We start from the raw sequence: 57671 nt of genomic DNA, 5'->3' as shown, positions 1-57671 counted from the left end.
AGTTTTCTGCCGACAGATGCAGTACTGGTAGACAGGGAGGATATTCATGAAGAAGCGTAGAAACCGTTCTGACAGTTCTGCATGGATGGAACTTCCACTGTATATTTTTACCATTGTGTTTGTGGTATGCCCCCTTATCTATATGGTGGCGCTTAGTTTTGCTACGCCCTCCAGAGGATTTGGGGTGACCTGGAAATTTACGCTGGACAATTACAGAAATATTCTGGAACCTGTATACCTGAATACATTTGTGGAATCACTGAAGCTGGCATTTACCAGTACGATCGTGATCGCTTTGATCGGCTATCCGTTCGGGTATTTCATGGCGAGGCTGCCGGAGCACAGAAAGAAAAAGGCACAGCTACTGTTGTCTACGCCGTTCTGGGTAAATTCCCTGATCCGTCTGTATGGCTGGATCATTATTCTGCAGAAAAAAGGACTTTTGAACTTTGTATTGATGAAACTTGGGATCATTGAGAAACCTCTGTCTATCCTGTACAGCTACCCGGCAATTGTAATCGGTATGATTTATGTACTTCTCCCGTTTATGATCATGTCTGTATACTCCAGCGCAGAGAAGCTGGACTGGTCTTATGTGGAGGCTGCCAGAGATCTTGGGGCATCCAGACTGCAGGCATTTTTTACCATAACACTGAAACTTACACTGCCCGGGCTGCTTTCGGGTGTGATTCTGACTTTCGTGCCATCCATGGGACTGTTTTTTATTGCAGATATCCTGGGCGGAAATAAAGTGGTACTTGTGGGAAGTCTGATCCAGGATCAGATGACAAGAGGAAGTAACTGGCCCTTTGCAGCAGCACTTGCTGTGGTGATGATGGTACTTACAACTATACTGATCATGATCTACAGGAAAGTGACAAATGCCAGAGAACTGGAGGGAATCGGATGAAAAAGAATTCAAGATTTGCCGGATTTTATATGGGGCTGATTTTCTTTCTGATGTATCTCCCTATCGCGGTAGTGATCGTTTTCTCCTTTAATGAATCCAAACTGCCGGTGAAATTTACGGGCTTTTCCCTGAAATGGTATCAGGAACTGATCCATGACAGGGCAATGCTGGAAGCGTTGGTGAACAGTCTGATCCTTGGGGTATTAAGCTGTCTGGTTAGTGCAGTGATCGGTACTCTGGGTGCAGTTGGGTTATCAAGGATTCACTGGAAGTCAAAAGGGGCGCTGGAATACATTTCCATATTGCCGTTAATGATACCGGAGATCATCCTTGGTATGGTGCTGATGGCGTTCTTTTATATGCTGAACCTGCCCTTTGGCATGCTGACACTGTTAATAGGTCATACGGTATTCTGTGTGCCTTATATTCTGATGGAAGTGAAGGCAAGACTGGCAGGCATGGATCCGGCACTGGAAGAGGCAGCCAGAGATCTGGGTGCAGGACCTTTTCGGGCTTTCCGGGATATTACGCTGCCCTTAATTATGCCGGCGGTAATTTCAGGTTCGCTGCTTGCGTTTGCCATGTCTATGGATGATGTGGTAATAAGTATCTTTGTAAACGGACCCCGTCTGTCTACGCTGCCGATCAAGGTGTACACACAGCTGAAAACAGGGGTGACGCCGGAGATCAATGCGTTATGTACCATTCTGCTGGCAGCTACACTGGTTATTTTTATTGTTTATTCACTGATAACAAAGAAGAAAAAATAAATGATATAGCTTTTAGGAACATTCTGAACAGCCGGTCAATGCTTTTGGAACAGCCGGATTATAAAAAACAGAGAAAAATACATTCAGAGGAAGGAAAAGATGATGAACAAACTGATTGAGTTAAAAAATCTGACCAAGAATTTTGATGATCAGCAGGTTTTGCGCGGCATCAATCTGGATATTTACGAAAAGGAATTCCTGACGCTTTTGGGACCCAGCGGATGTGGAAAGACAACCACCCTTCGAATCATTGCAGGCTTTGAAGAACCAAGTGACGGAGAAGTACTGTTTAACGGGATTGAGATTTCCAAGCTTCCCCCGTACAAGAGAGAGGTTAACACTGTGTTTCAGAAGTATGCTCTTTTTCCTCATTTAAATGTGGCGGAGAACATCGGTTTCGGGCTGAACCTAAAGAAGGTCGATAAAACTGTCATCGCCCAGAAGGTGGAGCGTATGCTGAAGATGGTTGGTCTGGAAGGCTTTGGGAAAAGAGATGTAACTCTGCTCTCCGGTGGACAGCAGCAGCGAGTGGCCATTGCCAGAGCTCTGGTAAATGAGCCGAAGGTTCTGCTTTTAGATGAGCCCCTGGGTGCACTGGATGCAAAGATCCGTAAACAGATGCAGGTAGAATTAAAGAAGATCCAGCAGGAAGTTGGCATCACTTTTATTTATGTTACCCATGACCAGGAAGAAGCCCTGTCCATGTCAGATACGGTTGTTGTTATGAATAACGGTGAGATTCAGCAGATTGGCTCTCCTACAGATATCTACAATGAGCCGGAAAACCGTTTTGTTGCAGGCTTTATCGGTGAATCTAATATTATCGAGGGAACCATGATCCGTGATTATCTGGTTGCTTTTGACGGATTTGAGTTTGAATGTGTGGATAAGGGATTTGAGGATAATGAAGAGATTGAAGTTGTATTAAGACCTGAGGATCTGGATATCGTAGATCCCGGTCAGGCAAAGATCAGGGGAATCGTGCGCAATATTACCTTCAAGGGCGTGCATTATGAGATCCTGATCGAGACAGAGCTTCGTACTTATATGGTTCATACCACAGATTATGCGGAAGTCGGAAGGGAAGTGGGACTGAAATTCGGGCCTGAAGACATCCATGTTATGTGTAAGATGGGAAGCTACTGATGAAACAGTACAGAAATCTTATCAAACCATATCTTGTGTGGGCATTTGTGGTCATTGTCATCCCGCTGATACTGATCGCATTATATGCATTTACAGAAGATGGAAACGAGGTGCTGACGTTCTCCTTTACCCTGGAGAATTTCCGCAAATTCCTGGAAGCTACGTATATGAGCGTTATTTTCAAGTCCTTTAAGCTTGGAATCCTGACGACGGTCATCTGTCTGGGACTTGGCTATCCGCTGGCATATATTATTTCCAAATGTCCGGAAAAATCCCAGAGTCTTCTGATCCTGCTGGTAACTATTCCGGAATGGATCAATATGCTTCTGCGTACTTATGCATGGATGAACCTGCTGTCGGACAATGGTATCATCAACCATTTGCTTGGATTACTGGGGATTTCCCCGGTGACAATGATGTATACGGACTTTTCCGTAGTGGTTGGTCTGGTCTGTAACTTTATGCCGTTTATGATCATCCCGATCCATACATCCCTGAGCAAAATGGATAAATCCTTTATCGAGGCTGCCTATGACCTGGGGGCAAATAAATTCCAGACCTTTACAAAGGTTATCTGGAAATTGTCCATCCCCGGTGTGCTTAATGGAATCATGATGGTATTCCTGCTGTCTATTTCCACATTCGTTATTCCGAAACTTCTCGGAGGCGGACAGTACATGCTGATCGGTAACCTGATCGAGTCTCAGTTTATCTCTGTTGGCGACTGGAACTTCGGAAGTGCGATTTCTCTGATTCTGGCTGTGCTCATTCTGATCTTTATGAGCCTGATGAAGAAGATGGATAAAGATGAATAAGGGAGGACGGCATGAAACGTAATAATAAATTTTTCTCAATGTTATATGTAGTACTCTGCCTTGCTTTCTTTTACCTGCCGATTCTGGTGACGATGATCTTTTCCTTTAACTCATCCAAGTCACTGACCAGATTTACAGGCTTTTCTCTGCGCTGGTATCAGGAACTTCTCGGTAACGGGGAAGTAATTAAGGCAGTTTATGTATCTGTTACCATTGCGATCATTGCGACCATTGTTTCTACAATACTTGGAACCATTACAGCGATCGGTTTATCCAAATCAAAGAAGGTAATCAAGGAACTGCTTTTGAATATTAATAATATCCCGATCCTGAATCCTGAGATCGTAACTGCCATCAGTCTGATGCTCTTGTTCTCTTCTCTGGGATTTCGAAAAGGATATCTGACTATGCTGCTGGCACATATTGCATTCTGTACCCCGTATGTAATTACCAGCGTTTATCCGAAGGTAAGGGCTCTGGATCCGAATATGGCAAATGCTGCCATGGACCTTGGGGCAACTCCTTTTCAGGCTCTGACAAAGGTTATCGTGCCCATGATCAAAGAGGGTATTTTTGCAGGTGCGTTGCTTGCATTTACCATGTCATTTGATGATTTTGTTATTTCCTATTTCGTATCAGGAAATGGTGTAAAGAATATCTCTATTGTTGTATATAATATGACAAAGCGTATCAATCCGACGATCAATGCTTTGTCAACTATTGTGATCGTAGTCATTATCGTGGTACTGCTTTTGGCCAATCTGCTTCCGAAGTTTAAGAATAAAGCCAGGAAGCTGAACAGGAAAGCAGTAAAAATTGTCTCTGCAGTTCTGATTGTTGCTGTTACGGCAGGGCTGATAAAATGGGGATTCGTGGCACAGTCCACTCATGTGCTGAAAGTTTACAATGCAGGAGAGTACATGGATCTTTCCCTGCTGGAGGATTTCGAAAAAGAATATGATTGTACCATCGTATACGAGACTTTTGAGTCAAATGAGATGATGTATACCAAGCTTTCCAGCGGTGAGACCTATGATGTGCTTATTCCTTCAGATTATATGATTCAGAGACTGATCAAAGAAGAGTATCTTCAGGCTCTTGACTGGAAAAAACTGCCCAACCGGAAAAATCTGCTGAAGGATGTGACCAATAAGAGCTATGATCCGGGCAACCGGTATTCCTGCCCTTATTTCTGGGGAACTGTGGGAATCCTTTATGATAAAACAGTGGTGGATCCACAGGATCTGAAGGATGGCTGGAACCTTCTCTGTAATCCGAAATACAAGGGAAATATTTACATGTATGATTCAGAGAGAGATTCCTTTATGATTGCTCTGAAGGCTCTGGGATATTCCATGAATACTACAAATATGGATGAAATCCAGGAAGCCTATCAGTGGCTGATCAATCAGAGAGATGCTATGGATCCTATTTATGCAGGGGATGATGTAATCGACAATATGATTTCAGGAAATAAAGCCCTGGCTGTAGTTTATTCGGGAGATGCTTCTTATATCATCAGTGAAAATCCAAATCTGGATTATTTCACACCGGATCAGGGAACAAATATCTGGTATGATGCAATGGTAATTACCAAAGACTGCAGTGAGGTAGATCTGGCTCATGAATTTATTAATTTTATGATCAACGATGAATCTGCTCTTTCCAATACTGAGGAAGTAGGGTATACTTCTACTGTAAAGAGTGCTTATGAAGAGATGAAGGATGGAACTTATGCAGGGGTTAGTTCTTATATTCCTGACATCAGTAATCCGAAAAATGAGATTTTTGCATACCAGAAGCCAAAGATTAAGCAAAAATTTGCAGAACTGTGGACCAAGGTAAAAGCAAAGTGATCATAAATCTGAAAGGAGATTGACATGAAGAAAAGAATACTGGCGGTTCTTTTGTGCGCATTAGTGACAGGAAGTACATTGACAGGATTTAAAAGTGCGGGAGATGACAAGGAGCTTGTTCTTTTTACCTGGGAGGGAATGTTTCCCCAGGAAGTGCTGGATGATTTTGAGAAAGAGACAGGCGTGAAGGTAATCTATTCCAATTTTGATACAGATGAAACCATGCTTGAGAAGCTTGCTATGGCAAAAGGGGGCGATTATGATATTGTGATCGCCGATGACTATATACTGGAAACAGCTATTAAAGAGGGACTTGCAGAAAAGCTTGATAAAAAATCACTGGAAAATATCGGAAATATTAATTCCTTATATCAGGGACAGTTTTATGATCCGGATGATGAATATACAGTTCCCTATGGTGCGGGAATTCCGTTGATTGTCTATGATCCAGATCAGGTGGATATAGAGATTAAAGGTTATAGTGATCTGTGGGATCCTTCTTTGGAGGACAGTATTGCGCTGATAGCCAATTATCGTGTGATCAATGGTATCACTCAGCTTTCCATGGGAGAGAGCATGAATGAGGAGGATGTTGACACCATCAAAAAGACTGGGGAAAAGCTTCTCGAGCTGGCTCCCAATGTGCGCCTGATCCAGGATGACAACACGCAGAATGCTTTGCTCAACGGTGAGGCAAGTGTGGCATTTCTCTATACTTCCCAGGTAACGGCTGCTCTGGCTGAGAATCCGGATCTGAAGGTGGTTTATCCTGAGGAAGGGCTTGGATTTGGAATTATGGGAATGTTTATCCCCAGTCAGGCACCGGATAAGGAGGCAGCTTATTCCTTTATGGATTATATTATGGAGCCTGAGGTTGCAGCCAAGTGTATGGATTACATAGGCTTTTATAATACCAATAAGGCTGCAGATGAACTGGTGAATCCGGATCTGGTAGTACCGGACAGTGTGGAGAAGGGTGAGATTATCCAGAATGTAAGTCAGGAAGCAGATGAACAGTATCAGAAAAACTGGACAGAATTTAAGGCTGCCTGCGACTAAGGAGAGAAAAAATGGATATTTACAAGGGCACTGTGGCTTTTTCCGGAATTGCCATAGGTAAGATACTTTATTATCATAAAAGTGAATATCAGATACGGCAGTATGAAATTACAGATATAAAAGCTGAGATGGAGTTTTTCCGTCAGTCCCGTACAAAAGTCATTGACCAGCTGAAGGAATTGTATGAGAAAAACTGCTCTGTGCAGGGATCCCGGGCTGAGGTTTTTCTGAAACAAAAGAACCTGCTGGAGGGAAAAAGCTTCCAGCGGGCGATTGAAAGTATTATTCAGAATGAAAAGGTAAATGCTGCCTATGCAGTGATGACTACCAGAGATGAGATCATATCTACCTTCCGTAATCTGGAAGAGCCGGCAATCAAAGAGAGGCTGGATAATATCAGGGAGATATCAGAACGGCTTATCGGGATTCTGGGAGGGATTTCTCCCAGGATCGATCTGGGGGAGGAACCGGTGATCGTTGTAACAGAAAGTATTACTCCTACAGAGCTGATGGAGATGGACAAGGAGAAAATACTGGCCATTGTAACTCATCATGGCTCTGATATTTCCCATGCTGCCATTCTTGCAAAAACCATGAATATTCCGGCTCTGGTGGAAATTGATACAGATACGGAGTGGGACGGACAGCTGGCCATCGTGGACGGTTATACAGGCTCCCTGTATATTCATCCTGACGAAGAGATCAAGAAGGAATATGAAATCCGCAGACAGGCAGATCTGGAGGAAAGAGAGGAGCTTCTGAAGTTCAGGGAAAAACCGGATCTTACCAGGGATGGTATGAGAGTTGAAATATATGCCAATATCGGAAATATGGATGACCTGAACAGTGTATTGTATTACGGAGCAGCGGGAATTGGACTTCTGCGAAGTGAATTTCAGTATCTGGGCAGGGAGAATTATCCCAGAGAGAACGAGCTGTTTCATGCATATAAAAAGATTGCAGAGACTATGGGTGACCGGCTGGCAGTGATCCGTACTGCAGATCTGGGAGCAGATAAGCAGGCCGCATATCTGAATATTCCGGATGAGACCAATCCCATCATGGGCAACAGAGGAATACGGCTTAGTCTGGACCGCAAAAAAATGTTCAAGGCTCAGCTGCGGGCTATTTTCAGGGCAAGTGAATATGGAAATCTGGCTATTATGTTTCCCATGATCAGCTCTGAGGAAGAGATGGATGAGATCGAGGCTATGATCGAAGAGGTTACCAATGGGCTGGATGAGAGAGGAATTCCCTATAAAAATATCCGAACAGGAATTATGATCGAGACTCCGGCAGCAGTAATGATCAGCAGAGAACTGGCCAGAAGAGTTGATTTTCTCAGTCTGGGAACCAATGACCTCAGCCAGTATACCCTGGCTATGGACAGACAGAATCCCCTGCTTCGCAAGAAATATAATGATCATCATCCGGCAGTTCTGCGGATGATAAAAATGGTGATCGATGCAGGACATGCGGAGAACAAACGAGTATGTATCTGCGGAGAGCTGGCGGCAGACACTGCCCTTACAGAGGAATTCCTGAAAATGGGAGTGGACTGTCTCTCTGTAGTGCCTGCATGTATTCTGCCGGTTCGCAGGGCCCTGCGTCAGGTGGACTTATCGGATATGAGGAGATAGCGGCGAAATGATTAAAAAAAGTAAGGTAGTGCTTCTTCCCTGTGCAGAATATGACGAAGAGAAAATATATGCGCTTTTGAAGGAAGGGCTTTCTCTTCTGGGTGGGATAGAGTCCTTGATTTCTATGGATAAAAAAATCCTGCTGAAGCCTAATCTGCTGAAAAAGGCGGAAGTGGAGAAGGCAGTGATCACACATCCGGTGGTAGTAGGGGCATTTGCCAGAATCCTCAGGGAAAAGGGATACGAAAATATTGTACTTGCGGATTCCTGTGGACATGGAAGCACAAAATCGGTGATCCGTGGGACCGGAATGGATACTTATCTGGAAAAATATCAGATTCCGGCCATTGATTATACAGAGGGAATCAAGGTGGATTATCCTCAGGGAATCCAGGCAAAGGAATTTATTCTGCCAAAGGAACTGCTGGATCAGGATTGTGTGATTTCCCTGAGCAAAATGAAAACTCACGCACTTGAGAGAATTACCGGGGCTGTGAAAAACAGCTATGGCTTTGTCTATGGCCTTCATAAAGCCAAAGGACATACCCAGTACCCAAGCGCCGACAGCTTTGCAAGAATGCTGATCGATCTGAACCGGTGTGTAGCACCGAAGCTGTATGTGATGGATGGGATTGTGGCCATGGAAGGAAATGGACCGGGATCCGGTGATCCTGTTTCCATGAATGTAATATTAATGTCTACAGATCCAGTGGCTCTGGACAGCGTTTTTGCCAGGCTGGTTCATCTGAAACCGGAATTGGTACCTACCAATTATCATGGCGAAAAGATGGGGCTGGGAACCTGGAAGGAAGAGGAGATCACACTGGTAACTCCGGAGGGAGAGATTTCCATGGCAGAGGCTGTAGAGAGATATGGAAATCGTGAATTTCATGTTGATCGCACAGAGGTGCGCAAGAATATCTGGACAAGAATGGCAGGAGCTTTAAATATTTTTCAGAAGAAGCCTTATATAGAACCGGATAAGTGTGTCCGCTGTGGAATCTGCGTCCAGAGCTGTCCGGTTCCGGGAAAGGCAGTAGATTTCCGGAATGGAAAAAATAAAGCGCCTGTGTACGATTACAAAAAATGTATCCGGTGTTTCTGCTGCCAGGAGATGTGCCCGAAGAAGGCAATAAAAGTGAAATAGATTTGATAAATAAAAAGCACATGACAGAAGATTTTTTTCTTCTCATGTGCTTTTTTGCAGTAAAAATTATTTGTCCAGGTGTAGATATGTTACTGTTTACCTGCCTGGCCGCAAATAATCATCTTCTGAGAATTTTACTTATTTCACGGATAAAGTCCGGAGTGGTGCCGCAGCATCCTCCGATCACAGATGCACCATTTTCAATCAGAACTTTCATATGTTCTGCGAAATTCTGTGCATTCATGTTGTAAACAGCGTTGCCCTGGTCGTCAATTACAGGCATACCTGCGTTGGGTTTGGCGATGACAGGAATAGATACGTTCTCTTTGATATTGCGGACAACGGATACCAGCTGGTCAGGACCTACAGAACAGTTGATACCAACTGCAGCAGCGCCTGCGCCCTCAAGGGCAATCGCAGCCTCCACAGCATTTCCTCCGCTGAAAATGCTTCCGTCAGCTTCTACGGTCATTGTACACATTACAGGAAGAGAACTTACAGATGCGGCAGCATCCAGTGCAGCCAGTGTTTCTTCAATATTGATCATAGTTTCCGCAGCGATCAGATCAACACCTGCATCTTCGAGAACCTGGATCTGTTCACAGTATGCTTCGTAGGCCATCTCATAGGTAAGGTCACCGGCAGGCTCCATCATCTTGCCTGTAGTGGTAATATCACCTGCAACATAAACCTGATGTCCCACTGCTTCTCTGGAAATATTTACAAGTGCATGATTCATTTCCGCAAGCTTATCCTGAAGTCCGTGAAGCCCAAGACTGTAACGGTTTCCGCCGAAAGTAGGCGCGTATACGATCTGACTTCCTGCTTCCACATAAGCCTTCTGTAGATTCTGCAGAATTTCTTTGTGATCCATGATCCATGCCTCTGTGCAGATTCCCCTCGGCATTCCGGCAGACATAAGGTTAGAACCGGTAGCTCCGTCCAGCAGTACAACATTCTGCGTCAGTTTCTGAAATTCTTCTTTTGTCATGGGAATTTCCTCCTGTGTTGTCGGTTTGATATCTACCAATTATTCTGCTGCGCTACAGCTTTACAATTGTAAATATCATTTTGCCATTATAGCACAGGTCTGGGCATAAATGAAGGAGAATTAATAAATTTTTATTTCGTAAGATGCATTGAAAATTTCATCTTTATTCAGGACGTTGATATATTTTTTCTCAGACAGGTCACCGGTAAATCCAGAGTCATCACAGCGTCCGATCCATGGCTCCAGACACACAAAGGAAGAACCGGGTACAGACCAGATGCCGAAGCTTGGAAATCCGTGACAGGTCAGCTCCAGATAAGGAGATCCGTCCGGGAAAGCAAAGCCGGCTTTTTCTACCTGCTCATCAAAGATAAGAGCATCCTTGTCAAACATATGCGCATCAATGAGACAGGTGCCGTGATCCAATTCCAGTGTGTAAAGCTTGTCTGCAGCAGCAGTTCCTGATGCATCGTCAGTTATCAGGAGATAAGAAAGGGAATCCTGACCGTCAAAGGTAAGATGATACTCTTCCTTGGAACCGATACCTTCTGCCGGTACATTGAAAGCAGGATGTCCGCCGATGGTAAAGTACATGGGCTCCTCGCTGTGGCTGGTTACTTCCCAGCAGACGCAGACCTGATTTTTGTCCAGTACATGTTTAACCTTTAATTCGAAATCAAACGGATAAATTTCCATGGTGGCATCGGAAGCCTTCAGTACATGGGTGATGGAATCTGCTGTCATATCCAGGCAGGTGAATTCGCTGTCTCTGGCAAATCCATGCTGCTTTGCAGGATATTCCCTGTCGTTAATGCGGTAGTGGTCTTTATAAAAACGTCCCACATTTGGGAAAAGAATCGGTGCGTGGCGATTCCAGTAAGCCGGGTCTGCCTGCCAGAGCACTTCTCTGCTATGTATCTTGTCATAGATACTGCAGAGCTCAGCACCATGGTCGTCTACAGAAATTTTCAGATAATCATTTTCTATGGAATGAATCATTTGTAAATCCTCCTTAATTTGATATCCACGAATTGCTCCGCGATTTGCTGACCTCACAATTCTACAAAAAAGTATAGCACAGGAAAACAGGAAGCACAAACAGAATCTGCCGGAATTATAAAATTTACAAAAATAATGCTGAAAAATGCAGAAGCTTACAGTGCTTATTGCTGATAAATAATGTGGAACGAATTGCGAAATATGTATAAAATGATAGAATATATTGACGAAAACGAATATATTTGTTACAATCTACCAAAATGCACTAGCCCATACCGTCAAAAATACCATCGGAAATGGGGCGAAAGAACAGGAGGTCATTATTATGGCGAAAAAAAGAAATATCATTGTCGGACAATCCGGAGGTCCTACAGCAGTTATCAATTCAAGTCTTGCAGGAGTATATAAAAATGCTATTGAGCGTGGATTTGATAAAGTATATGGCATGCTTCACGGAATCCAGGGACTTCTGGATGAACAGTATATTGATCTTTCCACACAGATACATTCAGAACTGGATATTGAGCTTCTGAAGCGTACACCATCTGCATTCTTAGGCTCCTGCCGCTACAAACTTCCTGAGATTCATGAAGATAAAGCAATCTATGAGAAAATCTTCGAAATTTTGAATAAACTGGATATTTACGCATTCATCTATATCGGCGGAAATGATTCCATGGATACCATCAAAAAGCTGTCCGACTATGCAATCCTTACAGGGCAGACCCAGAAATTCCTGGGTGTTCCGAAAACAATCGACAATGATCTGGCGCTGACAGACCATACACCCGGATTCGGAAGTGCTGCCAAATATATCGGCGCATCCACAAAAGAAGTGATCCGCGATGCACTGGGACTTACCTATAAGAAAAATATGATCACGATCATGGAAATTATGGGACGTAATGCCGGATGGCTTACAGGTGCCACGGCACTGGCAAAATCTGAGGACTGCGACGGACCGGATCTGATCTATCTGCCGGAAGTCCCTTTTGATGTTGACAAATTCCTTGCAAAAGTAAAAGATCTTCTGAATAAAAAAGCATCTATTGTAATCGCAGTTTCCGAGGGAATCAAGCTGGCAGACGGAAGATATGTATGTGAGCTTGGAAGCGTGGGAGACTATGTGGATGCATTCGGACATAAACAGCTTCAGGGAACAGCCACTTATCTGGCAAACTTTCTGGCAGCAGAGTGCGGATGCAAGACAAGAGCTGTTGAACTTTCCACATTACAGAGAAGTGCTTCCCATATGGCATCCAGAGTAGATATTGATGAAGCATTTATGGTAGGCGGTGCTGCAGTAAAGGCTGCTGACGAAGGAGATACAGGCAAGATGGTTGTTATCGATCGTGTTTCCGATGATCCGTACATGGCGGCTACAGGTATCTACGATGTACACAGAATCGCAAATGAGGAGAAACTTGTTCCGAGAGAATGGATGAATAAAGATGCTACAAATGTAACCAAAGATTTTGTGGATTACATCAAACCACTGATCCAGGGAGATTATCAGCCTATTATGGTAAATGGTATGCCGAGACATCTGGTACTGAACGTGAAAAAGGGAAGAAAAAAATAACAGACAGACCATAATAAAGGACAGTAAAAACCTTGACAATAAGAGGAATGATAAAATAAATCATATTATGCAGAATGTATAAAAAAATTAGCTAATTTTAGCAGAATAACCTTGACGAAACGATACAAACTCTATAAAATAATTATGTGCGTATAAGAAACATATATTTATTTACTTATGTGCGAAAGGTGTGGCTGTTCAGTTACTTCACAATCGAATACTGAATAGTTATAAAAGAACAATAATTAGGAGGAAAATGTAAAATGGCAAAATGGGTTTACATGTTTACAGAAGGTAACGCTAATATGAGAAACCTTCTGGGTGGTAAAGGTGCTAACCTTGCTGAAATGACAAACCTTGGTCTTCCTGTACCGCAGGGCTTCACAATCACAACTGAAGCTTGTACTCAGTACTATGAAGACGGAAGACAGATCAATGATGAGATCATGGCTCAGATCATGGAAGCAATCACCAAAATGGAAGGAGTTACCGGAAAGAAATTCGGTGACAAAGAAAATCCTCTGCTTGTTTCCGTTCGTTCTGGTGCGAGAGCTTCTATGCCAGGTATGATGGATACTATCCTGAACCTTGGTTTAAACGAAGACGTTGTTAACGTACTTGCTGAAAAATCCGGCAATGCTCGTTGGGCATGGGACTGCTACAGAAGATTCATCCAGATGTACTCTGACGTAGTTATGGAAGTCGGAAAGAAATATTTCGAAGAACTTATCGATAAGATGAAAGCTGACAGAGGTGTTAAGCTGGACGTTGAACTTACAGCAGAAGACCTTCACGAGTTAGCAGAACAGTTCAAAGCTGAATATAAAGCAAAAATCGGTGCTGATTTCCCAACTGATCCTAAGGAACAGTTAATGGGTGCTATCAAAGCCGTATTCCGTTCATGGGACAACCCACGTGCAAATGTATATCGTCGTGACAACGATATCCCATATTCCTGGGGTACTGCAGTTAACGTACAGATGATGGCATTTGGTAACATGGGTGATGACTGTGGTACAGGTGTTGCCTTCACACGTGACCCTGCTACAGGAGCTAACGGTCTGTTTGGTGAATTCCTTACAAATGCTCAGGGTGAAGACGTTGTTGCCGGTGTTCGTACACCTATGCATATCTCCGAAATGGAACAGAAATTCCCGGAAGCATTCGTACAGTTCAAACAGGTTTGCGAAACACTTGAAAAACACTACAGAGATATGCAGGATATGGAGTTTACTGTAGAGCATGGTAAACTGTATATGCTTCAGACACGTAATGGTAAGAGAACAGCTCAGGCTGCTTTAAAGATCGCTTGTGACCTTGTTGATGAGGGAATGAGAACAGAAGAAGAAGCTGTAGCTATGATCGACCCACGTAACCTTGATACTCTTCTTCACCCACAGTTTGATGCTGCTGCTCTGAAAGCTGCTACACCAATGGGTAAAGGCCTTGGCGCTTCTCCTGGAGCTGCTTGCGGTAAGATCGTATTCACAGCTGATGACGCTGTTGAATGGGCTGAAAGAGGAGAGAAAGTCGTACTTGTACGTCTTGAGACATCTCCAGAAGACATCACAGGTATGAAATCTGCTCAGGGTATCCTGACAGTTCGTGGTGGTATGACATCTCACGCAGCAGTTGTTGCCCGTGGTATGGGTGAGTGCTGTGTATCCGGATGCGGTGATATCGCTATGGACGAAGAAAACAAGAAATTCACACTTGCTGGTAAAGAATTCCACGAAGGAGACTTCATCTCCATCGATGGTACAACCGGTAACATCTACGACGGAATCATCCCGACTGTAGACGCTACAATCGCTGGTGAGTTCGGACGCATCATGGCATGGGCTGACAAGTACAGAACAATGAAAGTTCGTACAAACGCAGATACTCCTGCAGATGCTAAGAAAGCTGTAGAGCTTGGTGCAGAAGGTATCGGTCTTTGCCGTACAGAGCATATGTTCTTCGGTGAGGGACGTATCGATGCATTCCGTGAAATGATCTGCTCCGAAACAGCAGAAGAGAGAGAGAAAGCACTTGAAAAAGTTCTTCCATATCAGCAGGATGACTTCAAAGGTCTCTTTGAAGCTCTGGAAGGTAACCCTGTTACTATCCGTTTCCTGGATCCGCCTCTTCATGAGTTCGTTCCTACAGATGAAGCTGACATCAAGAAACTTGCAGATGCTCAGGGCAAAACTGTAGAGCAGATCAAGACTATCATCGCTTCTCTTCATGAGTTCAACCCGATGATGGGACATCGTGGATGCCGTCTTGCTGTAACATATCCTGAAATCGCTAAGATGCAGACAACAGCAGTTATCCGCGCAGCAATCGAAGTTAAGAAAGCTCATCCGGACTGGACAATCAAACCGGAAATCATGATTCCACTTGTTGGCGATGTAAAAGAGCTTAAATATGTTAAGAAATTCGTAGTTGAGACAGCTGATGCTGAGATCAAAGCCGCTGGTTCTGACCTTCAGTATGAAGTTGGTACAATGATCGAGATCCCGAGAGCAGCTCTTACAGCTGATGAGATCGCTAAAGAAGCAGACTTCTTCTGCTTCGGTACAAACGACCTTACTCAGATGACATACGGCTTCTCCCGTGATGATGCAGGTAAATTCCTCAACGCATACTATGACGCTAAGATCTTCGAGAACGATCCATTTGCAAAACTGGATCAGGTTGGCGTTGGCAAGCTGATGAAGATGGCTATCGAACTCGGTAAACCGGTTAACCCGAACCTTCACGTAGGTATCTGCGGCGAGCATGGTGGAGATCCGTCTTCTGTAGAATTCTGCCACAAGATTGGTCTTAACTATGTATCCTGCTCACCATTCCGTGTGCCGATCGCTCGTCTTGCAGCAGCACAGGCAGCTATCGCTGAGAAGAATGCATAATTAGCATAAAAATATAGATTCATGCACAGGCATGAAAGTGTCCAAACGTAAAATCAGACCTTGGAGAATTGTAGAAATACAATTCTTCAAGGTCTTTTTTGTGACATTATTGATATGAGGAATTCAGGACAGTATTCTTTTGCTCAGGGCTTATGTATCTTTACCCATTCTGCGTGAAGCAGATACACGCAGGCGGGAATCAGGGAAAGCAGATGTGTGTAGGTGTAGCTGCCTGTTTTTGCATATACCGGCAGAATAAACATATGGAGTGCAAGATAAAAATATGCTCCGGCAGTGATCAGATTACACAGAGAGAAACGCCAGCCGAAGATTCCCAAGGCAGAGGCAGTAAGGACAACCATCAGTGTTATGGTATCCAGGGTAACCGGAAGGTGAATAAAATTGAATTCAGGCTTCGAAGCAAGGAGGGTCAGCATTGCATAAAGAAAAAGAACTGTATTTAATAATCTTATGATTTTAAACAGTAGCCCATAAAAAGGAGTAGTAGGGCAGTTGGGCCATAATTCTACTTCCAGCTTCTCTGCAAGCTGGGTAGCAGACCGTGTAAAGGTTGTATTTGTCATTACCATAGCCTTATCACAGTCATAAAAATTGGCACCTGCATAGGCCTCCTGTACTGCCTTGTTTCCAACCGGGTATGTATAATATTTGCATTGGATGCCATATTTTTTTCTATGCTTAAAAGCAATAATATCCACACCCTGATCTCCGGAGCTTCTGGTCACTTCTATTTTTGAAAAATGTTTCTGCCTTAATATTTTTGCACACTGATACTCGAATTCATATCCATCCATGTGTTAGTCTCCTGTATGTTGTATAGAATCTTAAGTGTATTATAATCAAAATATGTGGGAATATATTGTGACATGTCAACTTAAGTACTTAAGCAGAGTTAAGAATAGCATGTCGGAAAGAAAAGAACAAGTGTTTATTGTATTTTTATCTGTGTGGCAGATGGGAATTGGGACAGAAGTATGATATACTGACCATACAAGAAAAGCTTTTGGGAGGATGGAACCATTTTGATGAATAAAAAAGATACAAAGATCAACCGAAATGATATGCTGGAATTAACCCGCAGGATGACATTATCCAGAAACTGCTTTGTGCGTGCAGCAGGAGCATATATAGATGACGAGGGATACATAGATAATACCTTCAATGTAAGCTTCAAAAATATGAGCAAACATGATCAGCAGGTAAATCTGGATCTTGCGAAAACCATTCCTTTTTCCAAAACAAATGAACAGTTAAAATGTTATAAATTCCCTGAAGGGGATATGGCATATGACAGCGTTCATAAACTTCTGATGGCATTATCGCAATACGGATTAAAAGATGATCTTCTGGTTCAGACTCTCTGTGAACAGCTTGCAGAGGGAATCTGTGATACAAAAGATTCTTCGGATAAAATAAACCGTCTGCAGGGACAGGAGTTTGGAATTTATATTTATCATGGAATATATGATATCCCCAAGAAAGGCTCAGACCACAGCGAACAGTGGGAGTCAGAAGAAATATACAGTTTTCTGATCTGTGTGGTGGCTCCGGTAGATAAAGATTACAATGCCGGAACTCCAAAATGCGGCTTTATTTTCCCGGCCTTTGAAGACCGTTCCGCAGAACCTGGGAAAATAGATGTATTCTTCGAAATTCCGGAGTATCCGGACGAAGGATTTTTGAACAGGATAATAGGGCAATAATCTGAACAAGGTGCTTATTTATGAGGAATGCGATAGATAAATCTTAATTAGACCATACGCAATTTAATTTAGTCATTTTGTGTATGAATGACTAAATTAAATTGCGTGATGACTAAATTAATGATAAAATGGGAGCAAGACAATGATATTACATGCGGAGAGGATAATTGATGAGAAGTTTTGATTTTGAGAAAGAATACAGCAAATTGCTTACTCCTGATATTGTATCATATATTGCTCAGATACATGAATACAGAGGCCGGTATTCCGCAGATAATATACAAAAGGAATTACTGTCAGAACTGCTGGAGATTGCCAGAATACAAAGTACGGAAGCGTCTAACAGAATCGAGGGAATTATAACAACGGATGATCGGCTGAAGAAAATTGTCCGTGAGAAAACATTGCCAAAGACAAGGAGTGAAAAAGAAATTGCCGGATACAGGGATGTTCTGGCAACGATTCATGAAAACTATGAATATATTCCTGTTAGTTCAAATATGATTCTGCAGCTGCACAGAGATTTGTATAAATTTAGTGGCAATGGATACGGTGGGAATTTTAAGTCTGTGGATAATGTGATCGCAGAAGAACTTCCGGATGGAACGAAAAGAGTGAGATTTCAGCCGGTTCCGGCATGGGAAACAGCAGAAACAGTCAATGATTTATGCAATGCATTTAAGGATGCTGTCAATAAGCAGTTTATGGATATACTGCTGTTGCTTCCGATGTTTATATTGGATTTTCTTTGCATTCATCCATTTAATGGTGGAAACGGAAGAATGAGCCGTCTCCTGACTTTATTGATTTTGTATAAGTCGGAATATTATGTTGGTCAGTATATTAGTATTGAAAGACTGATATCAGACACAAAAGAGAATTATTATGAAGCTTTGCAGGAAAGCTCATGGGAGTGGCATGAAGGCAGAAATGATTATGCTCCCTTTGTGAAATATATGTTAGGGATTATAGTTGCTGCCTACCGGGAATTTGCGGACAGGGTGGAGATTCTTACGGACAAAACAATTTCAAAATCTGATCGTATTGGAGAAATTATCAGAAACTCCTATGGCAGGATTACAAAAGCGGAAATTGCAGCTCAATGTCCGGAAATCAGTCAGACAACCATACAGCGAACGCTGAACGAATTACTAAAGAACAATCAGATAATAAAAATAGGCGGGGGAAGATATACTTCTTATGTCTGGAACAGGGAGAACGAATGATATGGTTACCGGAGAATTAAAAAGTAAAATAGATAATTTATGGGAAATATTCTGGACAGGAGGACTGACTAATCCGTTGGATGTAGTTGAGCAGATGACCTATCTGATGTTTATCCGCGATCTGGATGATGCAGACAATGTCCATGCAAAAGAGGCGGCAATGCTTGGTCTGCCACATAAGAGTATATTTGCCGGAGAAATACAGATCGGAGACCGGAAAATTGATGGAAGCCAGTTAAAATGGAGTACTTTTCATGATTTTCCTGCTGCAAAAATGTATAGCACTATGCAAGAGTGGGTATTTCCATTTATAAAAAATCTCCATGGAGATAAGGAAAGTGCCTATTCCAAATATATGGGAGATGCCATTTTTAAAGTACCGACTCCTTTGATGCTGGATAAGATTGTGACGACTATGGATGCCATTTATGAGCAGATGGAACAAATTAAGTCGGCAGACACCCGAGGCGATGTATATGAATATCTGCTTTCAAAACTTGCTACGGCAGGCGTAAATGGTCAGTTCCGTACACCGAGGCACATTATCCGAATGATGGTGGAAATGATGGACCCTAAGGCAGATGAAATCATCTGTGATCCGGCGTGCGGTACGTCTGGTTTTCTGGTTGCTGCAAGTGAATATTTGCGAGATAAAAAAAAGCAGGAGGTTCTTTTTAACAGACAAAACAAGGAACATTATATGAATCACATGTTCCATGGTTATGATATGGACAGAACCATGCTTCGAATCGGTGCAATGAACATGATGACCCATGGTGTGGAAAATCCATATATTGAGTACAGAGACAGCCTGTCTGATCAAAATACAGATAAGGAAAAATACAGCCTGATTCTGGCTAATCCGCCATTTAAGGGAAGTCTGGATTACGATATTGTAAGTACAGATTTATTGAAAGTATGTAAAACAAAGAAAACAGAATTACTGTTTCTTGCACTGTTTATCCGTATGCTGAAAATTGGTGGGAGATGTGCATGTATTGTACCGGACGGAGTGCTGTTTGGGTCCTCAACTGCCCATAAAGCCATAAGAAAAGCCCTGGTAGAAGAAAACCGTCTGGAAGCAGTGATTTCCATGCCCTCCGGCGTGTTTAAACCATATGCAGGAGTATCTACAGCTATTTTGATTTTTACTAAAACCGGACATGGTGGAACTGATAAAGTCTGGTTTTATGATATGAAAGCGGATGGTTTTAGCCTTGATGATAAGAGAACAGAAACGAAGGAAAATGACATTCCGGATATCATAGAGCGTTTCAGAAACCTGGATAAAGAGACTGACCGTAAACGCACAGATCAGAGTTTCTTTGTGCTAAAAGAAGAAATTGCAGAAAATGGCTATGACCTGAGCATTAACAAATACAAAGAAATCGAATATGTACCAGTAGAATACCCATCAACACAGGAAATCATGACAGAACTGCATGAAATTGAGATGAAAATTGGAGAAGAAATGCAGGCGTTGGAAGAACTGTTAGGGTTAAATTGAGGTTTGTTGGGATGATGTGGATGGAAAAAGTAAAATTATCAGATATATGTAGCCCCAAGCAATGGAAAACTATTCCAACGAGCGATTTGCTGAATGAGGGATATCCGGTTTATGGGGCAAATGGAATAATTGGTTATTATAATGAGTATAATCACGAGAATCCGGTTGTAACTGTTACGTGTAGAGGGGCAACGTGTGGTTCAATAAATATTACGGTTCCAAAAGCATATGTTACAGGAAATGCAATGTGTTTGGATGATTTAAAAAATGATATTGAAATAGAATACTTATATTATTGTCTTAAACATTATGATTTTAAAAATGTTATTAGTGGCTCTGCGCAGCCACAAATCACAAGACAGGGAATGGACAAAATCTATATCATGCTTTGTTCTCGTGAAGAACAAAGGGATATAGTTAATAAATTGAAAAAAACAGAGAAAGTAATAAAATTAAGGAAACAGGAATTACAGTTATTGGATGATCTTGTTAAAGCCCGATTTGTCGAGATGTTTGGTGATCCGGTTTCTAATCCGTATGGGTACGATAAAGTTGCACTTTCTGATTTAGCAGATATAAAAATAGGTCCTTTTGGTTCGTTGTTACATAAGGAAGATTATATAGTAGGCGGACATCCGCTACTTAATCCATCTCATATTGTCGATGGTAGGATTTCTCCAGATAATAAACTGACAATTTCGGATGAAAAATATAAAGAATTGTCGGCGTATCAGTTAAAAACAGGAGATGTAGTAATGGGAAGAAGAGGTGAGATGGGCAGGTGTGCTGTTGTTTCAGAAGAAGGTTTTTTGTGTGGAACTGGAAGCATTCTTATAAGGACTAAAGGAGACGTTACTGCAGATTACATTCAAAAAACAATATCGTTCCCATCATTTAAGAAAACAATAGAAGATATGGCTGTGGGACAAACAATGCCAAATCTTAATGTTCCGATAGTATCTAGTTTTGAGATTATTAAGCCACCGATAGAAGTACAAGATAGATATTATGCACTTGTAGAACAGGTCAACAAATCTAAAGTTGCAATTCAAAAAGCATTGAACAAAACCCAGATGCTATTTGATTCGTTAATGCAGGAATATTTCGGGTAGGAGGGAAGATTTGTGAAGGATTACAAACAATGGTTGGTTGAGAGATTTATAATTGAACGGAAACGCTTTGACAGATCTGGTGTATATGCTTACACACAGCGTGCCATGGCATATAATTCCAATAAAATTGAAGGAAGCACACTTACTTCGGAACAGACAGCCTCTCTCTTTGACAATGGAACATTACCTCAAAGTGATGACTATTACAGAGCCAAAGATGTTGAAGAAATGAATGGCCATTTTCTTATGTTCAATTACATGCTTGATACCCTTGATGAAGAGTTGACACCGGAACTAATCAAACATCTGCATTATGAATTAAAGACCGGAGTATTCGAAGACAGAGCGAATGGATATGCAATTGGTGATTATAAAAAGCGTCCAAATATGGTAGGGATGTATCGAACAACGTTGCCACAGGATGTTGAGATGGAAATGAACCAATTACTAAAGTGGTACAGGGAACAGAATAAAAATATGGAAACTCTTGCAGAATTTCACGCCAGATATGAGGCGATTCATCCTTTTCAGGATGGAAATGGAAGAACCGGAAGGATGATCATGTTTCGGGAAAGTCTAAAGAACCCGGATATTCTTCCATTCATTGTATTGGATGAGAATCGAAGTCAATATATTGATGGACTTAAACAATACAGAGAAGAGCAGAAAGTAGACAAGCTTGTCTCATTAATGCAGAAAGAAGCTGAGGAATATTATCAGCAATGTAAATATTTTATGGGATAATGCATTTTGTACGAAAAATGCATTAAAACGTCTGGAGAAAATCTATGATCTGGCAGATGTGTATCATTGTGATAATATTGATCAGGTCAGTGAAGATTTTATTGCAGAGGCACACATACCAATAGGGACGTTCGATAATGTAAAGGAATGCAAATATTCAATTCCTTCTCATTGGGATATTGGAAAAGTATATAAACGCTTGATAAAACAAGTAGCTGCCAGCGAGAAAATTGAGATAGTTGATGCGCTAATCAAGGTTTATAGTTCTTTTATCAGCGAAAAAATAGATGATTAGTCAGTTTATATATGATCAGATTGTTAATCATGCAAAAAAATCTGTAAACCAAGCAAGCATTAATCAGAAAGATGTATTAGATTTTAACATATATCAGCCTCCACTTGATTTACAGAATGAATTTGCAGATTTTGTCCACCAAGTCAACAAATCTAAATTGTATAAAATTTCAACCCTACAATTCCCCTGCATCCCAGGGTGAAAACACATAAGATTCGGGAGGTGTCAGTATGACTAATTTTGATTTCCTGAAAAATGAACCAAAGTTTAAAGATTTTGCAGATGTAGCAATCTCTGCGGAAAGGATTTTTCAGTTTGATTATGCAGCATCTGTGCTTAACTGCAGACGGGCAATGGAATTTGCTGTCAAATGGATATATTCTGTGGACAGTGCCCTTGTCATGCCATGGGATGACAGACTGGTTAGTCTGATGAGTACAGATGAATTCAGGGATATTATTGATGCAGATCTTTTGAAACGTATGGAATTTATACGCAAAACAGGTAATTTTGCAGCCCATACCGGTCAGAAAGTAAAGAAAGAACAGGCAGAATTGTGTCTGCAAAATCTATATATTTTTCTGGATTTTGTTGCTTATTGTTACGCAGATCATTACACTGTCAGCAATTATGATTTTACATTACTGCAGGAAAACTCTGCTCATACAGCGGATCAGTCAGTTAGTCAGCCGGTCGGCGATCAGGCTGGTCAGTCAGAAACTGATCTGAAACTGGAACAATTGTTAAAGGAAAATGCGGCTCTGAGGGAAGAACTGACTGCCCGTCGTGAAGAACAGCAGCAGACATACGTGACTAAACCACTGGATATTTCAGAATATGAAACCCGAAAGATCTACATTGATTCTATGCTGCAGGATGCAGGATGGACTGAGGGACAGAACTGGATAAATGAATACAGGATTCCGGGTATGCCAAATAAGTCACAGGTCGGATATGCAGATTATGTTCTCCTTGGTGATGATGGTAAGATCCTGGCTGTAATAGAAGCCAAGAGAACCTGTGCAGATGTGGCAAAGGGCAGGCAGCAGGCGAAGCTTTATGCTGATCTGATTGAGCAGAAACAAGGCATAAGACCGGTGGTATTTCTTACCAATGGTTTTGATGTTCGTATCTGTGATAACCAGTATCCGGAGAGAAAAATTGCAGCAATTTATTCCAAACGGGATCTGGAAAAATTGTTTAATCTCAGACAGATGCGCTCAGGTCTGGGACAGATTTCCATAGACAAAAATATAGCAGGACGATATTATCAGGAGGCTGCGATTAAGGCTGTCTGTGACAGTTTTGACACCAGAAATCGCAGAAAAGCTCTCCTTGTTATGGCTACAGGTTCGGGAAAGACACGTACAGTTATTGCACTTTGTAAGGTATTGTCAGAGCAGGGATGGGTAAAAAATATTCTTTTCCTGGCAGATCGTAATTCACTGGTAACACAGGCTAAGCGAAGCTTTGTCAATTTGCTGCCGGATTTATCTGTTACAAATTTGTGCGAAGAGAAAGATAACTATGCAGCTCATTGTGTTTTTTCTACTTATCAGACCATGATAAACTGTATAGATACGATTCAGGACAAAGAGGGAAAATTGTTTACCTGCGGACATTTTGATCTGGTGATCTGTGATGAAGCACATCGTTCCATTTACAATAAATACAGGGATATTTTTAATTATTTTGACGCTCCGCTGATTGGGCTGACAGCTACTCCAAAAGATGAAATTGATAAAAATACCTATGAAATCTTTGAACTGGAGAACGGTGTCCCTACTTATGGCTATGAGCTTGCGCAGGCAGTAAAGGATGGTTATCTGGTTGACTTTATGTCTGTGGAGACTACACTGAAATTTATAGAGCATGGAATTGTATATGATGAATTATCTCCGGAAGATAAGGAAGCCTATGAGGATACCTTTGAGGATGAAAACGGTGAAATGCCGGACAGTATTGGCTCGGCAGCATTAAATGAATGGCTTTTTAATGAGGACACCATAAAGAAGGTTTTACATATCCTGATGACGAACGGATTAAAGATAGATTATGGAAACAAGATTGGAAAGACCATTATTTTTGCGAAAAATCACCGTCATGCAGAGAAAGTATATGAGGTGTTCGGAAAAGAATATCCACATTTGACAGGATATGCCATGGTGATTGATAATCGCCTGAAGTATGCACAGAGTGCGATTGATGAGTTTTCGGATCCGAAGAAGCTTCCTCAGATAGCAATCTCTGTAGATATGCTGGACACGGGAATTGATGTGCCGGAAGTTTTGAATCTGGTATTTTTTAAAAAGGTTATGAGTAAAGCAAAATTCTGGCAGATGATTGGGCGAGGTACCCGTTTGTGCCCGGCTCTGTTGGATGGAGAGGATAAGCAGAAATTCTATATTTTTGATTTCTGTGGAAATTTTGAGTTCTTCCGTATGAATAAGGGACGTGCCACTGCAAATATGATCGCGCTTCAGGGAGCAATTTTTCAACTGGAATTTGAGATTGCCTATAAATTGCAGGGAGCCGCTTATCAGACAGAACGATTGATTACCTATCGTAAATCTCTGGTAGAGCATATGGCTGGAAAGGTGCAGGAGTTAAACCGAGAAAATTTTGCGGTGCGTCAGCACTTAAAATATGTGGATATTTATGCTGTTGAAGAAAATTATAAGGTTCTTACTTATGAGGACACTCTGGCAGTGCGGGACGAATTATCTCCATTGATCAGACCTGAAAATGATGATGCGAAAGCTTTGCGTTTTGATGCTCTTCTGTATGGAATTGAACTGGCGTATCTGGCAGAAAAGAAATATGGACGTGGTCGAAAGGACCTGCTGAAGAAGGTTTCTGCACTGGCAGGAATTTCTAATATTCCGGAAATTATGATGCAGGCAGAACTGATAGATAAAATCCTTCACGGAGGATATCTGGACAATGCAGTGATAGCGAAGCTAAAAACCAATATTCCTTTAGACAGTAATGACGTAAGAACACTGGAAAAAATTCTGTGGAGCGAAGTGGGAACTAAGCAGGATTATGAGGCAGAATACGGAAAAAAACCACTTGGAGAATTTGTGCGTGAGATTGTAGGACTTGACATGAATGCTGCTAAGGCTGCCTTTGCACAATATCTGGATGATACCTGCCTGGACAGCAGACAGATTTATTTTGTGAATCAGATTGTGGAATATATTGTACATAATGGGATGCTGAAGGATCTCTCGGTTCTTCAGGAATCACCTTTTACGGACCAGGGCAGTATTGTGGACATATTTACGGATTTAAATGTATGGCTGGGAATCAGAAAAACCATAGAGCAGGTTAATGCTAATGCTCTTGCTGCGTAAATTTGTCAGTAGATTTGTCTGCAAATCAACCCTCAAAGTTATTCTTTACAACCAACTAAAAATATGATACCCTATTCTTTGTGAACTGGGGGCACCACTTTTCGCAGAATATTTCAGGCGCCGGATGATACTGGGATTGTATCGTCCGGCGCTTTTTTGACGTTTATTATAAATATTCCGGACAGCAGCTGCACAGATAAAGAGGGAGGCTGTCGGGAAGAAGGTGTCAGACCAAAGAAAGGAGACTTGCACATTGGTAAGGATCAACGGAGAAGAGAAAGCGATTGCCGGAAGAAATCTTCTGGAATATCTAAAAACTTCAGGATTTGAGCCGGATAAGGTAGTCGTGGAACGAAATCTGGAGATTGTTCCCAGGGATGAACTTGGAAATGTGACAATTCAGGAAGAGGATTCCATTGAAGTGCTGAGATTTGTAGGCGGAGGCTGAAAAGGACAAAAAATAACAATGACTAAATAACGAGGAGAACAAAATGGAAGATAAACTGATATTAGGTGGGAAAGAATTTAAGAGCCGTTTTATTCTGGGCTCAGGAAAATATAATCTGAATCTGATCAAAGCTGCTGTAGAACAGGGTGGGGCAGAGATTATCACTCTTGCGCTGCGCCGTGCAAATACAAGTGAAAGTGAAAATATACTGGACTATATCCCCAAGGGAGTTACACTGCTTCCTAACACCTCAGGTGCCAGAAATGCAGAGGAGGCTGTCAGGATCGCGCGACTGAGCAGAGCAATGGGATGTGGTGACTTTGTTAAAATAGAGATCATGCGTGATGCAAAATATCTGTTTCCGGATAACCAGGAAACCATAAAGGCAACAGAAATTCTGGCAAAGGAAGGCTTTGTAGTGCTGCCGTATATGAATCCGGACCTGAATGTGGCGAGAGATCTGCAGAATGCAGGGGCAGCTGCTGTAATGCCTCTTGCTTCTCCTATTGGAAGCAATAAGGGACTGGCAACAAAAGCAATGATCCAGATCCTGATCGATGAAATTGATCTGCCGATCATCGTGGATGCAGGAATCGGAAAGCCTTCCCAGGCATGTGAAGCAATGGAAATGGGAGCTGCTGCGATCATGGCCAATACAGCCATTGCCACTGCAGGAAATATACCGGATATGGCGGAAGCCTTTAAGCTTGCAATTCAGGCAGGAAGAAAAGCATATCTTACAGGAATGGGAAGAGTGCTTGCGAGAGGCGGAAGTGCGTCAGATCCGCTGACGGGCTTTTTGCGATAGGAGGGAAGAAAGTCATGAACGAAGAAAATCAGGTATATTTTGTAGACAGTGACAAGCTTCCGCCTGCAGCCCTGGAAAGAAAGCACCGTCTGGAACAGGATCCGTCCTTCCGTACAGACCATATGAAATATATGGACGGAATGCAGGTAATAGAATCGGATATCAAAGACAAGGTGCTGAAGGCTATGGATGAGTATGATTATAATCTGTATACAGCCAATGATGTTGAGAGGGCTCTTTCTCATGAAACATGCACCATAGAGGATTTTAAGGCATTGTTATCTCCGGCGGCTGCACCCTATCTGGAACAGATGGCAAGAAAGGCAGAGGAACTGACAAAGAATCATTTTGGAAATACAGTTTACATTTTTACTCCTATTTATATTGCCAATTACTGTCAGAATTACTGTATTTATTGCGGCTTCAACTGCTACAACAATATACGCAGAAAAAAACTGACCTATGAAGAAATTGAACATGAGATGCAGGTCATTGCAGAGACAGGAATGGAAGAAATACTTATCCTTACCGGTGAGAGCAGGGCATATTCAGATGTTTCTTATATTGGAGAGGCGGTTAAGATCGCACGGAAATATTTCAAAAATATAGGGATCGAAATTTATCCGGTCAATGTAGAGGAATACAGATATCTCCATGAATGTGGTGTGGATTATGTAACTGTTTTTCAGGAAACCTATAATACGGATAAATACGAAACACTGCATCTGATGGGGCACAAGCGTGTATGGCCATATCGGTTTGATTCCCAGGAACGTGCATTGATGGGCGGAATGAGAGGTGCAGGCTTTTCTGCTCTTCTGGGACTGGATGATTTCCGGAAGGATGCACTGGCAACTGCTCTCCATGTATATTACATCAACCGAAAATATCCTCATGCAGAGCTTTCTTTAAGCTGTCCCCGTCTGCGTCCTATTGTAAATAATGATAAGATCAATCCCAGAGATGTGGGAGAGAAAGAGCTTTGCCAGGTATTATGTGCCTACAGGCTGTTTCTTCCGTTTGCAGGAATTACCGTGTCCAGCCGGGAAAGTGCTGTTTTTCGAAATGGCATTACAAAAATCTGTGCTACGAAAGTATCAGCAGGGGTATCTACCGGCATTGGCGATCATGAAGAAAAATATGAGGGTAAGGAAGATGCAGATGCAGGGGATGAACAGTTCGAGATCAATGATTCCCGGTCCTTTGCTTCTATGTACCAGGATATGGAACAGGGAGGTCTGCAGCCGGTTCTGAACGATTATATATATGTGTAACAAGACTATCAGACAGATAGATTAAAAATTATAAGAACAGCAGGATGATCTGGCATTTAGCCGATGATACTGCTGTTTTTTGAATGAAATCCGGAGATTGGCTGTGAACAGTGACATTGGGACAAAAATATGGTATACTGATACCTATGATGTCAGAGAGAAAATAAGATGTTAAAATATATGGAAATACTTAATTGTAAGAGAGGACAATCATTTGAAGAATTTTGAAGAGTTAATGACAGAGGGAAAGAGCCGGATGGAAGCCAGGAGAGATGAACTGATCAGAAAAAATCTGCTGTCGGATGAGTTTTTGGAATTAATTCAAAAGAATAAAAAACCCTTTGATCTGCTCATGTCTTATTATCAGTGTGCGATTATGGAGATTGAGACAAAATTCAAGGTATTGAACCAGGAATATTCTCTGGAATACGATAAAAATCCTATTGAAGGCATTAAAACAAGGATCAAATCCTATGACAGTCTGGTGCGTAAGATCAGGAGAAAAAATATCCCCATGTCTCTGGCTTCCATAGAAGAAAATATTAAAGACATTGCAGGTGTCCGGGTGATCTGTTCTTTCCCGGAGGATATCTATGAGCTGGCAGACAGTTTCCTGAAGCAGGATGATATTGTACTGATCGAGAAGAAAGATTATATAAAAAATCCTAAACCAAGTGGCTACCGCAGTCTTCATCTGATCGTACAGGTACCGATCTTTCTGCAGAAAAATAAAAAGATGGTAAATGTGGAGGTACAGTTCCGCACGATTGCCATGGATTTCTGGGCGAGTCTGGAGCATAAGCTGCGTTACAAAAAAGATATCCCCGAGGATCAGGCACAGCAGCTGCAGGAAGAGCTTCTTGCCTGCGCTACCCAAAGTGCCCAGCTGGATGAACGGATGCAGGAGATCAGAAATCAGCTGGTCAGTAAATTCGGAGAGTAGCCCTAAAAGTACAGACTGCTGAATATTTGCAAAGAAATACAAAATAAAAGAGAGTACGTTGAAAGGAAAATTATGGAAAATCAATCACAGACCCCACACAAGAGGCGCGTTCGCTACAAAGGAAAATATCCCAGAAAATTTGAGGAAAAGTATAAGGAGCTTCAGCCTGAGAAATATAAAGATACCATTGAACATGTGATCCAGAAGGGAAATACTCCGGCAGGAATGCATATCTCCATTATGGTACAGGAAATTCTTGATTTCCTGAAAATCCAACCGGGGGAAATCGGCTTTGATGCAACCTTAGGGTATGGCGGCCATACTAAAGCCATGCTCCAGTGTCTGGAGGGCAAAGGCCACATTTATGCTACAGATGTGGATCCTGAGGAATCTGCCAAAACAAAAAAACGTCTGGCAGAGCTGGGCTTTGGTGAGGATCTGCTTACTGTGCGCCTTCAGAATTTCTGCACAATTGATGAAATTGCCAGAGAGGTAGGAGGTTTTGATTTTATTCTGGCTGACCTGGGTGTTTCTTCTATGCAGATTGATAATCCCAAAAGAGGTTTTTCTTTTAAAGTGGATGGGCCGCTGGATCTGAGACTGAATCAGGAGAGCGGAATCAGTGCTGCCCAGCGTCTGGATACTATCACCAGAGATGAGCTGGCAGGGATGCTTTATGAGAATTCCGATGAACCTTATTGCGAAGAGATTGCTAAGGCTATTACAGATGAGGTTCGCAAGGGAAAACGTATAGACACAACCACAAAGCTTCGCCAGATAATTGAGAAAACTCTGGATTTTCTTCCGGAAAAGGAGAAAAAGGATACAGTTAAAAAGACCTGTCAGAGAGTTTTTCAGGCACTGCGTATTGATGTAAACCATGAGTTTGAAGTTCTTTATGAATTTATGGAGAAGCTTCCGGATGCTTTGAAACCAGGCGGACGAGTGGCAATCCTTACCTTCCATTCCGGAGAGGACAAGCTGGTAAAGAAAGCTCTGAAGGAAGGATACAGAGAGGGAATTTACTCAGATTATGCAAAAGATGTGGTTCGTCCATCCGCCCGGGAATGTGCTCAGAATGGAAGGGCCAGATCTACAAAAATGCGTTGGGCAGTGAAGTGCTGACATAGAGAAAGTTCCTTATTTCAGGAACTTTCTCAATAATTTTTCATAAATTTTTTTATATGGCTGATATCTCATTGGCAGATCCAGCCATGTTTTTTTGTCTACAATACTCTTATAGTGGGAGAAAGTATGAAAACCGTCTTTGCCATGGTAGGAACCCATTCCGCTTTCGCCAAAGCCGCCAAATCCCATCTCACTGGTTGCCAGATGGATGATGGTATCATTGATGCATCCGCCTCCGAATCCGCATTGGGAAGTAACTTTTTCCGCAGCTTCTTTGTCGGAGGTGAAGATATATAATGCCAGAGGATGTGCCATGGAGTTGACCTTTTCGATGGCCTCATCCAGGGAATCATAGGTCAGCACAGGAAGCACAGGACCGAAGATTTCCTCCTGCATTACTGCATCCTCGAAGGTTACATTGTCCATAACAGTAGGAGCAATCTGAAGAGTTTCCGGATTGCTGTCACCGCCGCAGACTACCTTGTCGGGATCGATTAGAGTGCAGATACGAGTAAAGTGCTTTTCATTAATAATCTTTCCATAATTTTTATTATTCAGAGGTGCGGAACCAAACTGTTTTCTGATCTGTTTCTGAATCTGGCGGATCAGTTCATCCTTGATTTCTCTGTGGCAGTAAATATAATCAGGTGCTACACAGGTCTGACCACAGTTAAGATATTTTCCAAATACAATTCTTCTGGCCGCGAGTTTCAGGTTGGCACTTTTCTCCACAATGCAGGGGCTTTTTCCGCCCAGCTCCAGGGTAACCGGAGTCAGATGTACAGATGCTTTTGCCATTACTTCCCTGCCAACATGCTGGCTTCCTGTAAAGAAAATATAGTCAAAATGTTCATTGAGAAGAGTGTTATTTTCCGCACGTCCGCCGTTTACCACAGCCACATACTGGGGATCAAAACATTCGGTGATAATGGTTTCAATCACCCGGCTGGTGTGAGGAGAGTAGGCACTTGGCTTCAGCACAACTGTATTTCCGGCTGCAATCGCATCGATCAGCGGATCAATAGTGAGCAGGAAGGGATAATTCCATGGGCTCATAACCAGGACTACACCATAAGGAGATGGCTTCTTATAGCTTCTGGAAGCGAACTGGGCAAGGGGTGTCAGTACTGCTTTTTCTTTTGCATAGGAAGGTGTATGGCGGATCATATAGCTGAGTTCTGAGAGCACAAGTCCCACTTCGCACATATAGGATTCAAAGTTACTTTTTCCAAGATCACGTTTCAGTGCTTCATTGATCAGTGGTTCATATTTCTGAATACAGGTCTTTAAGTTTTTTAAGGCATCCAGCCTTTTTTCTACCGGTAGGGTGGCACCTGTGTAAAAATAGCTGCGCTGTTTCTGAACGATTTCTTTAATTTCTGTTTCTGTCATAATACACAATCTCCTTTTTTAGAAGTCAGAGACATCAGCATGTAATAAAATTTCTCCAGTTCAGAGGCATCCATAAGCTTCGGCACAGGATACAGAGGATTGGCCTCTTTATCTGCATAATGGGCAAGCTTGGGGATATCTGTTTCCTGAATTTCATTTACAATATTTACGATTCCAAATCGCTCTTTCATTTCTTCAATTGCCTGGATAAAAAGCTCTGCTGCTTCATGGTCCGGTGTATTTTTATCTGCAAGTCCTGCTGCAATGGCAAGTTTATGGAGCTTTTTGTCAATGCAGGAGCCATATTCCCTAAGCACCAGCGGCAGCAGAATGGCATTGGCAAGTCCATGGGGAACGTTGTACTGTCCGCCCAGGGAATGAGCCACTGCATGAACATATCCTACATAGGATTTGGTAAAAGCACAGCCTGCATAGAAGGAGGCGTGGAGCATATTTCGTCTTGCCTGAATATTATCGCCATGCTCATAGGCAATGTCTATATTTTCAAAAATCAGTTTTACCGCTTTTAATGCATCCCTGCGTGTATCAATGGTGGTGGAATTGCCGATGTATGCCTCCACTGCGTGAGTCAGGGCATCCATACCTGTAGTTGCGGTGATAAATGGGGGCAGGCTTAAGGTAACCTTAGGATCCAACACAGCATAGCGGGGAATCAGCGGGAAATCGTTGATTGCGTATTTATATCTGGTGTCTGCATCTGTGATCACAGCGGCGAGCGTAGTCTCACTTCCTGTTCCGGCAGTGGTTGGAACTGCCATGAGAAGAGGAAGCTTCTTATGTACCTTCAGGATTCCCTTCATCTGAGCCAGAGACTGATTAGGTTTGACCGTACAGGCACCGACTGCCTTGGCACAGTCCATGCTGGAACCGCCGCCGAAACCGATGATGGCATCACAGCCTTCCCTATGGTAAAGCTCCAGGGCTTCGCGGACATTGACAGTAGTAGGGTTGGCAACTGTTTTATCATAAATAGTATAGGGAATGCCAGCCTCTTTTAAAGCTTTTTCCAGTCTTCTGGTAAGTCCAAGTTTCATGATACCGCCATCTGTAATGATCAATACATGAGTGCATTTGTGGCGCATGATGATTTCAGGGAGTTCTTTGACGCTTCCTGCGATTTTAGGTTTTCTGTAAGGTAAAAAGGGAATTGCAATGTGAAAAGCTTTCTGAAAAGCCCTGCAATATATTTTTCTGAGAGTGTTCATGGATAATTCCTTTCTTGGGGGCAGCCTGCTGTTTTGCAGACTGCCGGACAGCAGTTACTTCAGAAAAATATAACAAGGTAAAAAAGAAAAGTCAATATATTTTGATAATCAAAATTATAAACAGGACAAGACATACCAATGAAGTAAGTTTATACTAACCTGAAGTTAACGCTGTATAACAATACTGTAAAACAGCAGTGTTATATTAAAAAAATTTGCTCCACAGCAAGTGATATGAGGGAGGAATGAAAAATGTTTCTGCAGATACAGGGGATTAAGAAGTCTTTTGGTGCAGGGGACAGCCGGGTGGATGTGCTGAAGGGACTGGATCTTGACATTGAGAGAGGAGAGTTTTGTGTGCTTCTGGGGCCGTCTGGCAGATATGTCAGAGAAGAAACTGTCTTTGTACAGACGTAAGCATCTGGGATATATTTTTCAGATGTATAATCTGATTCCCAATCTTACAGTGCGGGAAAATATAGAAGTGGGAGCCTATCTCAGTGATAAGCCTCTGGATGTAGATGAATTGCTCCATACGCTGGGAATCTATGAGCACCAGAGAAAGCTTCCCAATCAGCTTTCCGGCGGTCAGCAGCAGAGGACTGCTATCGGCAGAGCGATTGTGAAGAATCCGGACATTCTTCTCTGCGATGAGCCTACAGGAGCCCTGGATTATAATACCTCCAAGGAAATCCTGAAGCTGATCGAGACGGTAAATCAGAAATACGGCAACACCATCGTCATGGTAACACACAACGATGCCATCAAGGATATGGCTGACCGGGTGGTGAAGCTTCGCGATGGGATGATTCGTAAAAATTACATGAATGAACATAAGATCCCGGCAGCAGAGTTGGACTGGTAAGGAGGCATATAATGAAAAATCCTTTACGCAAACGTCTGCCCAGAGAACTGAAGGGGGAACTGGGAAAATATCAGTATATGCTTCAGATTCCGGCCAGCGCAGTAAGCGGAAATAAATTTGACGGTCTGATCTCTCTGCTGGAGTTTCAAAGAATAAAAAAAGTGCCTATGGATGAGGCACTGAAGAATGTAGAATAATGGAAAATACTGTGATATCAGATTATAAAACAGGTGCGGCAGGCAATGAAAAATTGTCTGCCACACTTGTTTTTGGAATAAAGCGGATCATCGAAGCTTATCAGGAAATGTCGTCCCTGGTAATGTTTTTGGCCCATTCACCCTTGCGGTAGTGTCCGATCACCCAGGGCCATTTCACAAATTCGTCTGTGCACAGCAGGAAATATACCCACAATACAGGCAGCTTCAGGACAAAGGCAGACAGAAATCCCAGAGGCACTCCATACAGCCACATATCAATGGTATCGCAGATCAGGCCGAATTTTGTATCTCCCCCTGCCCGGAAAATCCCGGCGATCAGAGCTGTGTTTACTGCAGAGCCTGTAATATAGTAGCTGTTGATAAGAAGCATATATTTCAGGTAATGCATGGCAGTATCATTCAGAGAGGCAAATCGCATGATCAAAGGAGAAGCAGCCAATACAGCCAGACCACCGAAGATACTTGCAACCACAGTTGCCTTCAGCATGCGGGAAGCATATTCCTTTGACTGAGCAAGCTTTCCTTCGCCCATTGTTTTTCCAAGCATGATCGTACCTGCACTGGCAATCCCATAACAAAATACGGAACCGATATTGCGCACTACAGTTACCAGTGAGTTGGCAGCTACAGCGTCTGAACCCAGATGACCCAGGATTACAGAATACATGGCAAAGCCTACACCCCAGCTTACATCATTGCCAAGCGCAGGCAGGGATAGGCGAATAAAATCCTTCAGAAGGGATTTGCTGCGGACAAATATAAATCTGGGGTTCAGCCGCACATCTTTACTGAAGAAGGAAATAATAAAGCATCCCAGTAATTCCACAAGTCTTGAGGATGCAGTGGCAATGGCAACACCTGCAGCCCCAAGTTTGGGTGCGCCAAACAGCCCGAAGATAAAGACTGCATTAAGGATGATATTCAATACAAAGGCCAGGAGATTCAGGATCATACAGACAGTTACCCGTCCGATGCTGCGCAGGATAGACAGATATATTTCTGTAATACTCCAGCACAGATAGGTGATTCCCATGATCCGCAGATAGGAGGCTCCGATCCTGATAAGCTCAGGATCGGAGGTGAAAATCTGCATCATTTTGTCCGGCATGGTAAAGGCAATCAGGGCCACCAGCAGAGAAATTACCAGGGAAAAACGCAGGGCAATTCCCTCGATAATATGTATGGCTTTCAGATCCTTTTTGCCAAAATACTGGGCACACAGAAGGGAAGCCCCGGTGCCCACTCCGTAATATACCATAAAGAGTACATTGGAATAGTTGGCAGCCAGTGACACTGCGGAAATAGAAGACTGTCCCACGTAATTGAGCATGACAACATCGCAGGAACTTACTGCAGCGCTAAGCAGATTCTGGATAATAATTGGAATAGATAATTTCAGCAGCTGCCGGTTAAAATTATTATGGTTGATATTTGTATCGTTCATGTTGCTTCTCCTGAATAATTATGAGAACTGTAAATATCTGTGCGCAAAAAAACCATATCTGCAGATAATAGACAGATATGGCTTTTCCAGACAGTTAAAATTGTAAACTGTACAGATCTCTTTACAGGCTGGTAAGGTCGATTCTGTAGTTGTCAGCACCTTCGCCGTCAACTGTATAATATGCAGCTTTCTGATCTGCATTGATGTATACGTTGATCTCCTTGCCGGAAATTTCCTTTGCATCCATATCTTTTTTCACTGCTTCTTCAATAGCTGTCATGGTAACTGCACAGCCAGGTAACTCAATTGTTGTTTCTGCGATTTTCTTTGTTTCCATTTTCTGTGCAACTTCCTTTACTGTTTTGTTTACTGTAGCTTTTGCTTCTTCGATCACTTCAGGAGCTTTATCGATAGCTTTTTCAACAGTTTCTTTTGCCAGCTCGGTAGCTTTTGTGGTAGCTTCTTTGATAGTAGCAGTTGTTTTTGCAGCAGTTGTTTTAGCGGCATTGGTTCTTGTAGTTGATTTTTTTCTCATAAAATTCCTCTCCTCGATTCTAACTGTGCGGTAACCATTCATCAGTCAGCCATTCTCTAAAGTCGCTGAACAGTTACGGTAGTGTCAATATTTTCCTGTCAACCGTACCACAAAAAACTCATATTGTCAAATTTTAACTAAACTGCGGAGCAGTTATTCGGTGTAGAGCTACGTAGCGAAGCGGATTGCGAATATCCGCTTGATTGTGAAGCATCAGAACCTGTGTTATACTGAAATAAAATACAATAATTGACAGCCTGGAAAACAGGCTTTGACAGAGGTGCATATGAAAAAAAATGAAATCTATATTAAAAGTGGAACAGAATACAAAGAAATGACAAAAGAACTTCTGGAGCAGTGTGATCTGGCAGAACAGATCTTATCTCCGGATTTGCAGATCGGGATCAAGCCCAACCTGGTTTCACCTACAGAAGCTTCCTGGGGAGCTACCACTCATCCGGAGATAGTGGCAGGTATCATTGAATATCTTCAGGAAAAAGGATTCGCTAAAATTGCCATGCTGGAAGGTTCCTGGGTGGGAGACAAAACCACAGAAGCCTATGAACTTTGTGGTTACAGGGAGCTTTCCGAAAAATATCAGGTTCCTTTCTGGGATATGCAGAAGGACACAGGCGTGGACAGAGACTGCGGCGGCATGGATCTGAAAATCTGCAGCAGTGTAGAGAAAATTGATTTCCTGATCAATGTTCCTGTTCTGAAAGGACATTGCCAGACAAAAATCACCTGTGCACTAAAAAATATGAAGGGTCTGATCCCCAATACAGAAAAGAGGAGATTTCATGCCCTTGGCCTCCATAAACCTATCGCTCATCTGAACATGGGAATCCATCAGGATTTTATTGTGGTAGATAATATCTGCGGAGATCTTGATTTTGAGGACGGAGGAAATCCGGTAGTGATGAACCGTATATGGGCAGGGATGGATCCGGTTCTCATAGATGCCTATGTATGTCAGGTTATGCATTATCAGACAAGTGATGTGCCATATGTAAAACTGGCGGAGGAGCTGGGAGCAGGAAGTGCAGATCTGGCACAGGCGGAAATTATTTTCTGCGAAGAAACTGCAAAAAAGACTCTGCCTAAATCCAGAAAAGTGGTGGAATTACAGGATGCAGTGGAAGAAGTGGAATCCTGCAGTGCCTGCTATGGCTATCTGATCCCGGCTCTGGAAATGTTGAAAAATGACGGTCTTTTTGAAAAACTGGATACCAAGATATGCATCGGCCAGGGATATCGTGGCAAAACAGGAAAACTGGGTGTGGGTGCCTGCACCTGCAGGTTTGAGCATAATCTGAATGGATGCCCGCCTACAGAAAATCAGATTTATGAATTTCTGAAGGAATATATCGAGAATTTTTTACAGTAGACAGTTGCTTTTGATCTATGATAGAATCAAAATAGTAATCTGTTTCTGAAGATAATGAAAGAAAGGGTTCTATCATGCTGAAAATTAAAAATTATGTAAAGGTAAACAGTCTGGAAGAAGCTTATGAGCTGAACCAGAAAAAAACGGCGAAAATCCTGGGAGGAATGGTGTGGATGAAAATGGGAAACCGAAATCTGACCACTGCCATTGACCTGTCCGGGCTGAGGCTGGATCAGATTACAGAGAATGATCAGGAATTTGTGATCGGATGTATGACTTCTCTTCGTGACCTGGAGACAAATGAGGCTCTGAATACATACACTGGCGGAGCTATGAGGGAAAGTCTGCGTCATATTGTGGGAGTACAGTTCCGTAACTGTGCCACTGTAGGCGGCAGTATTTACGGAAGATTTGGTTTCTCCGATGTACTGACCATGTTTCTTGGCATGGACAGCTATGTGGAGCTTTTCCATGGAGGACGTATCCCGCTGACTGAATTTGTGAATATGAAAAAGGACAATGACATTCTGGTAAATATGATTATAAAAAAGGTTCCTCTTACAGTCTGCTATCTGAGTCAGAGAAATACGAAGACAGATTTTCCTGTGCTCACCTGTACCGCATCTCTGATCAACGGATGTCCCCGTACAGTCATCGGGGCAAGACCTGCCAGAGCTATGGTTGTGGAGGATACACAGGGGCTTTTGTCCGGCTTTGATACAATGAACAGAGAAGAAAAGATACAGTCCATCCACGGCTTTGCTGAATATGCGGCAAAGAGCGTGCCTGTTTCCGGCAACATGAGAGCTTCTCAGGAATATCGTAGTCTGCTTGTGCAGGTTCTCACAAGAAGAGCCTGGGAGACTGTAGGAGGTGTAAGTGATGAAAATTGAATTCTGGCTCAATGGAGTAAAGCGTCAGGAGGAAATCCAGCCGGATACCCTTCTGCTGGATTTTCTCAGGGAAAAGGGCTGCTATAGTGTAAAGAGAGGCTGTGAAACAGCGAACTGCGGATTGTGTACAGTACTGATGGATGAGAAACCGGTTCTTTCCTGTTCCACACTGGCTGCCCGGGCAGATGGCAAAAAGGTTGTAACACTGGAGGGAATGCAGAAGGAAGCCCAAGAGCTGGGAACCTTTATTGCAAATGAAGGCGCAGAGCAGTGTGGTTTCTGCAATCCGGGATTTATCATGAACACCTTTGCCATGTTAAAGGAGCTTACAGATCCCACAGAGGAGCAGATCAAGGAATATCTTTCCGGTAATCTGTGTCGCTGTTCCGGATTTGTTTCACAGACAAGAGGAATACTGAAATTCCTTCAGTATAAAAAAGCACAGGAGGAAGCATAAAATGAAATATGTAAATCAGCCAGTCCCCAAAATAGATGCCATGGCTCTGGTGACCGGAAAACCTGTATATACAGATGACCTGGCACCAAAGGACTGCCTTATTATCAAGATATTAAGAAGCCCCCATGCAAATGCCTGGGTGGAGGAGATAAAGACAGAAAATGCTGCAAAGGTAGCGGGAATTGCCTGCATCCTTACCTGGCAGGACGTACCTCAGAAGCGTTTTACCCTGGCAGGACAGACCGCTCCGGAGATGAGCCCGGATGACCGTCTGATCCTGGACCGCCATGTGCGTTTTGTGGGAGATGCTGTTGCCATTGTAGCAGGTGAGACAGAGGCCGCAGTAGACCTGGCATTAAAGAGAATTAAAGTAAAATATAAAGTAGAGACTCCTGTTCTGGATATTCACCAGGCAAAGGATAATGCTATTCTGGTTCATCCTGAGGATGACTGGAAACTGAAAATCCCTCTGGGAGGAGACAATAAACGAAACCTCTGTGCTTTGGCTGTTGAGGAAGAGGGAAATGTAGATGAAGTGCTGGCGGAATGTAAATATACAGTAGAACAGACCTATCATACAAAAGCAAACCAGCAGACTATGATGGAGACCTTCCGCACAGCCTGCTACATGGATCATTTTGGCAGACTTACAGTTCTTTCTTCTACTCAGATTCCCTTCCATGTGCGCAGGATCGTGGGCAGGGCACTGGATATTCCGGCATCGAAGGTGCGTGTGATCAAGCCCAGGATCGGAGGAGGTTTTGGAGCAAAGCAGACCTCCATCAGTGATATTTATCCGGCTATTGTAACCTGGAAGACAGGCCGTCCTTCCAAGATCGTTTTCTCCAGATACGAATCCATGATCTGTTCTTCTCCACGCCATGAGATGGAAATCACAGTCCGTGTGGGAGCAGATGAGAATGGTATTGTTAAGGCCATTGATGTGCATACTCTGTCCAACACCGGTGCCTACGGTGAGCATAGCTCCACTACAGTAGGTTTAAGTGGGCATAAGTCCATTGCCCTGTACAGACATACAGCAGCCTATCGTTTTTCCTTTGATGTAGTGTATACCAATATGCAGGCTGCAGGTGCCTACAGAGGATATGGGGCTACACAGGGAATTTATGCAGTGGAGTCTGCAGTAAATGAACTGGCACACAAAATGGGAATGGATCCTGTAAAGATCAAGGAACTGAACATGCCTCTGGAGGGAGGACCCCTGCCAGGCTATCATGATGTTCCTTATGCTCAGAGCTGTACCATGGACCGCTGTATGGCCAGAGCAAAGGAAATGATGAACTGGGATGCCAAATATCCATGCCGGGATATGGGCAACGGCAAAGTCCGTGGAGTAGGTGTGGCCATGGCAATGCAGGGCTCATCAATTGCAGCGTTGGATGTAGGCGGTGCAGATATCAAGCTTAATGAGGATGGCTCTTATACTTTGGCACTGGGCTGTTCAGACATGGGTACCGGTTGTGACACGATTCTGTCCCAGATCGCTGCAGAATGTCTGGAAACACCTATGAACAATATTGTAGTATTCAGCGTGGATACTGATATTTCACCCTATGATTCCGGATCCTACGCCTCTGCTACTACCTACACGACAGGAATGGCAGTAGTCAAAGCCTGCCAGGATCTGCGGGCTAAAATCTGTGAGGTAGGCGCTGAGATGCTGGAAGCAGATAAGGCAGAGGTAGATTTTGACGGTTCCTTTGTTTACTGCACAGAGGAAGAGAGCAGACGAGTTTCTCTGGAAGCCATAGCACTGAAGGGAACCTGCTTTAACAATACAGAACTCCAGGTGGTCAGACAGCATTCCTCACCTCTTTCTCCTCCGCCGTTTATGGTTGGTATGGCAGAGGTGGAAGTGGATACGGAGACAGGAAGTGTAGAATTACTGGATTATGTGGCAGTGGTTGACTGCGGTACACCGATCAATCCAAACCTTGCCCGCGTGCAGACTGAGGGAGGTCTGGTACAGGGAATCGGAATGGCCTTAAGCGAGGATGTACAGTACACAGAGAAGGGAAAAATCCGCAATAACTCCTTCATGCAGTACAAGATCCCTACCAGAGAGGACATTGGGGATATCCGGGTAGACTTTGAATGCAGCTATGAAAAGACAGGACCTTTTGGTGCCAAGTCTATCGGAGAGCTGGTAATCGATACTCCATGCCCGGCTATTGCAGAAGCAGTCTATAATGCTACAGGAGTGCGCGTAAGGGAGCTTCCCATCCTGCCTGAGAAAATTGCCATGGGCATTCTGAAAAAGAAAGGCTTAAAATAAATCATGCAGATGATGGTAAAGGGAGTACTGGCAGGCTTCTGGCTCATTTTTGTACCCACAGCTGCCGGGATTCCATTTGTAAAGAAAAAGAAAGACTATACGCTGGGTGAAAGCTTTCTGGCAGGACTTCTGCTTATGCTGGCAGTGGCACAGCTTCTTATCCTGCCGGGGATTTTCCGAAAATTATCCTTACATCTGGTGACACTTTTGTTTGCTTTAGTAATGGGGCTTTGTGCAGCCTATGGCCTGTACGGGTTTGCCGGCAGTGCAGGTCCTTATGGAAAAAGACTGAGAAAATCCATTCCGGAAATTTCTCCCTGGATGTGGATCGCAGCAGGAGTGATACTGGTGCAGATTGGTGTATGCGTATATTATGCCCATATGGACGCTGACGATGCCTTTTATGTGGCAACAGCCACGACCTCTGTGCATACAGATTCCATATTTGCATATAATCCCTATTCAGGGGCTGAATATGCAGTTTTGCCCAGAAGATATGTGCTCTCACCCTTTCCGGTGCTTCTGGCTGTGATCAGTCAGCTGTCGGGAGGTCTTCATCCGGCTGTGACTGCACACACCATTTATCCTGTGGTATTTCTGCTGGCTGCCTATCTGGTGTATCACCAGTTTGGCAGACTGTGGTTTGCGGAAAAAAGAAGAGAGCAGGGGGTGTTTCTGCTTTTTTGTGCTGTGATCATCTGGTTTTCCGGATTTTCTGTATATACGGGAGGCAATTTTCTGCTGGTGCGTATCTGGCAGGGAAAAGCAGTGCTGGCAGCAGTGATTTTGCCCTTCCTTATCTATCTTGGGTTTGTTCTGATGCTGGAAGACCAGCCGGAATACCCGTGGCTTCTTCTGGCGCTGGCCAATCTGGCAGCCTGCCATGTTTCCTCTATGGGGATTATGCTGGCCCCTGTTGTGACAGGCCTGTTTGTACTGCTGGCATTGGTGAAGAACCGTTCTCCTCGGAGATTTCTCTATGGGATTTTGTGCTGTATGCCATCCCTGCTTCTGGGCGGTGTATATTTATGCCTGTGAGCAGGGTAAATCCCGTGAATACAAAGGAACTGCTGTATGCAACAGCGGATAAAGGAGAACAGACACTATGGATAATGTAGTACATTATATAATTTTCTGGTGGGAGCAGTACTGGGGCAGCAGCTGGTACCCATATCTGTGGGCAGCAGCATTTTTGTATCTGCTGATTTTTGAGAGAAAGAGAAAAAATACAGGTTATCTGATCGCTTTTCAGTGTCTTCTGTGCTTTTTATATTTTTGCCCTGTGACAGCTGCCTTAATCCAGAAATGTATCGGAGGTCTGGTATACTGGAGAGTGATCTGGCTCTTTCCGGTAGTGCCTGCACTGGCGCTGGTGGTGACCTCCCTTCTGTCCAGGATCGGAAAAAAGGGCCTGCAGGCAGTTTTTGTAATTGCCTGTGTGGGAATTCTGGCTGTAAGTGGCACCAGTGTATGGAGTGCCGGAAATTATGTGAAGGTGTCCAATCATCAGAAGGTTCCGGAGGAAGCAGCGCAGGTCGCCAATATACTTCTGGCTGAAAGAAGTGCAGAGGATTCACTGATCGCTGCGGATAACAGTATTGCACCTTATCTGAGAGTATATGACCCATCCTTTCAGCTTGCCTTCGGCAGAGATGGCAGGGGTGCCCGTTCCAGAAATGCCAGACATCTGTACACAAGGATGAGTGCAGAAGAACCTGATTATAAGGTAATAGGAAAGAGGGCAAGGAAAGAGAAGGTTCAGTTTCTCGTATTGCAGCTTTCGCAGGAACAGAAGGAAGAAGCCTTTGCAGCTATGGAACATTACGGATATAAATGGGTGACTGCTGTAAATGATTATAATATTTTCCGTTTTCCTATTGCCAAATCCGGAGAAAGCTGATAAAGTAAACAAATAGAGAGTTGTCTGGTGTCTCCCGGAGGAGAGTGCAGGTAGCTTCACATAACAACAGAATAATATGTAATGATAGAGGCGCGGGATTCATCAGTATGCCGGGAAATATGACATGACAGTCATCCGGTGAAAGGGAAGACCGCCGAAGGAATCAGGCCAGTCAGGAGGAGGATTCCTGGGATGACGCAGAATATGCGTCGTACTGTCACCCGGGTGAAGCGCTATCAAAGTAACTTAAGCAGAATAGTTGCCATGAATGTGTTTCGTACGCATTCATGGCTTTTTTAATCGAATCAAGTAAGTCCCCTGCTTCAATTGCGAATATCCGCTTGATCTCTGAAAAGATTGCCCTGTGGATCCGGAGAAATTTACATATTATCTCAAGGAAACAAAAAGAGGGAGGAAAAAATGAGAAACAATCTGAAAAAAGTATCACTTTTTCTGTCAATGGTCATGCTCTTTGTGCTGGCATCACCACTGACAGTACTTGCAGCAGAGGAATCATCCGCTGCATCAGCAAAATTTTACGGCACATTCTGGTCACTGGTACCACCGCTGGTAGCAATCGCGCTGGCACTGATCACCAAAGAGGTATACAGCTCTTTGTTTGTGGGAATCCTGGTGGGCGCCCTGTTTTATTCAAATTTCAGCTTTGAAGGAACCGTTCTCCATGTTTTCCAGGGAGGGATGATCAGTGTCCTTACAAGCGCTTATAACATGGGTATCCTGATCTTCCTGGTAATCCTGGGAGCAATGGTATGCCTGATGAACAGAGCAGGAGGTTCAGCAGCCTTTGGACGCTGGGCAAGTAAGAGGATCAAAACCAGAGCTGGAGCAGAGCTTGCTACAATTGTTCTGGGTGTCCTGATCTTTATTGATGATTATTTTAACTGCCTGACAGTAGGAAGCGTTATGCGTCCGGTAACAGATAAGCATAACGTATCCCGTGCAAAGCTGGCATATCTTATTGATGCCACAGCAGCGCCGGTTTGTATCATTGCCCCTATTTCTTCATGGGCAGCAGCAGTCAGCGGTTTTGTAGAAGGAGAGGATGGAATTTCTCTTTTTGTACGTGCTATTCCATACAACTTTTATGCATTGCTTACCATTTTCATGATGGTTGCTATGGTATTGATGAAGGTGGAATTCGGCCCTATGGGAGTTCATGAGACCAATGCATTAAAGGGAGATATTTATACCACTGCCTCCCGTCCATACGCCAATACGGAGGAGGATGCAAACGGCAATCCAAGAGGAAAGGTAATCGACCTGCTGATTCCGATTATCTGCCTTGTAGTGTGCTGTGTTATCGGAATGATCTACACAGGCGGCTTTTTCAGCGGAACTGATTTTGTAACTGCTTTTTCCCAGAGTGATGCTTCTGTAGGCCTGGTACTGGGAAGCTTCTTTGCTCTGATTATTACAATTGTTCTTTATATGGTTCGCCGTGTTATGAATTTCAGAGATTGTCTGGCATGTCTGCCGGATGGATTTAAAGCAATGGTACCTGCTATTCTGATCCTGACCTTTGCATGGACACTGAAAGCAATGACAGACAGCCTGGGCGCATCTGAATTTGTAGCCGGAGTAGTACAGGCATCAGCAGGCGGATTTATGAATTTCCTGCCGGCAATTATCTTTGTGATCGGCGCAGTGATCGCTTTTGCTACAGGTACCTCCTGGGGAACCTTTGGTATCCTGATCCCTATTGTGGTAAATGTATTCTCAGGAACCAACCATGAACTGATGATCATTTCTATTTCAGCATGTATGGCAGGTGCAGTATGCGGAGATCATTGTTCTCCTATTTCTGATACAACGATCATGGCTTCTGCAGGTGCTCAGTGTGATCATGTAAATCATGTATCCACCCAGCTTCCTTATGCAATAGTGGCAGCAGTGGTGTCCTTTCTGTCTTATATAGTAGCAGGCTTTGTGCAGACACCGTGGATCGCACTTCCGGTATCTGCAATTCTGATGATCATTACCCTGGTTATTATCAGAATCAAATTTGATGATTTGAAAACAGAATAATCTGATCTGTCAGGAGGCGCTTTCACCAGAAGGTGCCTCTTGATATAATATGAGAGAAGTTGTTTGCGAAAATGTACAAATAGTCTGGAAGTTTCATGCATTTGAGTATATTCGTAAAAAAAACTTTACATTTATCGGGCTCTGTGATAGAATCATGATAACTGATTGAGAACATCTTTGACAAATAAAATTCAGATGATCAAATTATGTTACTTGCACCTGTAGCTCAGTGGATAGAGCAGTGGTTTCCGGTACCATGTGCGGGGGTTCGATTCCCTTCAGGTGTACTGCACGGGACGATGAACAGTTCCGATGCGTTGTATCATAAGGAGGACAAGAACTTGGATGATTTTAGAGAATGGTTATCAGATAACCTCCGGTATTTTATGCTGGGTGGAGCGATTCTGATAATTGTGCTTGTTCTGTTCTTTGGCGTTCGCGCCTGCGTTGGAAGTAATAAGGGGAATTCCGGCGATGGACAGAAGACGGCAGCAAAGGACCAGGGAAATGTTCCTTCTTCTCCGACAAATGAAGGGGAGTCTGACGAGAAGAAAGAAGACGCCAATTCCATGGAAAAAGCAGATGCAGATATTACTGCATTAATTAAGAGCTATTACAAAGCTCTGGGGGAAAAAGATATTGCAACGCTGAAGACTCTGGAAGATGATTTTACACCATCAGATGAGTCAAAGGTCACAAACTTGAAGGATTATATCGAAGGGTATGAAGTAGGAGACGTATATACAAAGAAAGGTATGACAGAGGATTCCTATGTGGTTTACGCCTGCTTCTCATACATCTGTCAGAATATTGAAACAAAGGCGCCGGCGCTGACACAGTTCTATGTGTACAAAAACAGCGATGGCAGCTGGATAATTGATAATGATGCCATGCAGGACCCGGATATTTCTGCATACTTGGAGAAGCAGCTCTCAGACAGTGATGTGGCAGAGCTGGTGACAAAGGTACAGAATGAACTGGATCAGGCACAGCAGAAGGATGAGGCACTGGCAGCATTCTTAAATGGTCTGGGTGATGAGTCTGATGTGTCTGTACAGGCACAGAATGGCACACTTCTCACTGTGGCAGAGGAATGTAATGTGCGCGCAGAGGCAAACACAGATTCTGAGATTCTTGGCGTGATCTCAGAAGGTGAGCAGGTTGAGAAGACTGGTACTGACGGGGAATGGGTTCAGATTGATTATGACGGTCAGACCGGATATATCAGAGGAGATCTCCTCACAGACGGATTAGAATCTGTTGATTCAGATTCAGATACTTCAGAGGATTCCGGCGATTCAGATTCGGAGGAATATGATTCACAGGATTCAGGCTCCGGTGAGGAAGAACAGGAATAATAAAAAATAATGGGTAAAAAATAAAAGCTGCGAATCATGCAGCTTTTATTTTTTACGCTGGTTTTAGTCAAGCGGATATTCGCAATCCGCTTCGCTGCTTGCTCATAACCGAATAACTGCTCCGCAGTTATTCGGTTAGTTTGTGAATTCTCCGTATGTAATACCTGGATTCAGCTCTTTGCCGTGGGCGGCTGCCAGTTCATGGACTGTCACTAACTGATATCCGTCCTCGATCAGCTGTGGAATGAGAATCTCTGCAGCATCTACAGAAGTGCTGTAGATATCATGCATCAGAATAATAGAACCATCCTGTACGTTATTCATTACTTCCTCCACTGTAGCTTGGACATCCTGGGTTTTCCAGTCCAGCGTATCAATGGACCACAGGATCATAGGTGTGCCTACAGTAGCTTTGACTGTGTCATTTACAGAACCATAGGGAGGCCGTACCACAGTAGCGCCCTGTCCTGTAAGATTCACCAGCTCCTGATCTACCCTGGAAATCTGGGAACTGATATCAGAGGCAGATAAGGTGGCCAGATCTGTATGGTCATAGGTATGGTTGCCCAGTTCACAGCCGAGAGCTTTCATCCGTTTGACTTCATCAGGAAAGCTTAGGATCTCCTTACCTACCATAAAGAAGGTGGCCTTTGCATTGTTGGCTTCCAGACAATCCAGAAGTCTGTCTGTAAAAGAACTTGGGCCATCATCAAAGGTAAGGGCAATAGTCTTTTGAGTTTTTTTCTTCTTTTTTGATTTCTTGCCAGAAGAATCTGACTGTGCTGTGGCAGCGGATGGTTCATAGCCCTGGAGAGAGCCGTCTGCATTTAAATGATAGGTTTTGCCGTCTACAGTAATATCACCTGTCTGCATGATCCCATCCAGATCCATATAATAACGCTTATTTTCCGCATCAACCCATCCTGTCTGCATAATTCCTGCTTTATCAAAATAGTATCGCTTTCCATCTGTGTCTGTAAGCCAGCCTGTATAGGCGTTGCCGTCTATCAGAAAGATCCAGTCACTGCCGGAAGTCGTCCAGACTCCCTTCTTTGCCTCAGGAGAAACCTTGTTTCCTGTTTCCTGATTCTTGTCAGCAGAGGAATCCTCCTTTGCGCTGCTTTTTGCAGGAGTTGGAGTTATGGTTGCTTTTTTCTCAGTGTCTCCGGTATCTTTTGTACTTTTAGTTTCTTTGAGATCTGTTACTTTTTCAGTGGTTTGTGTACTTTTGTTGTCTTTGGTATTTTCTGCTATGAGCACTCCGGTGCTGTTCTCGGAATGATCCTGGGACGGTGCTGCGGCAGAGCGTGTAAAAAGCCCTCCGGATAATATGCACACAAGGACAGCAGCTGTCACCAGCCAGCGGTTTGTCCGGAAAAAATGGCCCGCCATAAAATGCCTCCTTTGTATTTTATCTTTTGCTTTCTTATCATAACGTATCTTGGGGAAAAAGACAACGGCGAAAAATTAATTGCTAAAATATACAAATAACTATATAATAAAACAATGGACGAAAAAATCAGAATCAATAAATTTTTAAGTGATGCAGGAGTCTGTTCCCGCAGAGAGGCGGACAGAATGATCCTGGAAGGCAGGATCACAGTGAACGGGGAGGAAGCTGTGAGCGGCCAGAAGGTATCCGGGAAGGATGAAATCTGTATCGATCAGATTCCTGTAGAGAAAAATGAAAAAAAAGTACTTTTGTTATTTAACAAACCCAGAGGAATTGTCTGCAGTACAAAAAAGCAACGTCAGGAAACCACTGTGACAGAATACCTGGATTATCCCCTGCGGATATATCCTGTGGGCAGACTGGACAAGGAATCTCAGGGCCTGCTCCTTCTCACCAATGAAGGAGATCTGGTAAATAAGATCATGCGCGCCGGAAACCGCCATGAAAAAGAATACTTTGTGACAGTAAATAAACCGGTAGATGAAAACTTTATCCGCCGGATGAGTGCAGGAGTACCTATCCTGGATACAGTGACAAGACCCTGTCAGGTGGTGCAGACCGGAGCATGCAGCTTCCGGATCATACTCACCCAGGGCCTGAACCGCCAGATCAGACGGATGTGTCAGTATCTGGGCTATGAGGTAAAGAAACTCAAACGTCTCCGGATCATGAACCTGACTCTGGAGGGAATCCCGGAGGGACAGTACCGGGAGATCACACCGGTAGAGTGGGAGGAGCTTCAGAGACTTCTTGCCTCCTCCACCAGTGAAACAGTAATAGAAACAGGAGGGCATCATGGAAACAGCCGCAATGAATCGAATGAAAGAGCTGGTAAAAAAACTGGACAGAGCAGCCAGGGCTTATTACCAGGAGGACATAGAGCTCATCAGCAACAGAGAATACGATCAGATGTACGACGAGCTTCAGGCTCTGGAAAAGGAAACAGGAACCGTACTGGCAAACAGTCCCACCGCAAAGGTAGGGTATGAGGCGGTAGACCAGCTTCCTAAGGAAGAACATGAATCTCCCATGTTGTCTCTGGACAAGACCAAGGACAGGGAAGTGCTTCGGGAATTTATAGGGGATCATGAGACCCTGCTCTCCTGGAAATTGGATGGACTGACGGTTGTTCTTACCTATGAAAATGGAGAACTGGCAAAGGCTGTCACCAGAGGAAATGGTGTAGTAGGCGAGGTAGTTACCAACAATGCCAGGGTATTCCGGAATATCCCTTTAAAAATCCCTTATGCAGGCAGACTGGTGCTGCGTGGGGAGGCGATCATTACCTACTCTGATTTTGAACAGATCAATGAATCCATAGAGGATGTGGATGCCAGATATAAAAACCCGCGAAACCTGTGCAGCGGCTCTGTACGTCAGCTGAATAACCAGATCACAGCCAGGAGAAATGTAAGGTTCTATGCCTTTGGCCTGGTAAGTGCGGAGAATGTAGATTTTCATAATTCCCGGGCAGAGCAGTTTGAATGGCTGAAAAACCAGGGATTTGAGGTGGTGGAATACCGCAAGGTAACGGCAGCTACCCTGGACCAGGCCATGGATTATTTTTCTGCAGCGATTACAGAGAATGATTTTCCATCAGATGGTCTGGTGGCACTTTATGACAATATCGCATACGGAGATTCCCTGGGGCGTACTGCCAAATTTCCCAGAAATGCCTTTGCTTTTAAATGGGCAGATGAGATCCGGGAGACAAGGCTGGAGAAGATTGAATGGAGCCCGTCCCGCACAGGTCTGATCAACCCGGTGGCAGTTTTTGATCCTGTGGAGCTGGAGGGTACCACTGTGAGCAGAGCCAGTGTGCATAACATCAGCATTATGCGGGAACTGCAGCTGGGAATCGGAGACAGGATCACCGTGTATAAAGCAAATATGATCATCCCCCAGATTGCTGAAAATCTTACAAAGAGCGGAGAGCTTCCTATTCCGGATACCTGTCCGGCCTGTGGACAGAGCACAGAGATCCGCAGGGTAAATGAGGTGGAATCCCTTTACTGCACCAACCCGGATTGTCCTGCCAAAAAGATTAAGGCTTTTGCTCTTTTTGCCAGCAGGGACGCCATGAATATTGATGGCCTTTCAGAAGCAACCCTGGAGAAATTTATTGCCAGAGGCTTTATCCATGATTTTGGTGATATTTTTGAGATCAGCAGACACAGAGAGGAAATCGTGACCATGGAGGGCTTTGGTGAGAAATCCTTCGAAAATCTTATGGCAAGTCTGGAAAAGGCCAGGGAAACAACTCTGGCAAAGGTGATCTACAGTCTGGGAATCGCCAACATCGGACTGGCCAATGCAAAGGTGATCTGCAGACACTTTGATGATGACCTGGAGAAAATCCGTCGCGCAGATGAGGAGGAAGTCAGCTCCATTGATACCATTGGTCCGGTGATCGCCAGAAGTCTGACAGAATACTTTGCAGACCCGGAGAACAACCGGAAGCTGGATCATCTTATGAGCCACCTTGCCATTAAGAAAGAAGAAAAAAAGGGAGAGCAGATTTTCCAGAACATGAATTTTGTTATTACCGGAAGTCTGGAGCATTTTGACAACCGGAATCAGGCAAAGGAACTGGTGGAGTCCCTTGGAGGCAAGGTTACCGGTTCTGTAACCAAAAAGACCAATTATCTGATTAACAATGATACCACTTCCAATTCTTCCAAGAATAAAAAGGCCAGGGAACTTGGAATCCCTGTAATATCCGAGGAAGAATTTTTGAAGCTTGCAGGGCATTAAATTTGACCCAAAAGGAAAGGAGACCATAAAATGCCGATTAAAATACAGAGTGATCTTCCAGTAAAAGAAATTCTGGAGAGAGAAAATATTTTCGTAATGGATGAGTCCAGGGCATCCCATCAGGATATCCGGCCTATCCAGATCCTGATTCTGAACCTGATGCCTCTGAAGGAGGAGACAGAGCTGCAGCTTCTGCGTTCTCTGTCCAATACCCCTCTTCAGGTAGATGTGACCTTTATGGCAGTACAGAGCCATGAGGCGAAAAATACCTCTGTGAGTCATCTGAATAAATTCTATCAGACCTTCCCGGAGCTGAAGGGAAATAAATACGATGGAATGATCATCACAGGTGCGCCGGTGGAACAGATGGAATTTGAAGAGGTAGACTACTGGAATGAACTGACAGAGATCATGGACTGGACAAATACCCATGTTACCTCCACTATTTATCTGTGCTGGGCTGCCCAGGCAGGGCTCTATCACCACTATGGACTGAAAAAACGCAAACTGGACAAAAAAATGTTTGGCCTTTTCTGGCATAAGGTGATGAACCGCAAGATTCCGCTGGTACGCGGTTTTGACGATATGTTCCTGGCACCCCATTCCAGACATACGGAAGTTCCCATCGAGGATATTCATAATTGCAAAGAGCTGACAGTGCTTGCTGAGTCAGACGAAGCAGGGCTTTTCCTTGCAATGGCAGACGGTGGCCGCAAGATATTTGTGATGGGACACCCGGAATATGACCGTGTGACACTGGACGGGGAATACAAACGTGATGTGAGTAAAAACCTGCCTATCGAGATACCGGAAAACTATTACAAAGACAACAACCCTGAGAATCGCCCGCTCCTTATGTGGCGAGCTCACGCAAATAACCTGTATACCAACTGGCTGAATTATTACGTCTACCAGTCAACTCCATTCGACCTGTACGGAACACCGGATTTCAGTGAGATTTAAATTAAATAGGATTTCTTGCAGTGCTTGAAAATATCAGAAGCAGTATGCTATACTAATAGGGATTATGGAAACAGAGAGGAGCACATTATGAGCGGATTTTTTGGAGTAGCATCAAAAGAAGATTGCGTACTGGAACTTTTTTACGGAGTGGATTATCATTCCCATCTGGGTACCCGCCGCGGCGGTATGGCTGTGTATGGAGAACAGGGTTTTGACCGCGCCATCCATAACATTGAGAATACACCATTCCGTACGAAATTTGACGGAGAAGTGGGAACTATGAAGGGAAACATGGGAATTGGATGTATTTCCGATTATGAACCCCAGCCACTTCTGTTTAATTCCAGGATCGGAAGCTTTGCCCTTACTTTTGTGGGAAAGATTAACAATTATGATGAACTTTTGCAGTGGATGTATGATAACACCAAGGTACATTTCCAGGAAATGACCAACGGAACTGTCAATGTAACAGAGCTAATCGCAGCCATGATCTGCGAAAAAGATAATTTTGTAGAAGGAATCCAGTATGTACAGGAGCGGATTGATGGTTCCATGTCACTGCTTCTTATGACAAAAGACGGAATCTATGCAGCCCGTGACAAAATGGGCAGAACTCCTATTGAGATTGGTCACAAAGAAGGTTCTTATTGTCTGTCCTTTGAAAGCCATGCCTATATTAATCTGGGATATGAAGATTATAAGGAACTGGGACCCGGAGAGATTGTTTTTGTTACAGCAGACGGTGTGAAGACTCTGGTAGAACCGGGAAAGAAAATGAAAATCTGTTCTTTCCTCTGGGTTTATTATGGATACCCAACAGCATCTTACGAGGGCGTGAACGTAGAAGATATGCGTTATCGCTGCGGAAGCATGCTTGCAAAAAGAGATGGCGATTCTGTTCATCCGGACATTATAGCAGGTGTTCCGGACTCCGGTATTGCACATGCCATCGGCTATGCCAATGAATCCGGCATTCCTTATGCAAGACCCTTTATTAAATATACACCTACCTGGCCAAGATCCTTTATGCCCACCAACCAGAACCAGCGAAACCTGATCGCCAGGATGAAGCTGATCCCTGTGCGCAAATTGATCAAGGACAAAAAACTTCTTCTTATTGATGATTCCATTGTGCGTGGAACTCAGCTCCGTGAGACAACAGAATTTCTCTATAGAAGCGGTGCAAAGGAAGTACATGTCCGCCCTGCCTGCCCTCCAATTATGTATGGTTGCAAATACCTGAATTTCTCCCGCTCCAAATCCGAAATGGAACTGATTGCCCGCCAGGTGATTGAGAAAAGAGAAGGTCCAAACTGTCCCCAGGAGATTCTGGATGAGTATGCAGACCCGCGTACAGAAAGATATGAGCAGATGGTACAGGATATCTGTAAAATGCAGAATTTTACAACTCTTCGCTATCACAGACTGGATGATCTTCTGGAAGCCATTGGAATTGAACCCTGCAATGTATGTACATATTGCTTTAATGGTAAGGAATAAGACATCTGAGAATGTAAAACAGAATTTTTTGAGCGAAAAAAGTCGAATTATGTCGATTTATCAACCATTATGTCGTACGGTTTTCGTTGACAATCTGAGTATCTCTTTATAAAATAATAGATGTTAACACACATACACACAATATAACTGCGCTTATTCATTGCCGGGAATTCTTTTCCGGACAAGCGCAGTTACCAATTTTCTATGAAACTAAGGAGACCGAAATGAACACACAGGATGTAAACCAACGCAAGGAGAACATTATGGATGAAAAAGCTGAAAAAATCATGGAACTGGCAAAAAAACTGGAGACAGAGGATGAATATATCTGTCAGGATAACAGAGATCTTCTGGAACTGGAACAAAGATATGAAAAGCTGGATATTCCCTATCAGGTGCGCAGGGTGATCGATGATTACATAGCATGTATGCGCACCAGAGATGAGAGATTTGCCCAGCTGTGCTGTATGGTAAGATCCTGACCATAAGCAGTATTCAAAGAGAAACTGCCTGACAGCAGGAAAGGACAAAAGAATTATGGATATAGGTAATATGATGAAGGCCGCCGGTGCCTGGAATACTTTTAAGAGAAACCATCCCAAGTTTCCGGCATTCTGCAGGGCAGTATCCCAGAGAGGAATCAGAGAGGATAGTGTGCTGGAGATCGCCTTTGTTACTCCGGAGGGTGAGAGACTGGAGACAAATCTGAAAGTAAAGGCCAGTGATCTGGAACTGCTGGGCCAGTTTATGGATCTGACCCAGAAATAATTTTAGAATATTTTAGAAATATTTTTCCGAAACGGATTGAATAAGCAATGGATATCTGCTATAGTGTATTCTGTTGGTTATAGATGATTGTCACTGTCAGTATACATGACAGGGCAGATCTTTTACAGAAAGAAAAGAGGAAAACATTGCGTAAAAAATCACATATTTTACTTGCAAGATATCTCGCAGACCAGATGTCAGCAGCTTCCAGCCTGCAGTCCCACAGAAAAGCGTTCTGTCTGGGAAGTATCCTTCCGGATATCAGACCATCCTTTATAACGAAACGACATGAGTATTTTACAACCTTTGACCAGGTGAAGGAGAGCATGCGCCGGCTGGCTGCTACCACACCGGAGCAGAGCAATGAGAGAGTATACTGGCGGCGTTTCGGAGAAGTGATTCACTATATGGCGGATTATTTTACTTTTCCTCATAACAAAACATATACAGGCAGTCTTGCCCAGCACAATCATTATGAAAAGGTGCTGAAAAATGAACTCAAGTCCTGCATACAGGGAGGAGAGGCCTGCAGATACCTGCAGCCGGCAATTCGCTTCGATACCTTTGCCACACTGATCGATTATATCGAGGCAGCCCATGAACGGTATCTGAACAAGCTCCGCTGTGTGGAGGAGGATATCCGTTTTATTCTGAACATGTGCTTCCAGGTGATTCAGGGCCTGGTGCAGCTCGGTACAGGACGGCAATATCTTGCAGCATAAAAAACAGACAGCTTTCAGGGCAGAGAATGCCCGGGCTGTCTTTTTTGTTCCGGAAAAAATCTGAAGGAAATGTGAAGAAAAAATGAAATTTGAATAAAACCAAAAGATATCTTTTCGTCAAAGGTTGATTTACAAAAATGAATATGCTAGAATAAATCCGAGTTAGTTGAACGTGATCGGACGTGATTGCGCTCATGAAGAAGTAGCGAAAGCGGATCTTTGGTCCGTTTTACACATGCCGAAGATAATGGGGGAAATAACAGACATGTTCGCGAAAAGAAGGGAGCCTTTTAAATATATGAAGAATAAATACCTAATGAAGTTCCTGTGCCTGACTCTGGCATCCGGTATGACTTTGTCAGGACCGGTCTCAGTTATGGCAGCAGAGGAGACAGTGACCGCTTATTCCGATGATTTTTCATCCGGTGATGATGGAGTGGATATCGGTTCACCGGAGACTCCGACACCGGAACCCCAGCCCGATCCTGTAACCCCGGAGCCCACAGTGACACCGGACACACCTACACCGGCACCATCCGTCACACCACTTCCGGATACGCCTACACCGGCGCCATCCGTCACACCACTTCCGGATACGCCTACACCGGCGCCATCCGTCACACCACTTCCGGATACGCCTACACCGGCGCCATCTGTGACGCCGCTTCCGAATACACCTACACCGGCACCGCTGATCACAGATAATGCCAAGGCAGTGATCGACCGTATCAATGAGCTTCATCTTCAGACAATCACCCTGGAGAAGAAATCTCTGGTGCAGAGCGTACGTACTGCTTATGAAACTCTGACTGAAGACGAGAAGAAGGAAGTATCCAACTATAACCTTCTGGTGGAGATGGAAGCCCGCATTCAGACTCTGGAAACAGAGAAGAAAAAGGAAGAAGAAAATAAAGCCAGCAAGAAAAACGATTTTTCCGATAATAACAGCACCACAGCTACAGGTATTACCGGCACACCTGTATATTATGCATCCAATATCCATGCTGGTAAGGATTTCTATCTGGACAGCTTGAAGAAAAATTATAATCTCACCTTCTCCGATGATTTCTCAGCAGTTATGGACTCCATTGAGAAGGAATACAAGGAGAAAAATAAGCTTTCAGATGCCAGTGACCTGTCCGGATCCGGAATCAGCACATCTGCAGACAGCCTTCTGGTGAGAAACTGGCAGGATATCCTGGCAGTCTACATCTATCAGCAGAGCAAGGCAGGCAAAACAGAATTTACCCTGGATGGTTCCTGTAAGGATGATCTGGCGAAGATTTTTGCAGAGATGAACCCGGTTGTCAGGGACAAGCAGAACATTACCCATGTTACATACGGCAACCGTAAGATCAATTACTATATTAAGAAGAATAAAATTTCCAAGAAGGACCGTAAGGTTCTGAAAAAATATGTGGAGACAGACTGTAAGCTTCTCTGTGCAGTAGTTACAGCAGCCAAGGGCTTTGTGCGTGAGAGTGTTGGGGATGATGTGTCCGAGGAACGTGTAAATGTAATTTCCGCAGCTTACTCTCTGGTAGGCAAGGTAGGATATTTCTGGGGCGGTAAGTCCACAAAGATCGGTACTGACCCAAGCTGGGGTACAGCTGAGAAGGTTTCTGCAGAAGGCAGCAAGAGTACAGGTACCATCCGTGCATACGGCCTGGACTGCAGCGGCTTTGTAACCTGGGCAGTGATCAATGGCTACCAGGATCAGACAATGCAGGCAGCAGTAGGAGACGGAACCTCTGACCAGTGGGAGAAGGCAAATGTGGTTACTGAGACAGATGCACAGCCCGGAGACCTGGTATTCCAGAAGGGACCGGAGGCAGGCAGCGATAACCACGTAGGTATCCTTTGCGGTAAGACAGATGCAGGTGACTGGATCGCAGTACACTGCTCCTCCAGCAAGAACGGAGTTACAGTAGGCGAGGCCTACAGCGCAAGCTTCCGTTACATCCGTCAGCCGTCTTTCTATCCTACAGAGGCGCAGATCCAGGAAATGCAGAACAGCAGCACAGCCATCAGTTCAGGCAGCGATATCTTTACTGCAGATGTAAAGGTAAGCAATACCCTGCAGGATGCCATTAATTCCAACACGATCTCTGGCGGAACTGCTACACTGACATCCGGCACAGTGGAGAAAAAGACCTCCATCCTGCCAAAGACTATTGACCTCTCCAAGAGTGATGTGACAGTATTTAAGGCAAAATAATGTTCGGCAGAGTATAAGGTAAAATATAAAAGACATTGATCAGGAATTCAGCAGAAAAGAAAAGGCTGGATTCTGGTCAGTGCCTTTTTTGCATTTGTTATTTTTGTTGTTTTTATTAACCATAACTGCTCTAAGTGTGGTAAAAATATTGACAAATTGTACTATTTTTGTTAATCTTAGGTATAAACATGTTATACTTATAATTACAGATATCTGCAGTACAGATATTACCCATAAATGAAAGTCAGCTGCCAGGCAGCTAATGTGGAAAAATACCGGAAAAGAGACTGAAAAATATGGCACTTAGACGTGAAAGAATGCGTTTGGGCGATCTGCTCATAAAGCAGAACGTCCTGACAGAGGAACAATTAAAAAAAGCCCTGCAGCTTCAGAAGGGAAGCGATAAAAAAATCGGTGAGATTCTGGTAGAAAATGGATTTATCACTGAGGAAATGATTGCCCGTGCCCTTCAGATGCAGCTGGGACTGAAGGTAGTCCAGCTTACAGGTGTGACCATCCCTCAGCCTGTCCGAAAACCTTATTTTTAGGCATAAATTTAGCCCCTTTCCTTCATCTGTGACATTGAAAACTGAATAAAATACACAGGATGAAGAAAGAGGCTTATGCCTGTTCCATCAATTCCATCATTTTTTGAAATCCAAGGAGATTCTTCGCCCGTTCCAGGTTATAACCCAGACAAAAGAGCGCAAACTCTCCAGCCACTTTCCGTATTCCCCTTAAAAGAAAATAAGTGGCTCCCATTGCTCGTTTTATTGTTCCAAACGGATGCTCCGACAGGCACATCCTCCGGCTCATCTTTTCTTTATCCGGTTTCAGGAAAAACTTCACAACCTTTCTTTTTTCATAATGCCATTTTTCACCCGTTTTCGTTTCCTCCGGCT

The 57671-nt window shown here is 43.6% G+C and carries 48 protein-coding genes, 1 tRNA gene, 3 pseudogenes and 1 riboswitch (1 of these 53 running past the window's edge); of the genes and pseudogenes, 43 read left to right on the top strand and 9 right to left on the bottom strand.

Translation table 11 applies throughout. The features are described 5' to 3' along the window. The 9 genes from ACTNDS_RS05695 to ACTNDS_RS05655 all read left to right on the top strand — a co-directional run. Positions 1-60, top strand: the end of a protein-coding gene (locus ACTNDS_RS05695) for an ABC transporter ATP-binding protein (RefSeq protein WP_441034320.1). 1140 nt of this gene lie to the left of the window's left edge; the window shows 60 of its 1200 coding nt (coding positions 1141-1200); its start codon lies beyond the left edge, outside the window; the stop codon is at positions 58-60. Further along, a complete protein-coding gene (locus ACTNDS_RS05690; RefSeq protein WP_441034318.1) occupies positions 47-910 on the top strand; it encodes an ABC transporter permease in 864 nt (287 codons plus the stop codon). Before ACTNDS_RS05695 ends, ACTNDS_RS05690 begins: the two co-directional genes overlap by 14 nt. Further along, positions 907-1680 carry an ABC transporter permease gene (locus ACTNDS_RS05685; protein WP_008703473.1) on the top strand — a complete coding sequence of 258 codons (774 nt, stop codon included), beginning with the start codon at positions 907-909 and terminating at the stop codon, positions 1678-1680. Before ACTNDS_RS05690 ends, ACTNDS_RS05685 begins: the two co-directional genes overlap by 4 nt. Positions 1681-1779: 99 nt before the next feature. Next, positions 1780-2826 carry a spermidine/putrescine ABC transporter ATP-binding protein gene (potA, locus tag ACTNDS_RS05680; RefSeq protein WP_020993963.1) on the top strand — a complete coding sequence of 349 codons (1047 nt, stop codon included), beginning with the start codon at positions 1780-1782 and terminating at the stop codon, positions 2824-2826. Further along, a complete protein-coding gene (locus ACTNDS_RS05675) occupies positions 2826-3641 on the top strand; it encodes an ABC transporter permease (protein WP_022381260.1) in 816 nt (271 codons plus the stop codon). Before potA ends, ACTNDS_RS05675 begins: the two co-directional genes overlap by 1 nt. A gap of 11 nt (positions 3642-3652) precedes the next feature. Next, a complete protein-coding gene (locus tag ACTNDS_RS05670) occupies positions 3653-5497 on the top strand; it encodes an extracellular solute-binding protein (protein WP_441034314.1) in 1845 nt (614 codons plus the stop codon). Between the two features lie 24 nt (positions 5498-5521). Continuing rightward, on the top strand, positions 5522-6556 hold the full coding sequence (locus tag ACTNDS_RS05665; RefSeq protein ID WP_173743411.1) for a polyamine ABC transporter substrate-binding protein: 1035 nt from the start codon (positions 5522-5524) through the stop codon (positions 6554-6556). Positions 6557-6567: 11 nt separating this feature from the next. Beyond that, the gene (gene ptsP / locus ACTNDS_RS05660; RefSeq protein ID WP_441034312.1) at positions 6568-8196 is read left to right on the top strand and encodes a phosphoenolpyruvate--protein phosphotransferase; all 1629 of its coding nucleotides are present in this window, start codon (positions 6568-6570) and stop codon (positions 8194-8196) included. A gap of 7 nt (positions 8197-8203) precedes the next feature. Continuing rightward, entirely contained in the window at positions 8204-9343 is a 1140-nt protein-coding gene (locus tag ACTNDS_RS05655; protein ID WP_441034310.1) for a DUF362 domain-containing protein, read from the top strand. Between the two features lie 118 nt (positions 9344-9461). Here the strand turns inward: ACTNDS_RS05655 and ACTNDS_RS05650 are convergent, their stop codons facing one another. Beyond that, complete coding sequence (locus tag ACTNDS_RS05650) at positions 9462-10334, bottom strand: homocysteine S-methyltransferase family protein (protein ID WP_441034308.1); 873 nt, start codon at positions 10332-10334, stop codon at positions 9462-9464. A gap of 120 nt (positions 10335-10454) precedes the next feature. Further along, positions 10455-11333, bottom strand: a complete 879-nt coding sequence (locus ACTNDS_RS05645; RefSeq protein ID WP_441034306.1) for an aldose 1-epimerase family protein — start codon at positions 11331-11333, stop codon at positions 10455-10457. 325 nt (positions 11334-11658) lie between these two features. Between ACTNDS_RS05645 and ACTNDS_RS05640 the strand changes: the two genes are divergently transcribed. Both ACTNDS_RS05640 and ppdK read left to right on the top strand, forming a co-directional pair. After that, the gene (locus ACTNDS_RS05640; protein ID WP_303243260.1) at positions 11659-12915 is read left to right on the top strand and encodes a 6-phosphofructokinase; all 1257 of its coding nucleotides are present in this window, start codon (positions 11659-11661) and stop codon (positions 12913-12915) included. 263 nt (positions 12916-13178) lie between these two features. Continuing rightward, a complete protein-coding gene (ppdK, locus tag ACTNDS_RS05635; RefSeq protein ID WP_118520338.1) occupies positions 13179-15809 on the top strand; it encodes a pyruvate, phosphate dikinase in 2631 nt (876 codons plus the stop codon). Between the two features lie 143 nt (positions 15810-15952). On the opposite strand, the gene ACTNDS_RS05630 is transcribed toward ppdK, so the two are convergent. Then, positions 15953-16624, bottom strand: coding sequence for a restriction endonuclease (locus ACTNDS_RS05630; RefSeq protein WP_441034304.1), 672 nt, complete (start codon positions 16622-16624; stop codon positions 15953-15955). Between the two features lie 231 nt (positions 16625-16855). On the opposite strand from ACTNDS_RS05630, the gene ACTNDS_RS05625 reads away from it, so the two are divergent. The 12 genes and pseudogenes from ACTNDS_RS05625 to rsmH all read left to right on the top strand — a co-directional run bounded on the left by ACTNDS_RS05625 (position 16856) and on the right by rsmH (position 30371). Next, on the top strand, positions 16856-17533 hold the full coding sequence (locus ACTNDS_RS05625; RefSeq protein ID WP_441034503.1) for a DUF4317 family protein: 678 nt from the start codon (positions 16856-16858) through the stop codon (positions 17531-17533). Between the two features lie 170 nt (positions 17534-17703). After that, positions 17704-18759: a Fic family protein gene (locus tag ACTNDS_RS05620; RefSeq protein WP_441034303.1), complete on the top strand. Its 1056-nt coding sequence runs from the start codon at positions 17704-17706 to the stop codon at positions 18757-18759. A 1-nt stretch (position 18760) separates the two neighbouring features. Further along, on the top strand, positions 18761-20266 hold the full coding sequence (locus tag ACTNDS_RS05615; RefSeq protein ID WP_441034502.1) for an N-6 DNA methylase: 1506 nt from the start codon (positions 18761-18763) through the stop codon (positions 20264-20266). Positions 20267-20286: 20 nt separating this feature from the next. Next, positions 20287-21378 (top strand): restriction endonuclease subunit S, encoded by a 1092-nt coding sequence (locus tag ACTNDS_RS05610; RefSeq protein ID WP_441034302.1) that lies wholly within the window; start codon positions 20287-20289, stop codon positions 21376-21378. A 12-nt stretch (positions 21379-21390) separates the two neighbouring features. After that, positions 21391-22122 (top strand): Fic family protein, encoded by a 732-nt coding sequence (locus tag ACTNDS_RS05605; RefSeq protein WP_441034300.1) that lies wholly within the window; start codon positions 21391-21393, stop codon positions 22120-22122. 25 nt (positions 22123-22147) lie between these two features. Next, positions 22148-22414 (top strand): annotated as a pseudogene (locus ACTNDS_RS05600) (hypothetical protein); the annotation flags it as partial. A gap of 233 nt (positions 22415-22647) precedes the next feature. Beyond that, positions 22648-25773: a DEAD/DEAH box helicase family protein gene (locus ACTNDS_RS05595; RefSeq protein WP_441034298.1), complete on the top strand. Its 3126-nt coding sequence runs from the start codon at positions 22648-22650 to the stop codon at positions 25771-25773. A gap of 253 nt (positions 25774-26026) precedes the next feature. Next, positions 26027-26221, top strand: a complete 195-nt coding sequence (gene thiS, locus ACTNDS_RS05590; protein WP_019161955.1) for a sulfur carrier protein ThiS — start codon at positions 26027-26029, stop codon at positions 26219-26221. Positions 26222-26264: 43 nt separating this feature from the next. Then, on the top strand, positions 26265-27029 hold the full coding sequence (locus tag ACTNDS_RS05585) for a thiazole synthase (RefSeq protein ID WP_019161954.1): 765 nt from the start codon (positions 26265-26267) through the stop codon (positions 27027-27029). Positions 27030-27043: 14 nt separating this feature from the next. Then, complete coding sequence (gene thiH / locus ACTNDS_RS05580; RefSeq protein ID WP_441034295.1) at positions 27044-28303, top strand: 2-iminoacetate synthase ThiH; 1260 nt, start codon at positions 27044-27046, stop codon at positions 28301-28303. Positions 28304-28538: 235 nt separating this feature from the next. After that, positions 28539-29246, top strand: coding sequence for a GTP pyrophosphokinase (locus ACTNDS_RS05575; protein WP_441034501.1), 708 nt, complete (start codon positions 28539-28541; stop codon positions 29244-29246). 72 nt (positions 29247-29318) lie between these two features. Continuing rightward, positions 29319-30371: a 16S rRNA (cytosine(1402)-N(4))-methyltransferase RsmH gene (gene rsmH / locus ACTNDS_RS05570; RefSeq protein ID WP_441034293.1), complete on the top strand. Its 1053-nt coding sequence runs from the start codon at positions 29319-29321 to the stop codon at positions 30369-30371. 15 nt (positions 30372-30386) lie between these two features. Here rsmH and ACTNDS_RS05565 read toward each other — a convergent pair whose 3' ends face one another. Both ACTNDS_RS05565 and ACTNDS_RS05560 read right to left on the bottom strand, forming a co-directional pair. Continuing rightward, on the bottom strand, positions 30387-31766 hold the full coding sequence (locus tag ACTNDS_RS05565; protein WP_441034291.1) for an aldehyde dehydrogenase: 1380 nt from the start codon (positions 31764-31766) through the stop codon (positions 30387-30389). Then, positions 31763-32992, bottom strand: coding sequence for an iron-containing alcohol dehydrogenase (locus ACTNDS_RS05560; RefSeq protein ID WP_441034289.1), 1230 nt, complete (start codon positions 32990-32992; stop codon positions 31763-31765). The genes ACTNDS_RS05565 and ACTNDS_RS05560 overlap by 4 nt, the downstream gene beginning before the upstream one ends. 252 nt (positions 32993-33244) lie before the next feature. Between ACTNDS_RS05560 and ACTNDS_RS05555 the strand changes: the two are divergent. Both ACTNDS_RS05555 and ACTNDS_RS05550 read left to right on the top strand, forming a co-directional pair. Next, positions 33245-33857, top strand: a pseudogene (locus ACTNDS_RS05555) (ABC transporter ATP-binding protein). A gap of 11 nt (positions 33858-33868) precedes the next feature. Next, complete coding sequence (locus tag ACTNDS_RS05550) at positions 33869-34054, top strand: hypothetical protein (RefSeq protein ID WP_441034287.1); 186 nt, start codon at positions 33869-33871, stop codon at positions 34052-34054. A 100-nt stretch (positions 34055-34154) separates the two neighbouring features. On the opposite strand, the gene ACTNDS_RS05545 is transcribed toward ACTNDS_RS05550, so the two are convergent. Beyond that, a complete protein-coding gene (locus tag ACTNDS_RS05545) occupies positions 34155-35519 on the bottom strand; it encodes an MATE family efflux transporter (protein WP_441034285.1) in 1365 nt (454 codons plus the stop codon). Positions 35520-35640: 121 nt separating this feature from the next. Further along, entirely contained in the window at positions 35641-36054 is a 414-nt protein-coding gene (locus ACTNDS_RS05540) for a DUF6465 family protein (RefSeq protein ID WP_433844549.1), read from the bottom strand. A gap of 286 nt (positions 36055-36340) precedes the next feature. Here ACTNDS_RS05540 and ACTNDS_RS05535 point away from each other — a divergent pair, with 286 nt between their 5' ends. The 9 genes from ACTNDS_RS05535 to ACTNDS_RS05495 all read left to right on the top strand — a co-directional run bounded on the left by ACTNDS_RS05535 (position 36341) and on the right by ACTNDS_RS05495 (position 46391). Continuing rightward, the gene (locus ACTNDS_RS05535; RefSeq protein WP_441034283.1) at positions 36341-37441 is read left to right on the top strand and encodes a DUF362 domain-containing protein; all 1101 of its coding nucleotides are present in this window, start codon (positions 36341-36343) and stop codon (positions 37439-37441) included. Between the two features lie 74 nt (positions 37442-37515). Next, on the top strand, positions 37516-38334 hold the full coding sequence (locus ACTNDS_RS05530) for an FAD binding domain-containing protein (RefSeq protein WP_441034281.1): 819 nt from the start codon (positions 37516-37518) through the stop codon (positions 38332-38334). Further along, positions 38324-38791 carry a (2Fe-2S)-binding protein gene (locus tag ACTNDS_RS05525; RefSeq protein ID WP_173743419.1) on the top strand — a complete coding sequence of 156 codons (468 nt, stop codon included), beginning with the start codon at positions 38324-38326 and terminating at the stop codon, positions 38789-38791. Before ACTNDS_RS05530 ends, ACTNDS_RS05525 begins: the two co-directional genes overlap by 11 nt. Position 38792: 1 nt before the next feature. Next, entirely contained in the window at positions 38793-41087 is a 2295-nt protein-coding gene (locus ACTNDS_RS05520) for a xanthine dehydrogenase family protein molybdopterin-binding subunit (protein WP_433844545.1), read from the top strand. A gap of 3 nt (positions 41088-41090) precedes the next feature. Then, positions 41091-42125: a DUF6077 domain-containing protein gene (locus ACTNDS_RS05515; protein WP_441034278.1), complete on the top strand. Its 1035-nt coding sequence runs from the start codon at positions 41091-41093 to the stop codon at positions 42123-42125. Positions 42126-42192: 67 nt separating this feature from the next. Further along, positions 42193-42987: a hypothetical protein gene (locus tag ACTNDS_RS05510; RefSeq protein WP_441034276.1), complete on the top strand. Its 795-nt coding sequence runs from the start codon at positions 42193-42195 to the stop codon at positions 42985-42987. Between the two features lie 77 nt (positions 42988-43064). After that, positions 43065-43231: riboswitch (Lysine riboswitch) on the top strand. 176 nt (positions 43232-43407) lie between these two features. Then, positions 43408-45033 (top strand): Na+/H+ antiporter NhaC family protein, encoded by a 1626-nt coding sequence (locus ACTNDS_RS05505; RefSeq protein WP_441034274.1) that lies wholly within the window; start codon positions 43408-43410, stop codon positions 45031-45033. 215 nt (positions 45034-45248) lie between these two features. After that, positions 45249-45320 (top strand) — tRNA-Arg (locus ACTNDS_RS05500). Between the two features lie 54 nt (positions 45321-45374). Then, positions 45375-46391: an SH3 domain-containing protein gene (locus ACTNDS_RS05495; RefSeq protein ID WP_441034272.1), complete on the top strand. Its 1017-nt coding sequence runs from the start codon at positions 45375-45377 to the stop codon at positions 46389-46391. A 135-nt stretch (positions 46392-46526) separates the two neighbouring features. Here the strand turns inward: ACTNDS_RS05495 and ACTNDS_RS05490 are convergent, their stop codons facing one another. Further along, on the bottom strand, positions 46527-47783 hold the full coding sequence (locus ACTNDS_RS05490; protein WP_441034270.1) for a polysaccharide deacetylase family protein: 1257 nt from the start codon (positions 47781-47783) through the stop codon (positions 46527-46529). 114 nt (positions 47784-47897) lie between these two features. On the opposite strand from ACTNDS_RS05490, the pseudogene ACTNDS_RS05485 reads away from it, so the two are divergent. From ACTNDS_RS05485 to ACTNDS_RS05445, 9 genes and pseudogenes are all read left to right on the top strand, one after another. Next, positions 47898-48626: pseudogene (locus tag ACTNDS_RS05485) on the top strand (pseudouridine synthase); the annotation flags it as partial. A gap of 13 nt (positions 48627-48639) precedes the next feature. Continuing rightward, positions 48640-50598 carry an NAD-dependent DNA ligase LigA gene (ligA, locus tag ACTNDS_RS05480; RefSeq protein ID WP_441034268.1) on the top strand — a complete coding sequence of 653 codons (1959 nt, stop codon included), beginning with the start codon at positions 48640-48642 and terminating at the stop codon, positions 50596-50598. A 30-nt stretch (positions 50599-50628) separates the two neighbouring features. Next, the gene (gene metA / locus ACTNDS_RS05475; protein ID WP_019161931.1) at positions 50629-51561 is read left to right on the top strand and encodes a homoserine O-acetyltransferase MetA; all 933 of its coding nucleotides are present in this window, start codon (positions 50629-50631) and stop codon (positions 51559-51561) included. A gap of 87 nt (positions 51562-51648) precedes the next feature. Continuing rightward, a complete protein-coding gene (locus tag ACTNDS_RS05470) occupies positions 51649-53061 on the top strand; it encodes an amidophosphoribosyltransferase (protein WP_173743385.1) in 1413 nt (470 codons plus the stop codon). Between the two features lie 224 nt (positions 53062-53285). Next, a complete protein-coding gene (locus ACTNDS_RS05465; protein WP_441034265.1) occupies positions 53286-53543 on the top strand; it encodes a hypothetical protein in 258 nt (85 codons plus the stop codon). 55 nt (positions 53544-53598) lie between these two features. Then, positions 53599-53829, top strand: coding sequence for a hypothetical protein (locus ACTNDS_RS05460; RefSeq protein ID WP_044997246.1), 231 nt, complete (start codon positions 53599-53601; stop codon positions 53827-53829). 146 nt (positions 53830-53975) lie between these two features. After that, complete coding sequence (locus ACTNDS_RS05455; RefSeq protein WP_303243181.1) at positions 53976-54551, top strand: zinc dependent phospholipase C family protein; 576 nt, start codon at positions 53976-53978, stop codon at positions 54549-54551. A gap of 298 nt (positions 54552-54849) precedes the next feature. Then, positions 54850-56769 carry an NlpC/P60 family protein gene (locus tag ACTNDS_RS05450; RefSeq protein ID WP_441034262.1) on the top strand — a complete coding sequence of 640 codons (1920 nt, stop codon included), beginning with the start codon at positions 54850-54852 and terminating at the stop codon, positions 56767-56769. A gap of 296 nt (positions 56770-57065) precedes the next feature. Next, positions 57066-57317: a hypothetical protein gene (locus ACTNDS_RS05445; RefSeq protein WP_441034260.1), complete on the top strand. Its 252-nt coding sequence runs from the start codon at positions 57066-57068 to the stop codon at positions 57315-57317. 73 nt (positions 57318-57390) lie between these two features. On the opposite strand, the gene ACTNDS_RS05440 is transcribed toward ACTNDS_RS05445, so the two are convergent. After that, on the bottom strand, positions 57391-57671 hold a 281-nt coding region (locus tag ACTNDS_RS05440), incomplete at its 5' end, for a transposase (protein ID WP_441034258.1).

Origin of the sequence: Blautia sp. HCP3S3_C12, from assembly GCF_052064155.1 — a bacterium.
Classification (GTDB): Bacteria; Bacillota; Clostridia; order Lachnospirales; family Lachnospiraceae; genus Blautia_A.
Note: the sequence above shows the minus strand (reverse complement) of the source record. Positions and strands in the feature narration are given on the sequence as shown.

Coding starts and splice junctions, on each gene's coding strand:
- ACTNDS_RS05505 (WP_441034274.1), top strand. CDS start 43,408: ATGAGAAACAATCTGAAAAAAGTATCACTTTTTCTGTCAATGGTCATG.
- ACTNDS_RS05450 (WP_441034262.1), top strand. CDS start 54,850: ATGAAGAATAAATACCTAATGAAGTTCCTGTGCCTGACTCTGGCATCC.
- ACTNDS_RS05665 (WP_173743411.1), top strand. CDS start 5,522: ATGAAGAAAAGAATACTGGCGGTTCTTTTGTGCGCATTAGTGACAGGA.
- ACTNDS_RS05685 (WP_008703473.1), top strand. CDS start 907: ATGAAAAAGAATTCAAGATTTGCCGGATTTTATATGGGGCTGATTTTC.
- ppdK (WP_118520338.1), top strand. CDS start 13,179: ATGGCAAAATGGGTTTACATGTTTACAGAAGGTAACGCTAATATGAGA.
- ACTNDS_RS05545 (WP_441034285.1), bottom strand. CDS start 35,519: ATGAACGATACAAATATCAACCATAATAATTTTAACCGGCAGCTGCTG.
- ACTNDS_RS05550 (WP_441034287.1), top strand. CDS start 33,869: ATGAAAAATCCTTTACGCAAACGTCTGCCCAGAGAACTGAAGGGGGAA.
- ACTNDS_RS05645 (WP_441034306.1), bottom strand. CDS start 11,333: ATGATTCATTCCATAGAAAATGATTATCTGAAAATTTCTGTAGACGAC.
- ACTNDS_RS05650 (WP_441034308.1), bottom strand. CDS start 10,334: ATGACAAAAGAAGAATTTCAGAAACTGACGCAGAATGTTGTACTGCTG.
- ACTNDS_RS05565 (WP_441034291.1), bottom strand. CDS start 31,766: ATGACAGAAACAGAAATTAAAGAAATCGTTCAGAAACAGCGCAGCTAT.
- ACTNDS_RS05610 (WP_441034302.1), top strand. CDS start 20,287: ATGGAAAAAGTAAAATTATCAGATATATGTAGCCCCAAGCAATGGAAA.
- ACTNDS_RS05690 (WP_441034318.1), top strand. CDS start 47: ATGAAGAAGCGTAGAAACCGTTCTGACAGTTCTGCATGGATGGAACTT.
- ACTNDS_RS05530 (WP_441034281.1), top strand. CDS start 37,516: ATGCTGAAAATTAAAAATTATGTAAAGGTAAACAGTCTGGAAGAAGCT.
- ACTNDS_RS05560 (WP_441034289.1), bottom strand. CDS start 32,992: ATGAACACTCTCAGAAAAATATATTGCAGGGCTTTTCAGAAAGCTTTT.
- metA (WP_019161931.1), top strand. CDS start 50,629: ATGCCGATTAAAATACAGAGTGATCTTCCAGTAAAAGAAATTCTGGAG.
- ACTNDS_RS05620 (WP_441034303.1), top strand. CDS start 17,704: ATGAGAAGTTTTGATTTTGAGAAAGAATACAGCAAATTGCTTACTCCT.
- ACTNDS_RS05630 (WP_441034304.1), bottom strand. CDS start 16,624: ATGGATGGATATGAATTCGAGTATCAGTGTGCAAAAATATTAAGGCAG.
- ACTNDS_RS05465 (WP_441034265.1), top strand. CDS start 53,286: ATGAACACACAGGATGTAAACCAACGCAAGGAGAACATTATGGATGAA.
- ACTNDS_RS05585 (WP_019161954.1), top strand. CDS start 26,265: ATGGAAGATAAACTGATATTAGGTGGGAAAGAATTTAAGAGCCGTTTT.
- potA (WP_020993963.1), top strand. CDS start 1,780: ATGATGAACAAACTGATTGAGTTAAAAAATCTGACCAAGAATTTTGAT.
- ACTNDS_RS05615 (WP_441034502.1), top strand. CDS start 18,761: ATGGTTACCGGAGAATTAAAAAGTAAAATAGATAATTTATGGGAAATA.
- thiH (WP_441034295.1), top strand. CDS start 27,044: ATGAACGAAGAAAATCAGGTATATTTTGTAGACAGTGACAAGCTTCCG.
- ACTNDS_RS05445 (WP_441034260.1), top strand. CDS start 57,066: ATGGCACTTAGACGTGAAAGAATGCGTTTGGGCGATCTGCTCATAAAG.
- ligA (WP_441034268.1), top strand. CDS start 48,640: ATGGAAACAGCCGCAATGAATCGAATGAAAGAGCTGGTAAAAAAACTG.
- ACTNDS_RS05535 (WP_441034283.1), top strand. CDS start 36,341: ATGAAAAAAAATGAAATCTATATTAAAAGTGGAACAGAATACAAAGAA.
- ACTNDS_RS05625 (WP_441034503.1), top strand. CDS start 16,856: ATGAATAAAAAAGATACAAAGATCAACCGAAATGATATGCTGGAATTA.
- ACTNDS_RS05670 (WP_441034314.1), top strand. CDS start 3,653: ATGAAACGTAATAATAAATTTTTCTCAATGTTATATGTAGTACTCTGC.
- ACTNDS_RS05490 (WP_441034270.1), bottom strand. CDS start 47,783: ATGGCGGGCCATTTTTTCCGGACAAACCGCTGGCTGGTGACAGCTGCT.
- rsmH (WP_441034293.1), top strand. CDS start 29,319: ATGGAAAATCAATCACAGACCCCACACAAGAGGCGCGTTCGCTACAAA.
- ACTNDS_RS05540 (WP_433844549.1), bottom strand. CDS start 36,054: ATGAGAAAAAAATCAACTACAAGAACCAATGCCGCTAAAACAACTGCT.
- ACTNDS_RS05515 (WP_441034278.1), top strand. CDS start 41,091: ATGCAGATGATGGTAAAGGGAGTACTGGCAGGCTTCTGGCTCATTTTT.
- ACTNDS_RS05575 (WP_441034501.1), top strand. CDS start 28,539: ATGACAGAGGGAAAGAGCCGGATGGAAGCCAGGAGAGATGAACTGATC.
- ACTNDS_RS05460 (WP_044997246.1), top strand. CDS start 53,599: ATGGATATAGGTAATATGATGAAGGCCGCCGGTGCCTGGAATACTTTT.
- ACTNDS_RS05675 (WP_022381260.1), top strand. CDS start 2,826: ATGAAACAGTACAGAAATCTTATCAAACCATATCTTGTGTGGGCATTT.
- ptsP (WP_441034312.1), top strand. CDS start 6,568: ATGGATATTTACAAGGGCACTGTGGCTTTTTCCGGAATTGCCATAGGT.
- ACTNDS_RS05595 (WP_441034298.1), top strand. CDS start 22,648: ATGACTAATTTTGATTTCCTGAAAAATGAACCAAAGTTTAAAGATTTT.
- ACTNDS_RS05525 (WP_173743419.1), top strand. CDS start 38,324: ATGAAAATTGAATTCTGGCTCAATGGAGTAAAGCGTCAGGAGGAAATC.
- ACTNDS_RS05510 (WP_441034276.1), top strand. CDS start 42,193: ATGGATAATGTAGTACATTATATAATTTTCTGGTGGGAGCAGTACTGG.
- ACTNDS_RS05655 (WP_441034310.1), top strand. CDS start 8,204: ATGATTAAAAAAAGTAAGGTAGTGCTTCTTCCCTGTGCAGAATATGAC.
- ACTNDS_RS05520 (WP_433844545.1), top strand. CDS start 38,793: ATGAAATATGTAAATCAGCCAGTCCCCAAAATAGATGCCATGGCTCTG.
- ACTNDS_RS05470 (WP_173743385.1), top strand. CDS start 51,649: ATGAGCGGATTTTTTGGAGTAGCATCAAAAGAAGATTGCGTACTGGAA.
- ACTNDS_RS05640 (WP_303243260.1), top strand. CDS start 11,659: ATGGCGAAAAAAAGAAATATCATTGTCGGACAATCCGGAGGTCCTACA.